We start from the raw sequence: 57,671 nt of genomic DNA, 5'->3' as shown, positions 1-57,671 counted from the left end.
CTGAAGCTGAGCAGGTCGTTATTTATCGACAGCAGTTGGAAGGCTTTGCACCTGCACCGGTAACGGTTCGCACCTTGGACATTGGTGGTGATAAAGCGTTATCTTACTTCCCTATAAACGAAGCAAACCCATTTTTAGGTTGGCGTGGTATTCGAGTGACACTAGATCACTTGGAAATTTTCATGGCGCAAATCCGAGCCATGATCAAAGCCAGTGCGGATCTGCATAATTTAAAAATTATGCTTCCTATGATTTCTAATGTTGCCGAGGTGGAAGAGGCATTAGCTTTAATTCGCCGAGGTTATGCGGAAGTAAAGGAAGAAGGCTATAACGTCAAAATGCCTAAAGTTGGCGTGATGATAGAGATTCCTGCTGCAGTTTATCAGGTTAAAGAGCTGGCTGAATTGGTAGATTTTTTGTCCGTTGGTAGTAATGATTTAACTCAATATTTATTAGCCGTAGATCGTAATAATCCACGTGTTGCAGATCTTTATAATTCTTTTCACCCTTCTGTTTTACGTGCTTTATTTAGTATTGTTGACCAAGTAAGAGGTGAAGGTGTTGGGCTGAGTGTATGTGGTGAAATGGCGGGTGATCCAATGGGGGCTATTTTGTTAATGGCCATGGGGTATGATGTTTTATCTATGAGCTCAACGAGTTTGCCAAAAGTAAAAGCGGTTATTCGAAACCTTTCTATGACACAAGCTCAATATATGTTGAATGAGGTCATGAAACTATCTCACGCAGAAGCGGTCACACAGACTATGACACGACTTATGCGTGAAGCGAATATAGAACGTCTGATTCGTCCTGCTAAAACAAACGAAAACTAACCCCCATTTCTGAGGTTTGCTTTTAAACTATGATTTCTTATCCAGCCATTGATCCTATTGCCGTATCTATAGGGCCGATTTCCGTGCATTGGTACGGCATCATGTATTTAATTGGTTTTGCGAGTGCCTATGCTCTTGGTACATATCGAGCAAAACAATCTAATGGCCTCTGGACGACCGAGATGGTTAGTGATGCCATTTTCTATGGTGCATTGGGGGTTATATTAGGTGGTCGAATTGGTTACATTTTATTTTATCAATTTCCTGCTTTTATCGATAACCCGCTTATTATGATTCGTATTTGGGAGGGCGGTATGTCTTTCCACGGTGGTTTGCTTGGTGTGATTGTCGCCATGTACTTTTTTGCTCGTCGTTATAATAAGCACCTTGTGGATGTGACCGATTTCCTCGCACCCTTTATTCCTATTGGGCTAGGAGCTGGGCGTATAGGGAATTTTATTGGTAGTGAATTGTGGGGTAAACCAAGTGATGTTTCTTGGGCAATGATTTTCCCAAATGATCCACTACAGCTTGCGCGCCATCCATCTCAACTTTATCAGTTCGCTTTAGAAGGTGTTGTATTATTCTGCATTCTTTGGTTCTTCTCGCAAAAATCTAAACCGCGTTATTGTGTCTCTGGAATGTTTTTACTCTTCTATGGTTTGTTTAGAATTTTAGTTGAATTTGTGCGTGAACCTGATGCCCAAATTGGCTATCTAGCGTTCAACTGGGTGACTCAAGGGCAGGTTTTATCACTTCCTATGGTTGTTGGTGGTATTGCATTGATTATTGCTGGTTTTAAATTTAAACAAATGCCACAAAACTAGACGGTTAAAAACTGTATTTTATAAAGAAAGAATTACTTTAGGCTTAATCGGTTTCTATGATGTAGGTTAGTGTTAACTTTAACTAATGAATGTATTCTTTAAAGTAAATCTTATTCCATTGAAACCATATTTGGTTATAATCTCACCATCTTATTTATAATTCTGAGATATATTTAATATTTAGTTATCTTAAAAAGACGTTATGGAATAAACAATAAGAGTTCTAGAGTTGCAAAAAACAATGGAAGATTCATATAATTGTATTGAATTTTTTAATTTTCGTAAGCAATAAAGATCTTATTTCGTCAGCTACAGTGCGATTTGGTTGATACATCTACATATTCATATGAATCAATTTTTCACAATCAATTTTCGCTACAGAACGGAATATTAAGATTATTAAGGGGATATTAATGAGTATATGGAATTGGCTTCTAAGTAAATTAGTAAAAGAGCCTACAACAAAGTCACCTGAAGATACTAAAAATGAAGATGTCTCTGAAAGTGAAGAGCAGATTGTAGTATCAGAAGAGCCTGCTATTTCAACGTCAACGGAAGCAGAAACTGTAAAAGAAGTGGAGCTTGTTGTACCAACGGAAGCTGAGTTGCTTGAAGGTTATAAAAAAGCCATGCAGCTGAAGAAAGATGGCAAAATTGTAGCGGCAGAGAAATTGTTGATGAAGTCATGTATGCCTGCTTCAGTTTATAAAGCTCATTATAAAGAGTTGTTTAAAATTTGGCGTCAATACAACAGAGATGATTTAAAAGCTAAAAAATATCGTAAGGTTTTAGATCGTGTTCTTAAAATGTTGAAGTTAGATGATGAAATGATTGTTGAAATGTTGCGTTACTGGGGAACTCAGCAAAATAAAAATCTTCCAGAAGATTACTTTGATGCAGATCGAAATCTACTTGTTAGTGATGCGAAAGCATTACGAGCGGCTGCAGAAGCGTTACAAGAGAATAAAAACGTTGAGCTGGCTGATAGCCTTATAGAAAAATTCTCTAAAAAATAGATTAATACTCACATAGAAAAAGGTGCCAATAGGATTTACTTGTTGGCGCCTTTTTTATTTGTTTATCATCCCTTTAACCCACTTCGGTGTTAATAGTGAGTTACAGGGATGATAGACCGCCTTGCGATAAATCGAATTTAGTACAGCGCAAGCTAATCAATGTGGTAAATTTTTTCATACAGGGTTGAGCGTAAATAACCCGCTGGCAAAACTCTTCATACTCAAAGATATCGGTTACATTTACGATTAGAACAAAATCTACTTCACCTGTTACCTTATAGCACTGCTTCACTTCCGGTGATTGATTTACTGCCTCAATAAACAAATTAGCAATGGCAAGATCATCCGTTGTCATTTTAATTTCCACAACCATGTTTAGGCGTCTTCCAATTGCCTGAGAAGAAACAAGGGCAACTACACGCTCGATAATTCCTTCTGCCTTGAGTTTGTGTACCCGTTTCAAGCAGGCAGGAGCAGACAGGCCGACTTTTTCAGCTAATGCCAAATTGGTTTGGTCAGCATTTTGTTGGAGCTCTTTTAGAATGCGGATATCGATAGGATGTAATTTCATTAATTATATTTCTTAAAGTAGATATATAAGAAATTATAGTTTCTCAATTAAGGAATAAAAAGCATTAATTATTCTTCATTTTGTTAACCTAGTTTCTCTTAATATATTTCAGTTTTTACAGGAAAACCGAATGATTCGTTATTTTTATGAAAAGATTAACCTTGGCTTAAATGCACTTTCCTATCGACTTGAAAAAAATACAGTTGGGCGTTGGGTGCTTGATGTGCTGGGTATATTTTGGGACTTGATGAAAATTATGGTTCCAATTTTATTAGTAGTAAGAGTCGTCGAACTATTAGGTTGGATCAGTGTTTTAGGTGAAGCTATTAGTCCTATTATGATTTGGTTCGGATTACCTGGTGAGATGGGATTAGTGTTGGTTACGGCGATGAGCAGTAATTTATACGCTGGGATGGCGATCTTTTATCAATTGGGTGGCGCTGAGCATCTGACCATCGCACAGGTTAGTGTGTTGTGCTCCATGATGCTAATTTCTCATGGGTTGCCGATAGAAGCGGCGATAGCAAAAGCAGTAGGTGCAAAACTTAGATTTACATTAGTTTTACGTATCGGTGGTGCTATGCTATTTGGTTTTATCTTGCACCATAGTTACAGTGGGTTGGATGTTTTACAAACACCCATTAGCTCCTTGTGGAAGCCAGAAACCCACGAATCGGATTGGGCGAGTTGGTTTCTTATACAAGGGCAAACATTTGTGGCTGCTCTGATTATTATCGCTGTATTAACCTTGATTATTCGTGTTTTAAATTACCTTGGCATCGAAAAAATCATTCATATTTTATTGTCACCTTTATTGCGCTTACTTGGGATTGGGGCGAAGGCGTCAAATATCATTGTCATTGGGCTTACGTTAGGCTTGTCATTTGGTGGCAGCATCTTGATTCGTGAATCCAAGACGGGCCACATTGATAACAAAGATATTTTTTTAACCATGGCATTTTTAGGTCTATCTCATAGCTTAATTGAAGATACTTTGTTAATGCTGCTTCTGGGGGCGGATTTATTTACGGTTTTATGGCTAAGGTTGACCTTTGGTATCATTGTTATTGCTTTGTTAGCCCGTCTTATCAATCGACTTTCGGAAAAACAATACGCTTGGTTTTATCGAAACCCAAATAGTACTGTATCAAGGTCTAGAGAGTAGCAATAAAGATCTTAGTACAAATTAAAGCGACGAGCTTCATTTTAGATTTCAATAATAGCCAGCCGCTTTGGATTTTATTTGTTTCTGTTTAAGTAGTTACACTGAAAAAGGATAAGCAATAGCTTCATGGAATTGATAATCTTCAACTTCGAAGTCGTCCATAGTGACCCAAGTTTCTATATCTTTCAGTGTCTTGATCTCAGGGTTTATTTTTAGTTTAGGTAGAGGGTAAGGCTCACGTTTCAGTTGTACATCACGCATTAACTCTAACTGATCTTCGTAAATGTGAGCGTTCACTATTTTATGAAAAGCTTGACCTGGTTTCTTTCCTGTAATTTGAGCAACGATGGCAAGCAGTACATAAACTTGAACCATGTTGAAGTTTAGTCCTAAAGGCACATCACAGCTTCGCTGAGTGCTGTTAAGGTAAAGAGTGTCACCGAGTAATGAGAAGTGATGGCTGTACATACATGGGCGTAAGCACGCCATGTGGAAGGCTCCTGGGTGATAGAATGTGAGAATTTCCCCACGGTTATCAACGCCACGAGTTAGGTCGTCGATAATTTGCTTTAATAAGTCAATATGACCGCCATCTGGTTTTGGGAAGTTACGACCAATGGCGCCGTAGCAAAGTCCCATGTCATCTTCGCCTTTACGGTACGGATTGTTTAACCAGACTTCATTTTGGTTTGCGTTGGCATCCCATGTTTTTGTTCCCAGTGCACGAAAATCCGATGCATTGTCATAGCCTCTTAAATAACCAATAATTTCAGCAATAGCGGATTTATAAAAACTTTTTCGAGTTGTTACAAGTGGGAACTCACCTTTGCCCACATCGTACGTTAAGTCTGCATTAATCACTGTGAGACAACGTTTTCCAGTTCGTTCGTTGTTTACCCATTCACCTTCATTGACGATTCGTTCACAAAGGTCTAAATATTGTTTCATGTGTAAGCCTTGGGTCTTGGCGACTTTTGTCGAAGTGAGAAAATGCAATCCGAGTCGCTATAGGTATAATGAATTAATTCCATTGTATCAGAACCAAAACACGATAAATAAGGTACTTTTTTATGTTGTCACTTATTGTTGCTATGTCTACAAATCGAACGATCGGCATTAACAATGCTTTGCCTTGGCATTTGCCGAATGATTTGAAGTATTTTAAGCAAGCAACCATGGGTAAGCCCATTGTTATGGGGCGTAAAACCTTTGAGTCGATCGGTAAGCCATTACCGGGTCGTCGTAATATTGTGATCAGCCGCGATCCGGCTTATCAAGTCGAAGGGATTGATGTCGTGACATCTCTTGATGCGGCTATTTCGCTTGGTGAAGACATTTGTCTTGTTAATGGACAGGAGGAAGTCATGGTGATCGGTGGCGCGCAAATTTATGAATTGGCTCTTGAGCGTGCAGACCGTTTATATATCACTCATGTGGATGCTGACGTAAAAGGTGATGCATTCTTTCCAGAAGTGGATTGGCCATCGTTTACATTGATGGGTGAGGAAGCTTTTGCTGCAGAAGGGCCAAACCCTTACGATTACCGTTTTTCGGTTTACCAAAGAACCAGTGCAGAGTAATGGCTAATGTGGCAACAAGTTGAAATCCAATTACCTGTCACATGTCGTGGTTTTCATTTGATTACCGATCAAATAGAAGGTGCTTTACGAGAAATGCAGCCAGTAAACATTGGTTTGTTGCATATTCAATTACTTCATACATCGGCATCTTTAACCATCAACGAAAATGCCGATCCGTCTGTTCGTCGAGACATGGAGCGACATTTCGGTTATATGGTGCCAGAAGATCAACCTTATTATGAGCATATTTATGAAGGTAGTGATGACATGCCAGCACATATCAAGGCCAGTATGCTTGGTTCGTCTTTGTCTATTCCGATTAGAGATGGCGGTCTTTGTTTAGGTATTTGGCAGGGCGTTTATCTTGGTGAACATCGAAATTATGGTGGTGCGAGGCGTGTTGTTTTGACGTTACAGGGTGATTGATTCCATGTTTTGTCATTGTTAATAACGCCATATAAGGTATGGCGTTATTAACAATGTCTTTTCTAGTTCACAACGATTTTCTGTTGCTTAGCTTGACCTTCTTCTACTGCTTGATTCGCGCTGAGTGCTAGCTCTTCTATGGTTTCACCATCTTCAGGGAAAGTCGCGATACCAATACAAAAATCGATTGGATCAGAGTTACCTTCTTTTAGTGTGTTTTTATCATTTTCTGTTGGGTTGATAATGTGATTAAGCAATGTTTTAGCATCTCTTACGCTTGTATTTGGCAAAAGCAAAAGCAGTTTGTCGTCCTCTACTCTGGCCAATACATCAGCTTCTCTAATCATTTTATAAATATATCTAGCTGAGGTTTGAATCGCTATGTTTCGTTCTTCCATAGGCAGTGCCGTAAGACGATTATTGGCATCAAGATGTATTTTGGCCATAGTCAGTGGTGTGTATTGTCGTTTTGCTAAGCCTAATTGCTTCTTGAAATGAGTGATTGCCGCCCCTCTTGTTAATAAGCCTGTGAGTTCATCAAAAGTTGCTTGATTTCTAAGATGTTCTTCGAGGGCTTTTTGGTGGCTAATATCAACAACAAAACCAATAATTTTTTTAATGCGACCATCTGCATTTTTAGTATAAGTTCTGCCTCGTTCTTTTACCCATAGATAAGTTTGATCGTCTTTTCGTATACGGTATTCAACTTCATAGTAATCTTGATTGTGGGTGACGTGTTCACTAACAAGTGTGTCTAATCTTTTAACATCATCAGGATGGACTCGAACATGCCACTCAGGTGTGGATCTTGGAGTTTGATCTGGAGAACAACCTAACAAAGTAGCAATGGATTTGGAGCAAGATACGAGGTCGGATTCGGTTTCCCAGATCCAAAGACCCGCAGATGACTCAGTTAAAGCGAATTTGAGTAAGGTGTTCTCAGCCGCAGAAAGGTCCATGTGGTCAGTATTATAAACACACGCTAATACTGACTCACCAAGGTGTTGTAGCTCCAGTTGCATGTTAATGAGTTTTTCACCAACACGGATCAGGCTTTCACAACGGTCAATTTTGCCGTTTTTAATGGTTTCATTGAGGGTTTGCCAATTAGCTGATGTGGCGGCATCTTCACAAAGTGTGTCCCAGCTCATTGCTGGTGTTGCATTAAATTTCTCAAAAAAAGCTTCAAAATTCCGATTGTATGAAAGTAATTTACCTGTACTACTTTCTATTATAAAAGCAGGCGTTGGCATGCGTTTAAAAGCCAATTTAAAAGGGGTATTCATAACGCTCTCCTAATAATAGTGTGTTGATTATTCAGGCGTAATCCAAGTAACTTGGTAACTCATTTCATTATCTTCCGCCAATATTTTGCTAAGTGCAGGCAAAAATTCTTCAGCTTCTTTTTCTAAAGTCCAAGGTGGATTGACAATAATCATACCGCTTCCTGCCATGCCTCGTTCTTGCTCTGTATTTCTAATGCAAAGTTCAAGTAACAATACATTTCGAATGTTAGTCGCTTTTACATCGCGTATTAAATCATTTGCTTGTTGACGGTTTAATACTGGGTACCAGATAGCATAAGTACCTTGAGGAAAGCGCTTATGTCCATCTTCTAATGCTCTTACGACATATTGATAATCTTTTTTGACTTCATATGGAGGGTCCATTAAAACAAACCCTCGTTTCTGTGGAGGTGGCAGCATTGCTTTAACCGCAGCAAATCCATCACTCTTTACAACATTGGCTTTACGTTTATTTGGAAACAAAGCCGCCAAAGTAGGGTAGTCATTTGGATGCAGTTCACATAAGTGTAGTTTGTCTTTTTGGCGTACGTAGTAATCCACAATTTTTGGACTACCTGGGTAGTATTCTAAATTATCATTAGGGTTCATTTCTCTGACGATATCTAATAAAGCATCGACAGGTTCTGGCAATTCTTTTTCTGTTAGCAGGCGGGCAATACCTGACTGAAATTCTTTGTTTTTTTGTGCTTGCTCTGAGTTCAATGAGTACTGGCCAATACCTGCATGCGTATCTAAGTAAAAAAAAGGCGCGTCTTTTTTAATAAGGTGACGGCATATTTGGCTGACGACGAGATGTTTCAAAATGTCGGCATGATTACCTGCATGATAGATATGGCGATAGCTAAGCATAAATACTCTAAGGATGTGGTTAAAAAAACATGGCTATGAAATACCGTATCCCATAGCCATTTTATATGATTCATTTGGAACTAAGATAATTAATCTTCTAGTAGATCCAAGTTTCGTACGGCACCTTTATCGGCACTGGTCGCAAAATGTGCATACACTTTTAATGCAGGCGTTACTTTACGCGGACGATATTCTACAGGTTTCCAAGCCTTTTTCCCTTTTGCGTCCATTGCAGCTCGACGAGTGGCAAGTTCTTCATCAGAAAGTAAAACATTGATAGTGCGATTTGGAATATCTATGCGAATGATGTCGCCACTCTCAACTAAACCAATAGCACCACCTGACGCAGCTTCTGGAGAAACGTGGCCAATTGATAGACCAGATGTACCACCAGAAAAACGGCCGTCAGTTAACAGTGCGCAGGCTTTACCTAATCCTTTCGATTTGATGTAAGACGTTGGATACAGCATTTCTTGCATACCTGGACCGCCTTTTGGTCCTTCGTAGCGTACGATAACCACATCGCCAGCTTTTACTTTGTCGTCTAGAATATTTTTAACTGCTTCATCTTGAGATTCAGTAATATGAGCTGGACCTTCGAAAACTAAGCAAGATTCATCTACGCCAGCACTTTTAACGACACAGCCATCTAATGCAATGTTGCCATAAAGTATTGCTAGACCACCTTCTAGGGAGAACGCATGTTCTAGAGAGCGAATACAACCGTTTTCACGGTCGCCGTCTAGTGTAGGCCAGCGAGTCGCTTGGCTGAACGCAGTTTGTGTTGGAATACCAGCAGGGCCAGCTTTGTAGAATTGCATGACTTCTGGCGTAGGAGAGCGCATGATATCCCACGTTTTCAATGCTTCTTCCATAGTTTTAGAATGCACCGTGTGCACTTGATTGTGCAATAAACCGGCACGATCAAGCTCACCTAATAAAGCGAAAATGCCGCCCGCTCTATGAACGTCTTCAACATGATACAACGGTGAATTTGGGGCTACTTTACAGAGTTGTGGAATGTTACGTGATAAACGGTCGATGTCTTTCATGGTGAAGTCAACACCAGCTTCGTTCGCCAAGGCCAACAAATGCAGAATGGTGTTAGATGATCCGCCCATGGCAATATCAAGCGTCATGGCGTTTTCAAAAGCTTGGAAGGAGGCAATAGCTCTTGGTGCCCAATGAGTTTCATTTTGTTCATAGAAACGTTTTGTGATATCAACAATTCTATGACCAGCTTCTTCAAATAAGCGACGACGATCAGCATGTGTTGCCAACATAGTACCGTTGCCAGGTAAGCTCAGTCCAAGTGCTTCTGTTAGGCAGTTCATAGAGTTTGCAGTAAACATACCAGAACAAGAACCACATGTAGGGCATGCAGAGCGCTCAAACTCAGCAACTTTCTCGTCACTTGCTTCTGAATCAACCGCTATAACCATAGCATCAACCAGATCAAGCTTGTGTTCTGATAGTTTTGTTTTCCCGGCTTCCATTGGTCCACCGGAAACAAAAATAACAGGAATATTAAGGCGCATAGCCGCCATTAGCATCCCTGGTGTGATTTTGTCACAATTTGAAATGCAAACTAAAGCGTCAGCGCAATGAGCGTTAACCATGTATTCAACAGAATCAGCAATCAAATCACGAGACGGAAGGCTATAAAGCATACCGTCATGACCCATTGCAATACCGTCATCAACAGCAATAGTGTTGAACTCTTTAGCAACGCCACCGGCTTTTTCTATCTCACGAGCAACAAGTTGTCCCATATCTTTAAGATGGACGTGACCAGGTACAAATTGAGTGAAAGAGTTAGCGACGGCAATAATTGGTTTTTGAAAATCGTCGTCTTTCATCCCAGTTGCACGCCATAGTGCTCGTGCTCCTGCCATGTTGCGGCCTGAGGTGGTTGTTTTAGAACGATATACTGGCATTGTTTTTCCCCACAGATTTATACATTATATTTTATATTTATATAGTTACTTATGTTACCAAGTTTATTGCCTGTGCCCAATGGCAATTTTAAGACAATATTGAGACACTGTATAAATAGGACATTTATATTTTTCTTGAGATGGAACTAATATGACAGACAATGTATTGTCAGCTCACTCAAATGTTGCATTAGCACGACAGCCAATTGTGGACAGTCGTCTTGCCGTTATGGGATATGAACTTTTATATCGAAAGAGTGTAGCGTCGACTGAAGCAGATGTAATGGATGAAGTCAGTGCTACAGCTCAAGTGATATCGGCCAGTATCTTTGAATTCGGTATGGAAAATATCGTTGGATCAAATAAGGCCTTTATTAACTTTCCTAGGGCTTATTTATTGAGCCCTAGTGGTATGCCCATCAATAAAGACAATGTTGTGATAGAGGTTTTAGAGAACGCAGGGTTTGATGCAGTTTTACTTTCTTCTTTACGACGTTGGTCCAATGAAGGTTATCTTATTGCATTAGATGATTTTGTCTTTGAAAGTAAATTAACGCCCTTTGTTGAATTGGCGGATTATATAAAATTAGATGTTTTGGCATTGGGGCATGACGGCCTTCATCAGCAAGTCGAAAGACTTAGGGGATTTGATGTCAAAATTATTGCCGAAAAAGTGGAAACTTGGGAGGATTATCAGTTCTGTCGTTTACTTGGCGTAGAATACTTTCAAGGTTATTTTTTTGAGAAACCTGAAATAATTACAAGCAAGGCATCAAAAGTAAACAGTATGACGCTACTGCAACTCATGTCTTCATTATTAAATGCATCAAGTGATATGACAGAGTTGGAACGAATTGTTAGTCAAGATGCAGGTTTGGTGCATAAATTACTGCGTTTCTTAAACTCCCCCATGACGGGGTTGGTCGCTTCTGTAGATTCTGTTCGTTTAGCTATTATGTTGATTGGTGTTAACCAACTGAAGTCATTAACCAATTTACTACTAATGTCTGAAATGGTTGGAGATAGAGCGGTATTGCTTGAACAAATCATGATTCGAGCTAAACATGCAGAATTGTTTGCTGAAAATCGAGGCTATGATAATCAAGATAAATATTTTCTTGCTGGTATGTTATCTATGATTGATGTCTGTACAGGGATGAAAATAGAAGATGTTCTTGGTGAACTGCCTTTACCAAGTGAATTTATTAATGCAATTATCTACAGATCAGGGCGGGTCGGTAATACTTTGAATTTGGTTGAGCGTTATAGCAATGGCAGCACCATTCAAAATCAACAGGATTTTGACGATTTGAAAGTAACCTATTTAGATGCTATCAAGTGGATTGATGAGTTTCTTATTGCTGTTTAATCCATAAGCTTAATTTATAATACAATAGTATGTAATCCTTTTCCTACTAAGTCTGTAGTCGTTTCCTTTTTTTTATGTGAAGAAATGTAACTTTACAATCTATTTTTAATTTATCTCTTTGATATAAAAGAATAAAAAATAAGATTCTGATGAAATCCTTACATTGGCTTATTTAATAACAACTGTTAAATTAACCAAATCCAAACGATTTCAGGGATGGAAAAGGCACATGAAGTGCTGGGTAATGCTAGGATTGTGTTTAAGGATCGAATAGGGATATTTGTGAACAATGGAAGGTTCAGATGGATAATCATGGTTCGATGGACTGTACTGTGTGTTAATGGATAGTTTGGATGCTTCAAGAAGAAGCAAACAGGATGTTTTACTCATCGGATGAGTAGCTTGAAAGGATTTAAGCGAAATGTAGTAGGGTGGCCTTTGGTCACCCTTTTTTGTATGTAGTGTATTTTATTCATAAAAAAAGCGACTTACTAAGCCGCTTTTTTAGTTAGAAGTGATGATTAGCGCTCTAGGTGCTCTAATTTATCTTCTACGCCATCCCATTGTGCTGCATCAGGAAGGGCGTCTTTTTTCTCTGCGATGTTCGGCCAAATCAAAGCAAGATCTTTGTTTAACTCTACGAATACTTCTTGATCTTCAGGTAGTTCGTCTTCAGAGAATATGGCGTTTGCAGGGCACTCAGGCTCACACAAAGCGCAATCAATACACTCATCAGGGTTAATTGCCAAAAAGTTTGGGCCTTCGTAGAAGCAGTCAACAGGACAAACTTCTACACAGTCTGTGTATTTGCAGCGAATGCAGTTATCGGTAACGATGAAAGCCATTCGACTTCTCCTTACAAGCTATAAAAATGATTGCGCACTATTTTAGAGGTATAGACCATTTGGCAGCAAGCAACAATCGTAAATACTCTACATTTATCTGATATTAGCTTATGCCAACTATAACTGAGACTTTAGCTTATAGAGGGCATTCATCGCATCTAAAGGCGTCATGTTGTCTAAATCCAGTTCGGTTATGGCGTTTTTTAATGTGCTTTGTTCTGCCTGAGCAAATAGATCCGCTTGCATTGGGTGGTACGCCAAACTATTTTCTTCTATTTTCTGCGGCGATGATTTTTCCGCAATACTATTGTCAGAAATATTAATAGGTGCATCAATACCAGTTACAACTTCCAACTCTTTAAGCTTTTGTTTTGCATGGCTAATAACACCTCTAGGAACACCCGCTAGCTGAGCTACTTGCAGCCCATAAGATTGACTCGCTGGGCCCTCGTGGACCTTATGAAGAAAGACGATGTCGTCTTCATATTCTGTTGCTGTTAAATGAACGTTTGCGGCGTTCTCTAATTGATCAGCAAGCGTAGTTAACTCGAAATAGTGTGTGGCAAAAAGGACATAGCATTTTAGTTCCTTGGCTAAATAATCGACCGCCGCCCAGGCTAAAGACAGCCCATCGAAAGTACTGGTACCACGTCCGACTTCGTCCATTAAGACTAGACTGTTTTTACTTGCGTTATTTAATATGTTGGCCGTTTCTGTCATCTCAACCATGAAGGTTGAGCGTCCACCGGCAAGGTCATCGGATGATCCCATACGAGTAAAAATACGATCGACCACCGAAATAGAGGCGGATTCAGCTGGAACAAAACAGCCTGTATGAGCCAATAAAGTAATCAAGGCTATTTGGCGCATGTAAGTGGACTTACCACCCATGTTTGGACCTGTAATCATTAACAATGAACGTTTTTCATTGAGTTCAAGATCATTGGGTACAAAAGCTTCAGATATAACGGCCTCAACCACAGGGTGACGACCACCAGTAATTTGAATGCCGCCATTATTGTGAAGGGTCGGACAAGTTAAATTCAAGGCGTCTGCACGCTCGGCAAAATTGTTGAGTATGTCGAGTTGGGCGAGCGCTTGGCTGGTGGTTTGTAATTCGCTTAGCGTCTGGTTAAGCAAATCTAACAGGGCTTCATAAAGTTCTTTTTCTCTCGCTAAAGATTTTGATTTTGCACTTAACGCTCTGTCTTCAAAGGTTTTCAGTTCAGGCGTAATAAAGCGTTCTGCGTTTTTCAGTGTTTGGCGACGAATATACTCTACTGGTGCTTGATCTGAATGCAGTCTGCTAATCTCAATATAATAACCATGTACGCGGTTGAAACCGACTTTCAGTGAGCTGATACCTGTTCGTTCTTTTTCGCTGCGTTCCATTTCAGCCAGATAGTCTGATGCGTTAGTCGATAAAGACAATAGCTCGTCAAGTTCGTCATCGTATCCTTTGGCAAAAATTCCACCGTCACGAACCACGGAAGGTGGATTTTCGACCAAAGCTTTTATTAAGGTAGCAGTGATGTCTGGCTGAGCAATAATGCGCTGGTTAAGTTGAGATAAACGTTCTGACTTTGAATTTGTGAGTAATTCATTAATTTCAGGTACGGCTTCTAATGCAAATCGCAGGCGTAATAAATCTCTTGGACGAGCAGAACGTAAAGCAACCCGTGACAATATGCGCTCTAGGTCTCCGACTTTTTTCAAAGGCGTTGTAAAGTCGTAATAGGTTTGGTGTTCTTTTAGCGCAGCAACGGCTTGTTGGCGAGATTGAATTTCATTGAGGTCTCGAATCGGCGTGTGTAACCAACGTTTTAATAGACGACTACCCATTGGTGTTGCGCATTCATCTAATACTTCGACCAACGTATTGGTTGTGCCTCCGGTTAGGTTGACATCAATTTCTAGGTTGCGACGAGTCGCGCCATCAATTAATACCGAGTCGTCTTTGTGTTCAACCATAATGGACTGAATATGAGGCAATGCTGAACGTTGAGTGTCTTTTGCGTATTGCAATAAGGCGCCAGCTGAGGAAATCGCAGAGGTTAACGCCTCACAGCCAAAACCGGATAAATCTTTGGTATTAAACTGTTGGATTAATTGGCGATAACTAGACTCATAGTCGAAATGCCAAGGTCCAAGTTCAGAGACACCTTTTTCTAACTTTAATAGATCGCGTGCTGGAAAGTCTTCAGATATTAGAATTTCCATAGGAGATAAGCGTTGCAGTTCACTAGATAAAGCTTCGTGACCGTCTACTTCAAATAGACAAAAACGGCCACTGGCCATGTCTAGATAAGAAAAGCCAAATACATCTAAGCCCTTGCGAGTTTGGTGGGCAAGCGAAAGTAAAAGGTTTTCACGTTTTTCTTCAAGAAAGGCTTCGTCACTAATTGTGCCAGGTGTCACGATTCGAGCAATCTTTCTTTCTACAGGGCCTTTGCTTGTGGCTGGGTCGCCAGTTTGTTCTGCAACAACAACAGACTCGCCCATGCGAACTAAGCGAGCAATGTAGTTTTCTGCTGCGTGATAGGGAATACCTGCCATTGGAATCGGCATGCCGCCAGAATGACCACGGGCCGTTAATGTAATATCAAGCAGCTGAGAGGCGCGTTTGGCATCGTCATAAAAAAGTTCGTAAAAATCGCCCATACGATAAAATAGCAGCTGGTTTGGATGCTCTGATTTGAGGCCGAAGTATTGGCGCATCATAGGCGTGTGATTATCTGCTGATGTCTTACTCATTGGATTGCTCGATTGTGATCTAAAAAATAGAGCGCTATTCTACGGGATATTCGCACAGTATTTAAGGGATAAGAGTAATGAATCAGATGCAAAAAATGACGTTAGTAGCCAAACGCATTGGTGGCTTATTACAAGATAAAGGTTATCTTCTGGTGACAGCGGAATCTTGTACTGGCGGCCTTATTGGTGCTGTTTGCACAGAAATAGCAGGCAGTTCAGCTTGGTTTTATGGTGGTGTTATTAGCTATGCTAACGAAGCTAAGATGGAAGGGTTGTCTGTCAAAGAAGATACTTTAGCGGCTTTTGGTGCTGTATCTGAACAAACGGTTAAAGAAATGTGTGCTGGTGCTTTACAGCTAGGTGGTAGCCTTTCTGTTGCAGTGAGTGGAGTGGCTGGGCCAGCTGGTGGCTCTGTAGAAAAGCCGGTTGGTTGTGTATATATTGGCTGGCAGGTTGCAGGGCAAGAAGCCAGAGTTGTGCGATATCAATTTTCAGGCGATCGCCAAGGTGTTAGAGAAGCGACTGTTTTAGCGGCATTAGAAGGCGTAGAAGAGCAGTTAAAAAGTATATAAAAATAATACTGTTTTTATATACAGTATTTCTTGAGATTATCAAAAAAAACGATAGAGTTACTTCAACGAAAATTAGCCACAAGGATTTCATTATGTCATCTATCGCAGACAACAAGAAAAAAGCCCTAGACGCAGCGCTTTCTCAAATAGAGCGTCAATTTGGTAAAGGCGCCATCATGAAAATGGGTGAAGGTGCAAAACTTGATATTGATACTGTTTCTACTGGGTCTTTAGGTTTAGATATTGCGCTAGGTGCAGGTGGTCTTCCTTATGGCCGAATCTGTGAAATTTATGGTCCAGAATCATCAGGTAAAACAACACTTACATTAAGTGTTATTGCTGAAGCGCAAAAGCAAGGTAAAACCTGTGCCTTCATCGATGCTGAGCACGCATTGGATCCAGCTTATGCAGAAAAGTTGGGTGTTAATATTGCAGACCTTTTAATTTCTCAGCCAGATACCGGTGAACAAGCACTTGAGATTGTTGATATGTTGGTACGTTCTAACAGTGTTGACGTTATCATCGTTGACTCGGTAGCGGCTCTTGTACCTAAGTCTGAAATTGAAGGCGAAATGGGTAGCTCATCTGTTGGTGTTCAAGCACGTTTGTTATCACAAGCGATGCGTAAATTAACAGGTTCCATTAAAAATGCTAACTGTCTTGTAGTCTTCATCAACCAAATTCGTATGAAAATTGGTGTGATGTTTGGTTCACCAGAAACAACAACCGGCGGTAACGCACTTAAGTTTTATTCTTCAGTACGATTGGATATTCGCCGTATTGGATCGGTCAAACAGGGCGAAGAAGTCATTGGTAACGAGACTCGCGTCAAGGTAGTTAAGAACAAAATTGCGCCTCCATTTAAGCAAGCTGAATTCCAGATTCACTACGGTGCAGGTATTTATCGCATGGGTGAAATTATTGATCTAGGTGTTAAGCAAGGTTTTGTCGATAAAGCCGGAGCTTGGTATGCCTACGCAGGTAATAAGATTGGCCAAGGTAAAGCAAATGCCGCTCAGTTTTTATCTGAAAATCCAGAAATTGCTCAAGAAATCGAAGCTAAGGTTCGTGAAGATTTATTGCCTAAAGATAAACCAGTAGCAGAAAAAGCTAACGTGGCGGAAGAAGAGCCAAATGAATTGATCTAGTCAATATGGCTAATGACGACATTTTGAAAACGCTCGATGAAATTCATCGGGCGTTTTTTTTGGCTTTATAGAGAGCTTTTTAGGTAAGTGAATTGTAATTTTAAAAGACTTAAAATCGTCTTTATGTTAAGTTTTGTTAAGATCGTGGGTGATGTGGATAGATAAAATGTTGTTGGATTAAAGTTTTACCTGTTTATTTTTAGCGTTGTTATCATTAAAACATAATATTGGAACTTTTCATGTCGGTTATTAATCCCATTTTTGGGTTGAAAAATGAACAAATAAAAGAAACGAACTTAAGTGATTTTGTAAAAAAAGTAGGTCGAAAAATTGGTTTGGCGACAGCTTTATTAGGCATGGTAACACTTGCTGGGTATGCTTTTGGTATTGAATTTCTATATAGGCCTATTGCTAATGAGCCGGCAACAAATCCATTGACTGCTTTGGTTGTTGCGCTTTTGGGGTTTAGTCTTGAGATGCATGGTAGAAAGGTTAATAAATGGGTTCCATTGATTCTAGCAATCGCGGCGTCGGTTATTTGCATTGCTCATTTTACTAGCTTTATTTACACATCGGATCTTTCGCAGTTATTTATGCTTTTTAAGTCCGTAGTTTATCAGGACTTGATGCTAGGTAAAGATAACTCGATGGGCATGAATACAACGCTCATGTTACTACTGCTTGCTATCTCTCATTTATTACATATTTGTCGACAAGCTAACTATTCGCAACTGTTGTCTTTTACTGCTTTGTGTATCCCTATGGTTTCTATTACAGGTTACGCCTATGGTTTGACTTCGTTCTATGGTGCTATGTCTTTGTTATCAACAACCTTTGGTGTTTTCTTATGCTTGGGAACCTTGGCTATAACTGCTGACAATGGTGGCGTTCGTGCAATTTTATCTCCATATATAGGTGGGAAAATTGCTCGTATACAGATTGTATTGGGATATTTTGTTCCATTAATTATTGGTTATCTAGTCATTCGTTCATTAATGAACTCAAATCAGAATAGTGTATTTGGTATTTATGTTGTTTCTATCTGTTGGTTTATTGCGCTTTTGGTTGTGGTGAGTGCCATAGTACAAGAGCAAGTAGACGGAAAACGTCGAGAAGTAGAAAAAGCACTGCAGCTTTCTGCTATGACAGATGAATTGACTAAGCTTCCTAACCGTCGTTATTTCATGGGAAAAGCAACTGAAAAACTAGCAAATAGTGTGTCTGATTCTAACGGGCTATCTACATGGGTTTTAATGGTAGACATTGATCACTTCAAAAAAATCAATGATACAGCGGGTCATGAAATGGGCGATACAGTATTGGTTGAGTTTGCTCGGATTATGAATAAGTTTGTTGGGGTAGATGATTTAGTGTGCCGTTTAGGCGGAGAAGAATTTGCATTCTTTTTTAGCCGCAAATTAGAAAGTGAAATGTTTGAGATTACCAAAAATATTTTGCAGTCTGTTGAGGCGATGAATATTCCAGGTTATACGGATGTATACGGTAGTATTACAACGTCTATTGGTTGTGCTAAATCTGAAGATAGAACCGATATCGATTATGTTTTACGGCTTGCTGATGATGCACTTTATGCATCTAAAAATGCTGGTCGAAATAGAGTCATGTTTGCCGCATAATTTTATTATCAAGGGCGGCTTTACTGTTTACCTAAAAGCATCCAAGCAATGATCAATAGTAGGCTAAAAGACACACCTTGCCAGAACATGACAGGGTTTCTCTGAATCAATGGTGGTCGAGTTCGATTTAGAAAAACCTTGTTTGGATGGTGTAAATCGTAGATAAATTCTGACAAGGTTTCATAGCGTTTTAAAGGGTTTATTTGCAGAGCTTTCTGTAGTGCATCATCGATCCATACAGGCAATTCAGATTCATCATTAATCAGGCTTGTATAATTGATTCTGCGCTGCGCAGCCACACTTTTTGCCTGAGCAATGTTAACTCCATAGGGAAATTTATTGCCTGATAGCATTTGGTAGGTGATCACACCAAGCGCATAAATATCGGATTGTGCGCTTCCTGTTTGTCCTAAAAAATATTCAGGTGCCGAATAACGCATGGTGCCTTTTAATACTTCCTCTTCCGTATTTGATACACCTGCAATATAGGTAGAACCAAAGTCGATAATCTTTACTGTGTTTGTGTCATCAATCATGATGTTGGCAGGACGAATATCTTGATGAATCATTTCTTGGCGATGAAAGGCCTGCAAGCCTTTGGCAATTTGAGAAACAATATTGCGAGTTTGCTCTAAGGTTGGCTTTGGGTTATCTATCAGCCATTGAGCCAGCGATTTTCCTTCAATATATTCCGTTACTATGTATAGGTAATTCCGTTTTCGTGTGGGCTCTATCGCTTTGACTACATGTGGATTGGTGACACGTTTGGCTATCCAGTCTTCCAACATAAAGCTTTCAAGGTAAGCAAGGTCGTTACCTAATTCAATAGAAGGTACTTTTAACGCAACCGTTTGAGACGAATCTATGTCACGGGCTAAAAAGACATGGCTTCGACTACTGACATAGATAGGTCTAATGATTTCATAACCATCCAGAATCATTCTAGCTGATAATGGCGGCGGCAAAGGCAGCCCACTAACGTGCTGTTGTACTTCGTCCAGTTGATAGCTTGGGACATGCTCTATTCGAACAATCTGCACACTTAAATTGTCATCACTGCCTGCTGTTAGCGCGAGTTCAATAAGCTGATTAGCGGCATCATCCAGTGTTGAGGATTGTGAAATACTGTCGGTAATTTCCGACGCTTTTATAAAGTCATAAATCCCATCTGTGGCTAATAAAAAAACATCGCCTTGAGTGATAGGAACGGCTTTGTAATCAATCTCTAATGTTGAATCGATGCCTAAAGCACGAGTGAGATAACTCACCTCTGCCGATACAATCCGTCGATGGTCTTGGGTTAATTGCTCTAAAGTGGAGCCATCTAATCGATAAATACGGCTGTCACCAGAATGGAATAAATGCGCAGTGTTCGACTTCAAAATAAGCGCGCTAAAAGTACAAATATAGCCTTTGTCTTTCTCAAATCGATAAGGGCTATTTTGTGTTTGCGCGTGCAACCAAGCATTAATCGATTTCACCACTTTTTGCCCAGAGGTTTTTACCGACCAAGCATCAGACGTACAGTAATAGTCTTCTAAGAAGCTGGTGATGGCGGTTTGGCTCGCGACTTGGCTTACATTGCTCGAACTGATGCCATCCGCAATCGCTAAAACAATCCCTTTTGCACTCAATAAAGGCTCACTAGGAATACGACTCCCAACAAAATCTTGGTTTACCTCTTTCCTACCTTTGTTGGTCGCGTAACCCATATTGACGCTAAGTGGCTTGCTCATACGATTCCTTAAGTGGCCCTTTGATAAAGAGCGCTATCAATGTGATAAACTAAAAAGCCCTGCTACTTAAGGTAACAGGGCTTTTCAAAATAACCATCTAACATCATGTAATAAAAAATTAAGCTAATTTACGCGCTTTAGATGTTTTTACATGAGTGTAATACAACGGTAGACCAACCAAACATAGACCACCCGCTAAGTTACCGAGTACAGTAGGAATTTCATTCCAGACGATATAATCCATAAAGGTAAACTCGCCACCCATGATCATAGAGAATGGAAATAGGAACATGTTTACAATTGAATGCTCGAAACCCATGTAGAAGAACAACATAACAGGCATCCACATCGCGGCCATTTTTGCACCAGCAGACGTAGATATCATCGCACCAACTACCCCCATAGACACCATCCAGTTACATAACATGCCACGAATAAAGATAGTAAACCAACCACCAGCACCATGTGACTGATAACCCAAAGTTCGCGATTCACCAATCGTACTCACTTTTGCGGCAATGGCGCCACCGTCTGTTGAGAAACCATAAGTAAGGATAAAAGCCATCAAAAAGGCAGTTGTTAATGCACCACCAAAGTTGCCTATGAAAACCAATCCCCAGTTACGCAATACTTGGCTTGGAGTTACTCCTGGACGCTTGTCTAATAATGCTAATGGTACCAACGTGAAGACACCTGTTAACAAGTCGAACTTCATCAGGTATAACATGATGAAACCAACAGGAAACAATAAAGCGCCTAATAATGGGTTACCTGTTTTCGTTGCCACTGTGATTGCAAAAATTGCTGCAAGACCTAGAATTGCACCCGCCATAAATGCACGGATAAGGGTGTCTTTTGTCGACATGTAAACTTTTTGTTCGCCTGCATCGACCATTTTGGTTACAAACTCACTTGGTTCTATATAAGCCATAAAGCCCTCTCTTTAATTTTTAATAATTACTCAAATTGAATGATTTGTTCGTACTTATTACCAGGATTTATAAGGTAAAAACTTACCGTTTAAGGTCAGAACAACACGATCACCTTTTGGGTTCTCTTCTTTCTCTACCGACATCGAAAAATCAATAGCACTCATAATGCCGTCACCAAATTTTTCTTGAATGACTTCTTTAAGTGTTGGGCCGTAAACACCAACCACTTCGTATAAACGATAAATCAAAGGATCTTGTGGAATTGCTTGATCCCATGTTTTTGTTGGGTATTCCATCAACGTCGCTATGGCGGCTTCTGGCAATTCTAAAAATGCAACTAACTTTTCAGCGGTTTCTTGTGTACAACTGTTCATCCCTAAACATGCTGATGTGATCCATACATCTGTCATGTCTACAGCATCTCCAATAGCTTCCCAGGTAAGATTTCTCTCTTTTTTTACGGCAAAAATAGCTTCGGTTACTTCGATTTTTTTCATGCGTTTTTCTCCACAAATAATGGCCACAAATCCACAATAGAAACTGAGTTAAGTAATCGTGTAAGAGAAAAATGAAATAGATAGACAAACGTCTCCTCTTCATCAGATTTCCTTTATTACAGGAACCTAATCAGATGCTACTGAGCGATACAGTAGTGGGCGACGTTGCCATTAGTGATGCTGACCGGCGTTGGACAGCGATACGGTTAATACAAGGTGAATGAGTATTAATGTATTAAATAATTAGCAAAAGCAGTGCCAGAAAAAAGAAACCTAGCAAGATATATCATTATATATAGGTACCTTTTTTTAGTTTATTGATTAATAGAGATTTTTTTGAAATAAAAAATGGATGGCAGATAAAGAAATAACGCTTTTGAAATTTATAAGGATATTTAATGCACCAAGAAAGCTCAGAGAAGCAATCATAAATTAATGTAAATCTGATTTTGCTCATTTCCAAAGCGAGGTTTAATAGCCTGACAATGATGACTCTAATTTTCTATTTAAGGATTTCGAGATGAACTCTGCCAAAATATTTCCTTCATTGGTCATGCTAGTCTGTTCTTCTTTGGTTGGCTCAGCTTATGCCTCCGAAGAGCAAGGGGAAGCTGTATTCACTCAAGGCCCTGCAACGCAAACCATTGCTCAACTTTATGAATGCCAAGGAGCACAAGCCAGAGTCACGGCAATGGGTGAAATCACGGATGAAATGGGTAATACATGGATGGTTCCAGCTGATAATGCGTTTCAAACAGCACCGCATGCATTTGATTTATATAATGACTGCACAGGTGTGAAGCCAGATAGCCTAGCAGGTGTAGATTTAACTCAAGTACCTGTTGTAGAAATCGACTCAACAGGCGAAGTGATAACTGCCTATTTGTTTGCCGATAATTATTTTGAGATGTATGTAAATGGACAGCTAATCGCCGTTGACTCGGTTCCTTTCACACCATTCAATTCCAGTGTTGTGAAATTCAAAGTGAATAAGCCTTATACCGTTGCGGTCAAGCTGATTGATTGGGAAGAAAATTTAGGTCTAGGCTCAGAAGCTAACCGAGGAAGCCAATATCACCCTGGAGACGGTGGATTTATCGCCAGTTTTAGTGATGGTACAGTGACCAATGAGGATTGGTCAGTTCAGACTTTTTATACCGCACCAATCAATGACATATCCTGTGTAAAAGAAACGAATGGATTGCGTGACTCATCAAGCTGTTCGACTGCTGATATGACAAATGGAAAAGACAATTTCGCAGCGCATTGGAAAGTACCAGAAAATTGGATGCAAACTGACTTCAATACATCTAAATGGCCAAAAGCTACGACTTATACCGAAAGAGAAATTGGTGTGGATAACAAAAATGGCTATATGAACTTCATTGATCAATTCTCTGGTGCGGGAGCTGAGTTCATTTGGTCTTCAAATGTAATTCTGGATAATTTGGTATTGATGCAGTACAGGGTGAAATAATGTCTGCATTTAAATAGATGGAGAAGAAGTGTTGAAAAGGGTAGGAGCTGAACAGAGTTAATATTAACCATTCTGATTGCTTTAGAAGTTATAAAGTTTGGTGGAAAATAGTCGTTTATTAATACTAAACAAGGTGACATGGCTTTGTTCAGTATTAATAAACGAAGGATTATTTAGATTCGGTTTTATCGTATTCCCTAGACTAACCCTTGCTCAATCATTGCATCGGCAACCCGTCTAAAACCTGCAATATTTGCTCCTAACAATAAATTTCCAGGTGATCCAAATTCTGTAGCTGTCTCACTTGCAGTTACAAATATATTTTTCATGATTGTCTGCAATTTTGCATCGACATCTTCAAACGTCCAATTTTGCATACTTGCATTTTGTGCCATCTCAAGTTGGCTTGTTGCTACTCCTCCGGCATTGGCTGCTTTACCTGGCCCATACGAAATCTGAGCTTTAATAAAGCAATCAATTGCTTCTTTTGTTGAGGGCATATTTGCACCTTCTGCAACTAGAACGCAGCCGTTCTTTAACAAGGTTTGTGCATCTACTTGAGTTAATTCATTTTGAGTAGCACAAGGGAAAGCTGCATCAGCAGGGAAATGCCACACGGCGTTACCACCTTCTGGGTAGTCATTTAGTGGAACATATTGTGCGTCTGGATAGGTTTGTGTATAGCAAATTAAACTATCCCTAGAGTCTTCTTTTAATCGTTTTATTAAATCTAGATCAATTCCTGACTCATGGTATATCGTACCTTGGGAATCGCTACAGGTGACTGGTATGGCTCCCAGTTGATATAGTTTTTCAATAGCATAAATTGCAACATTTCCAGAGCCTGAAACTAAACAACGCTTACCTTCCAAGCTATCATGTTTTGCAGCTAACATATATTTAGCAAAATAAACTACACCATATCCAGTTGCTTCTTTGCGTACTAATGAGCCGCCCCATAAAATGCTTTTGCCCGTTAGAATGCCTTCATAACGGCCAGTGAGTCTTTTGTATTGCCCAAACAAGAACCCTATCTCTTTAGCTCCAACACCAATATCACCAGCTGGTACATCTGTCGTTGGTCCAATATGTCTGTATAGCTCAGTCATAAAAGATTGACAGAAACGCATTATTTCAGCATCAGAGCGGCCTTTGGGGTTAAAATTCGCGCCACCTTTTCCGCCGCCAATAGGTAAACCTGTCAGCGCATTTTTAAATATCTGCTCGAACCCTAAAAATTTAATAACACTGGCATTAACAGTGGGGTGAAAACGTAAGCCACCTTTGTAAGGTCCCAACGCGGAATTAAATTCAATCCGATAGCCTTTATTTACCTGAATAATACCTTGATCATCGACCCAAGGAACTCTAAACATAATTTGACGTTCAGGTTCTACTATTCGTTCGATAATAGAGTGTTTTTTGTATTTCTCTGAATGATCAAGAATAGGCTCAAGTGACTCAAGAACTTCCTCAACTGCTTGATAAAACTCACATTGTGCGGGGCTAGATTTCTTTAATGCATTGATAGTTGTATGTATATAATCCATATTTTTTATATTTAATCCGATAGTGAAACATCCATTCGAAGCCCAAATATATCAGATTGAATATGTTCTATGAATGTTAATTACGATCGTTGTTCCAAATTGGTGCGCGAAATTAGAGCGTCTAATTGATCGCGGTTCTATGAATAGAATAGAGTAACTCTTTTGAAAGGACGTGAGACTTACAACCTAGAAATATATGAATTTGATCTTTCTATTTCACTAAGTAAAAGCTCTTTTACTTTAAATCCCAGAAGGCCTTTACTAATGGATTATTTAAATTCTTTTTCAAAGCAAATAAACCTATATCATAAGGTGCAAGCTCTGGCTGTACATCCAACACTTTAATGCGATCCACCAGTGGGCTGTTATCGAGTACAATTTTTGGCACCACACCAATACCAAACCCTAGACTTACCATGCTAACTATCGCTTCGTTCCCCGTTACTTGAGCGTAAATTCTTGGCGTAATATCATGCTGAAGAAACCATGCATCTACGTGAACACGCGAAACGCCACTTTCAGAAAGAATCATAGGGATGTTTTCCCAGTCCTTTATCACCGTCGGTGCAGTGGTCGGCACATTTGGAACCTGTTGCTCAAGCGGACCAATGAACAATAATGGCGACATGGCAATAGGCTTAAAAGCCAAGTTACGAGGTAAGTTGGCCGGGCGAGCTGCAATGGTAACGTCTTCTTTTCCATCCAAAATATGTGCTATGGCGTGTTCTGGGTCGCCAGTACGCAATTTAATTTCAATACCTGGATGAATATCTCTAAAGCGATTAAGTAACTCATACAAAAAACTATGGCTCGCTGTGACAGAACCATAAAGGCTGATTTCACCTCTAAGTTGATCTGAATTATCGGTTAGTTCGTGACGAATGAGATTCCATTGGCTGTTAGTTTCCCGTGCGTAATCGACAAACTTCCGCCCTTCTTGAGTTAATACAACCGTGCGATTATCTCGATTAAATAAAGTTACGCCCAGCTCATCTTCGAGTTGGCGTATGTTACGGGACAAGGCAGAAATACTAATATGGCATTCATCACTTGCGCGTCCAAAATGGAGATTTTCAGCCAAAGCAAGAAAGTGTTTTAAGGTTCGTATATTCATGGTGTGTAAGGATATCTTATCTTTGCAAAAAATGGGACGTTATATTGCAAATATATCAATTTACGAAAAGTAGAGTTTTCTATAAAGTGGCTTTACTAACGTAAAAGATCTTCTTTTGGAGACTCCTAAATACGTAACTTATTTGAAAATTGATGTATTTTTTCATCAAGTGCTTGAATCAGTTAAGAATCATAAGCTAATAATCATAAATTACAGGTGTGTACTAATGTCTAATAATTACTTCAATACTTTGCCATTACGTGAGCAATTGGCTCAATTAGCAAAATGCCGTTTCATGGATAGCTCTGAATTTTCTGAAGGCGTTGAAGCGCTTAAAGGCAAAAAAATTGTTGTTATCGGTTGTGGTGCTCAAGGTCTTAACCAAGGTTTGAACCTACGCGACAGCGGTCTAGATGTTTCTTACACATTACGTGCAGCAGCCATCGCTGAAAAACGTCAATCTTGGAAAAACGCAACTGAAAACGGTTTTGTTGTTGGTACTTACCAAGAACTTATCCCAACAGCTGACGTTGTATTGAACCTAACGCCTGATAAGCAACATACACCTGTTGTAAAAGAAATCATGCCTCTTATGAAGAAGGGGCTTGCCTGTCTTATTCTCATGGTTTTAACATCGTGGAAGAAGGTATGAAAATCCGCGAAGACCTAACTGTAATCATGGTTGCTCCTAAGTGCCCAGGTTCTGAAGTTCGTGCTGAATATGTTCGTGGCTTTGGTGTTCCAACACTGATCGCTGTCCATGAAGATAACGATCCTCAAGGTGAAGGTCTTGCTCTAGCAAAAGCTTATGCAGTAGGGACTGGCGGCCATAAAGCCGGCGTTTTGATGTCTTCTTTCATCGCAGAAGTAAAATCTGACCTTATGGGTGAGCAAACGATTCTTTGTGGTATGTTACAAACTGGCTCTCTTCTTTGTTTCGACAAAATGGTTGAAGAAGGTATCGACGCAGGTTATGCATCTCGTTTGATCCAATACGGTTGGGAAACCATTACTGAAGCATTGAAATACGGCGGCGTGACAAACATGCTAGATCGTCTTTCTAACCCGGCAAAAATTAAAGCGTTTGATCTTTCTGAAGAATTGAAAGTTATCATGCGTCCTTTGTATAACAAGCATCAAGACGACATCATCAGTGGTCACTTCTCTCAAACTATGATGGAAGATTGGGCGAATGATGACAAAAATCTTTTAGGTTGGCGTGCAGAAACAGCAGAAACTGCTTTCGAGAAGACTCCAGCTGGCGATGTTGAAATTTCTGAGCAAGAATTTTTCGATAAAGGTATTTTGATGGTTGCTATGGTTAAAGCGGGCGTTGAGTTGGCTTTTGAAACTATGACAGCCGCAGGTATTGTTGCAGAGTCTGCTTACTATGAATCTCTACATGAAACGCCTCTTATCGCCAATACAATCGCTCGTAAGAAACTTTACGAAATGAACGCGACTATTTCTGATACGGCAGAATATGGTTGTTACCTATACAACCACGCTTGTCTACCTTTGTTAGCAGACTTCATGAAAGGCATCAAAACTGACGTGATCGGTAAAGGTCTTTCTACAGAAGACAACGGTGTTGATAATGCACGTTTGATCGAAGTAAATGCAGCACTACGTAGTCATCCAGTTGAAGCAATTGGTACAGTGCTTCGTGGCCACATGGCTGACATGAAAAAAATCGTTTAATTCCTATTAGGATTTAAGCTTCAAAAGGCCGAGTTTTCTTAACCGAACACTCGGCTTTTTTGTTCTCTATTCTTATTCTTTTATTTGTGGTTAAGGGCGATGTAATGAGCAACTCAATCTCTTTAAAAAAAGCAACGGTGGCGTTCGATGAGCGTTTTACTTTAACTGAAATTGATTGGGACATTACATCAAAGCAACATTGGGTTATTACTGGTACTAATGGCTCAGGCAAGTCGGCCCTTGCTGCTGTGTTAGCTGGTGTTGGTGATTTGGAGTCTGGGAGTATTAAAGGGATTCCAGGACATGTCGCCTTAGTATCTTTTGAGGCGCAAGCAGAACTGATTGCAAAAGAGCTGAAGAAAGACGATGCAGATATCATGGACGTGATTTCTCTTGGTACACCTGTTCATGAAATGATTTTTGATGATTGTGCTGATCCTGAGCTTGCACAATCATTGATTGAAAAGTTTGGACTTACAGCATTACTTGATCGTGCTTTTCGTAAGCTCTCTACAGGAGAAACCCGTAAAGTTATGCTGATCCGAGCATTATCTAGTAAGCCTGACCTATTGGTTCTTGATGAACCTTTCGATGGGTTAGACGCTGATACCTTGATTATGCTGCAAGAGCATCTTGCGTCTATTGTAGATACGGTTTCCATGGTAATGGTATTAAATCGCTTTGATGAAATGCCAGATTTTATTACTCATGTGGCCTATATAGAAAAAAGTGACTTAGAAAAAAACAACATGACAAAAGGTCGTTTAGCATTCACCATTGATCGAAGTGACCAAGTGGCTTTCAGTGAGTTGTACCAGTTGCTACATTTGAAGACGACAGATCTTACTGTTCCAGAAGCCGACTCAAATAATAAACTGCCAGAGCTAGACCCGAATCAGCCCTTGGTTCGCTTAAAAGACGTCACAATCAAATACGATGACGCAGTCATTGTCGATAAACTCAATTGGACAATTGAGCGTAACCAACATTGGCAACTCAGTGGGCCAAATGGCAGCGGTAAAACGTGCGTTCTATCGCTTATTACTGGCGATCACCCACAATGCTATGTAAATGATATTTTTGTGTTTGGTTTTCAGCGCGGCAATGGCGAAAGCATCTGGCAGATTAAACAATTTATCGGCTATGTTTCGACTGCTTTACAATGGGAATACCGCGTCAGCACCAGTTGCCGAAATGTGATTATTTCTGGCTTTTACGACAGCATCGGCATGTATTCCAAAGCCACCGATAACCAAAAGAAAATCGCCAACGAATGGCTCGAACTACTCGGCATGAAAGACCGTGCCGACCAGCCTTTTAACAAACTTTCCTACGGCGACCAACGCTTATTGCTTATTGCCCGCGCCATGGTCAAACATCCACCGCTGCTGATCCTAGACGAACCTTGTCTTGGTCTAGACGACATGAACCGCCAACTCGTCCTCGCACTCATTGATAAAATCTGCCAAGGCTCAGAAACCACCGTTCTGTATGTGAATCATCATGCGGAAGACAAAATTAGTGGGATAGAGAATTATTTGGAGCTGGTGAGGAAACAGTAATATGAACGAATTATAATAAATAGAACCCCATGTAGATTATCTATAAAAGACGGATTTCTAACTTCTTCCCTAACGCAGAAGCGAATTTCTCTAATGTAGATAACTTCACATCTTCGGAGTGGTTTTCTATTCTTGAAATAGCGCTTTTTTGAGTGTGTAACTTTAAGGCTAAATCGTCTTGAGTTAAGCCCGCACTCTTTCTTGCCTCCTTGAGCAAGGCACCAAATTTAAAGGTTTGATAACCTTCTTCATAGCCATGAGAAAATTCACTATCTCTTGATTTTCGTTCTGCTACGTACTTTTTTAAATCACTCATATTCTTTTCCTCGCCAAATAGTCTTTACGACGACTCTCTGCGATCTTGATTTCTTTTAAGGGAGTCTTTTGGGTCTTTTTTTGAAAAGCATGGTTAAGAACCACCAAGTTATCGCCATCAAAAAATCCCAAGAAACGGAATATATTCCCGCCTACTTGAACCCCTTTATTTGAAAAAAACAGTCCAAATATCATCTGTGTTCACTAACTTTTTAAGGTAAGTGGATGGCACATAATTCAGCTCTTCAATCAATTGAAGCACCCAAGCAACTTTTTGAGCTTGTTTCCCTGATAGAGAATCTAAAAATTCGGCTATCGGAGATTTCCCATCATCCATGATGTAAAAATGTATATTCCTCATATTCCTCATATTTCCATGTTAACTTAAATGTGAACTTTTTCAACATTTAATATTCACTTTAATGTGAACTTTTAATTTATCATTCACTCATTCTGATCAACCGTTTTTTTACAGCAGTGACTCCCCTAAGAAGCAACATTCTTTCTATCCTTGATCTCTTCCAAGTATTCCGTTTAAATCTTTTTACATTCAATAAATAAGCAAGGACATGCTGTGGCGACCAATCAGGCTTTTACCAAAAACGAAGAATCAGAGCTAAGAAGAAGAATTGAGAAGCTTTCAGGTGAAAAGCAGGTCATGCTCGCTGCACGCTGTGCTTTGAGAGCCTTTCCTTTGTTAGCTTATACCTCGGAAAGTAATAAACCTTTTAGCTACTGGAGAGAAGAGGAAAGAACTAAGCATTTATTAGCGGTTTGGGAAGCTAATATAAATGTGTTTTGTAATAATTTCACCGCTTCCAATACTATTACAGAAACCAGTAACAGAGCGGCACAAGCAGCACAAGCAGCACAAGCAGCAAGCAATAAATCAGCCTTGGGGAAAGCCACCTTAGGAAGCAGTAATTTAGCTGGCTCTACCTTTTCTTTTAGCTCTATAGCCAATGCTGCCGCTTTCGCGAGTTCAGATACACTCCAAACCGTCATTTCGAGTACCGATGCCTATATAAATATGTCGAAAGAGTATCCTTATCTTCCTGATTTAAAACAAGAAATTTGGAAAGATCTAGAATTATTAGATTATTCTGATCTTGAGGATTTTGAATATAAACCTCTTTGGGAAAAACCAAACAATGAGTTTTTAAACTGGTTAAAGAATGAATTCCAGCAGGCATTTTTCACACAAGCACAACAAGAAGACGATTCTTCAAACGCTTTTCATATTTTAAGCGAAATTTGGTCTATTTATTCAGCTATATTTAATGGCTACTCTATTTGGGACGACCTTAAAAAGACCACCAGACAATTAAAGGAGTATTTCAATCAAAATAAAGAACTATTTTATGGAGAGAATAACAATAAGTTTTATGAAGAAGACGATAGTTTATTTTATAAAAAAACGAACTCAGAAACTACGAACACTAAAAGAATACAAGCTAACATTCAAACCATCGCAGGCTATCGACACAGCAGTCACCAACATTCAAATGAAGATACATTGAACCGTCAAGAACTCGTGAATGCATTAACAGCTGTACTGCAAGATAAGGATAATCAACACCATCAAACCATAGGTTTGTTAGGTCACTGGGGAATCGGCAAAACAACAGTTATTGAGTTATTAAAAACCTCTTTAAGCAAACCAAATAGAGACTCAAATATAGAATTTCTCTTTGCTGAATTTAATGCATGGGGATACGAGCATACCGATAATCTACAAGCGGGCATCGCTCAAGAAATGATCAAAGCGCTTTCAAGCATCGAACCGCTACCATGTTGTCAGAAGAAAGTTGATTGGAAAAACGCCTGTTGTTGGATACAAAACTGTCAGAAAAAGACCTACTGGCTATTAGCTAGAAGACCTTGGCTGACTCTTAGGTTTGCATGGAGTATTCATAGGTACAAATTTCTTATTCCATTATTTTTATTTATTTGTGCTTTGATTCCATTCTGGGCTCCAGAGTTAATAAAGAACACTTTCCAAGATTTTTTCAACATCCAAGACTCAGGTATAACATCTAGCTTTCCTTATGCATGGTTAATCGGTTTTCTTTACCCTGCATTAAAGAGTACCAAAACTTTATTTGCTGGCCCTCTCGCTAAAGAACTGTTGACCTATTTGAGGTTGCCTAATTACGGTGAACATTTAGGCACTATTCCTGTAATGCGAGAACATATTGAAAAGCTGACTAAAGTACGCTTAAAAGACAACCAACGTTTACTTTATGTGGTGGATGATCTAGACCGCTGTGGCCCCGAAGGCATTGTTAAGGTGATGGAAGCCGTTCGCATGGTGTTAGACCTGGACAAAGTTGTAGTGGTCATTGCCGTAGACCAACGAATTGCGCTGTCTGCCTTAGCTTTGAATTACAAAGATCTCGCCAGCCAACACCAGATTCAAAACCCTCGAATCATTGCCCGTGATTACTTATCAAAAATAATCCACCTTCCCATTGTGTTAACCACACCAGATGACGGCTCAATTTCTACTTACTTAGAACACATATGGAATAGCACTAGCACACAAGAAGACATTGTAGAAAGCAGTAACATTTCACCGCCCGAACAAAATGCAGACCCTGAAGTTTCCCCAAGTAACGACAATAGTTTTTCTTTAAACTCAGATAAAACCAAGAATCAAGAAGGGGTAATACCTTCTCAAGAAGAGATCACGACACAAGAAAAAACAGACAACATATCAAGATCTCAAAAACAGATTGAACGTTTAACTTCCGAGCAAAAAGCTGCATTTTTCCATTGGGTTAAACACTTCGAACTATCCAACCCTAGACAATTGAAACGGTTAAATAATACTTATAAGTTCTTGCGTAGTTTTTATGGCGAAGATGATATCCCAAAGGGGTTTAACATTGTAGAGCACAGTTTTCCTATGTTAGTGACATTATGTGCACTTGAGTATCTTAATAACCTTAATGACCTATCTATGAAAACCTCATTGTACCAACAGCTCATTAAAGGAGACACAGAAAAGCTAGACAAAAAAATGACTATATTAGTTGGCGGTTTAACAAGACAAAAGCGACTCAACACAACAATGCTAAAAGCTATCGAGCCCTTTGTTTTACCGGGTATTGAAGAAAATGAAAAAATGAAAGCGGAAAAATAAAACACTTCAACACTGAGCGAAGCTTCTCGTGCTTGCACGCCGGAGCGAGGTGTTGATGTGTTTTATTAAGGTGTTACTCAAACCCTCTTTTGTTTTTCAGGAAGCGTCAAACTACGAAGCCACCAAAAGGGGGGCTTAATCATAGCTTTGTTCTTCAAATTTGATTCCATATTTACTGAGTAACATTTCTTCTTGTTTTCCCTTCATGGATAAGCGCCCTTCATTCCAAATGGCGATGAGTTTTTGCCGTTGCTCAGAGGGAATTTTCTTCGAAAAAATAGGCATTTCAACCAGTTGTTTTTCTAAACCTGGACGAATGATTTGAAGTTCATCGTTTAGTTTTAATTGGTTTAAAATATATTGCAGAACGAGGTCATTATCAGCATATAAGTCGACTCTATTTTCCTTGATCATGTAGAGGATTCGATCGACCACATCATCATAACCGGCAACGACTTCAATAAAATTAGAATGATCTTGGTCGTCAATATAGTTCTGATAGTCGACACTCATTGAACTGTAATCCCAACCTGGGCCAGTGGCGATTCGTTTATTTTTTAACGATGAAATACCCTTATAACGCCATGGATCATTTTTTCTGACAACAAAAGCGGTGGGGTATGAAAAGGTTGCTTCAGCACCATAGACAAAACCATTTTCTGAGTTTTTGGAATAGAGATATTCTGGCAACATATCACAGAGTCCCTCTGCTACCATATCTAAACCTCTTGCCAGAGGTACCTCATAATATTCAGTTGTATAGCCTTTTTCTGAATATATTTGATCTAGCATATCAATCACAACACCGCGCTCTGAAGACGTTTCTGATGGAAACATAGTCATTGGTGGCCATTGGTCATAGCAGACTTTTAACGTTTCAGAATAGCCTGTATGAGCAATGCTGATACCTGCTAAAAAAAGCACAGTTAACATTCTATTTTTCAACACGGTCACGACCTTTATCCTTAGCGCCATATAGTTTCACATCGGCACGTTTAAAGAGTTCATCAATGGAATGGTCTGCTGGTTCCGATGAGCCAACACCAAGACTGACAGTGTAGGTGATGTTTTTCCCATCGATATCGAGTGTAGAGTCTGCTATTAGTTGTCTTATTTTATCTGCGATCTTAAAAGCACCATCAATATCTGTATCAGATAAAAATATGGCGAACTCTTCCCCACCAATTCGTCCAATAATATCAGATTTTCGTAACAGGCTTTGAAGAGTTTGTGTGAAATGTATGAGGACTTTATCGCCAGTAAAATGACCATAGGTATCATTGATTACTTTAAAGTGATCCAAATCCATCAAAATAAAAGATACGGGAGCCTTTCGACGTTGAGCGAGTAGTAATAGATGTTGTGCTGTTTCGAAAAAGCTTCCTCTATTCAACACATGAGTCAAAGAGTCTCTGGCTGCAAGTTCTTTTAGCTTTTCATTTAGAGTTTGCAACTCTTTAGTACGTTTTTCGACCGCTTCTTCCAGCCAATCTCGTTTGCTTTTTTCGTCTTCCAACAATCGCTCTCTATCAGTATGCATAGAAGAAAGCATGGTATTCATGTGCTCTTGGAGTTGGCTAAGTTCATTGTCTTCAGTATTCGATAGGTTAATTCTTTTACTTATATTTGGGCTTAGTTGGACTTCGTTTACCTGTGACATTAGCTCTTTCAAGGGAATGGCTAAATAACGATTGAATGCCCATATAAACAGACAAAATAAAACGGCTAATTTTATGATTGCGGTTATTGCGATTAATAAAAAACCGAATAAGACTCGATCTAATACCACTCCTGATGAGGAATAAAGAACAAGTTTTCCTAGTGCAATAGTCTCTTCATTTAGAGTCCAATTTAACTCGGATTTTGTATCAAAAATAGATAAAGGGGCTGATTCTGAGTGGTAAGACCTTTTAGAAACAATAATGTTATTATTTTCGTCAAAAACATCGACCCCTTCAATAATTGGCATTTTTACAAGCCCAATTATTAGAGCATCGAGTTGGTTCTGGTTGTATTGCCACAAGCTGGTTGAAATAGGGGCGCGAACTGTTTCCTCTAACTGTTTCAGCTCATTTAGTATTGAGTCCTGTGTTTTTATATATTCGCCGAAAAATTGTACGCTTGTGATTAAAAAAGTGACGCCCAAATAGATGAAGAAGATAACACTCATCATTTTCTGGGATAGATTGTTTGGACGAATGAAATTTACAAACATTTGTATCCCCCTTTTTAGCGTTTACTTAAAATTAAGCTTTTTAAGTCACTTTCAAGTCTAATGGAATACACTGAATAAGCTACTTATAATTGGGAATTATCAACTTATATTGACCATTTCGAACCATTAACAAGTGTTTTGTACGAAAATGCAGAGATTTTAAATTGTATTTAATAAGCCAAGCTTATAGAAAAAATGAACCACCTTTCTATTTATGCTGGCATAAAATTGAGAAAAAGCTAGCTTAATGGGCTAGCTTTTCATTTAACGAGTCTACTTTAACGATAGGTATTATTTTTTTTAGTACTATTCTTATTTTTTATCTAAAGCGTAAGTTCTCTTTAGATAGTTGATCAACAGAAGTTTTACCCATTAACTTCATGTCTCGTTCTAGTTCTGATCGCATTAATCCTAATGCACGTTCAACACCGGGCTGTCCTGCAGCAGCGAGAGGGTATAAATACATGCGGCCTATGCCGACAGCTTTTGCACCAAGAGATAAGGCTTTCAATACATGGGTGCCGCGTTGTACGCCGCTGTCGAAGATTACATCAATTTCATCGCCTACTTCATCGACAATTTCCGCTAGCTGATCAAACGAGCTGCGTGAACCATCTAACTGACGTCCACCGTGGTTAGAAATGATGACGCCAGTACAGCCAATTTCCACGGCTTTGCGCGCATCTTCTCGGCTCATTATGCCTTTTAAACAAAACTGTCCGTCCCAAAATTTCACCATTTCTGCTACGTCATCCCAGTTCATAGAAGGATCGAGCATGTTGGTAAAGTAATCACCAATTGACGTTGCGCCATTGCCCATATCAACGTGTTCATCTAGTTGCGGCAAGCTGAAAGGTTCGTGTGTTACATAGTTAATGCCCCACATAGGTTTCAATACAAATTGCAGCATGCCTTTCAAATTCAATTTAAAAGGAATCGAAAAACCTGTTCGTAGGTCTCGTTCACGATTGCCGCCAGTGATGGAGTCGACCGTTAGCATCATTACTTGTACGCCTGCGTCTTTTGCTCGTTGCATCATGGCACGATTTAATTCGCGGTCTTTATGAAAGTAAAACTGATATACCTGAGGCGTGTTGGTTTGTTGAGCTATCTCTTCCATGCTGACAGTGCCAAGAGAAGACACACCAAACATTGTGCCGTATTTCTCTGCTGCTGCCGCCACAGCTCGTTCACCTTGATGATGAAATAAACGTTGTAAAGCAGTAGGAGAACAGTAAACCGGCATGTCTAGTTTTTGACCCATAACAGTGACAGAAAGATCTACGTCTTTTACACCGGTTAATACGCTAGGTACTAGGTCACAAGTTTCAAAGGCAGCGGTATTACGTTTATATGTGGATTCATCGTCAGAGCCACCATCAATGTAATTAAAGATCGGGCTAGGTAAACGCTTCTTAGCCAAGGTCCGAAAATCATGGAAATTATGACAGTCTTTTAGTCGCATTATGGTGTCCTTATTTTTTTAGTTGTTAATTTGGTGAATCCAATCACTACTATAGTCCGAGATTGATTTATAATAAATACGACACAAAGTAATAAACTCTTTCTTAAAACGGTGCAATTAAATTGAACTCAGCAGATTTAACTCTTTTTGTTTATGTGGCCGATACAGGTTCTTTTAATAAGGCTGCTCAGCTTGCCGAACTGTCTACACCTGCCTTGAGCAAAAGAATTAGCCGTCTTGAGCAAGACCTTGGAGTGCAGTTAATTCATCGTACAACAAGGCGGCTTAGTTTGACGGAAGCAGGGGAGAGTCTTTATGTTCATGCTAAAAATATAGAAGGCCAAGTGAGTGATGCCATTGCTTCAGTATCGGCTTTCAGCCATGGGGTTAGTGGTAATATAAAAATTTCTGTACCAACCATTTCTGGCGAGCTGTTATTGGCAGAAGCCATTGCTGAATTTTGTCAAATGTACCCAAATATCACGGTTGATATGCGCCTTGAAAATGACTTTGTTAACTTGGTTGAAGAAGGCTTAGACCTGGCGGTTCGAACGGGTAAGTTGGAAGACTCTAGCTTGATTGCCAAGCCGTTAATTCAATCAAATTGGGTTGTGTGTTGTTCGCCAAGTTATATTGAGAAACACGGTGAAGTAACTAGTCTTGATGCTCTCAAAGAGCACAACTGTCTTGCTTATACCTATCAGGCGCAAGGCTCGTTTGATTGGCGTTTCGTTAAGAATGAGATAGGCAAAGATTCGATAGAAGAGAGTGTTCGCATTAGTGGTAGTTTAGCGACCAACAATGCTCAAGCATTACGTAAAGCCGCATTGGCAGGTTTTGGTATCGTCTATGTACCACGTTGCTGCGTCTATGAAGATTTACAGAAAGGTACCTTGCAGGCCATTTTAACGGACTACAAGCCAAGACAACTTGGTGTCTATGCAATTTATCCTTTAACCAAGTATTTACCTGAAAAATTAAAGTTACTCATAGGGCATATTAGGCAGGCTTATCAAAACAAGAAAGAATATTTTTGACGTTCTTGATTGCTGAAATAATTATTTTTTTAATAGATGATAGTTGGCACAATTCTTAGAAATATTGCCATTTAAGGCGTTAATCAAATTATCTACTGCGCACGTCACCATGGCCAAGCGTGTCTCTGCTGTGGCTGAACCTATGTGTGGGAACACAACTGCGTTGTCCATTTTGCATAAAGGTGAACTTGCTGGTAATGGTTCAACCTCGAATACATCTAGTCCTGCCGCACGAATGACGCCATTTTCTAACGCAGCTATTAAAGCAGATTCATCAATGACTTTACCGCGTGATCCGTTAATGAAAATAGCGCTTTGCTTCATCATAGCAAATTCAGCCTTACCAATTAAACCTTCCGTTTCTGTTGTTAAAGGTGTCATAACACAAACAAAATCAGATGTTTTGAGTAGCGACGCCATGTCCATGTAAGTGGCGTTAAAGTTTCGCTCTGCGTCTAGTTTTTTGCTGCGATTACTGTATTGAATCTTCATATCAAAACCGAGGTGAGCACGTTTTGCAATGGCATAACCAATGCGGCCCATGCCAATGATGCCTAAAGTCTTACCATGAATATCCATCCCGAAATGGTCTTCACCAATGCTTTTCGTCCAGCGTCCTTCGCGAACCATGTTAGACAATTCTATCGCTCGACGGGCAGTACACATGATAAGAGTGAAAATAGTGTCGGCGGTGGTTTCATTGAGGACACCCGGAGTGTGCATCAAGGGAATATTACGTTTTGCTAAATAAGCCAGATCGTATTGATCGGTTCCGACTGAGATAGTGGAGGCTGCTTTGAGTTTTGGTGCTCGTTCTAAAGTGCTTGAACTCATATCAGCACTAGCCCCAATGAGTCCTTCGGCCTCAGAAAGTGCAGTGAAAAAAGTCTCTTGATTTAGTGCATTAATTCCATCGAATTGAATGACATCAAATTGTGCTTGAAGTCGTTTTAATTCCTGTTCAGGGATTGGCTTGTACAAAAGTACTTTTTTCATCGCGTTGTCTCTATCCGAAACCTTTCGAAGGTTAGTTTGCTTCTAAGCTTTCAAGCTTGGCTCTGGTTGGTAAACCTTCGCTATCACCGCGAACCTGGACAGTAATAGAGCCCAACAAGTTGCCTCGTTTCGCTGCTTCAGGAATAGATTTACCATCAAGTAATGCAGATATTACACCAACAGCGAAGCTGTCGCCTGCACCAACAGTGTCTACTACTTTTACAACTGGGAAGCCTGCAACTGTGCCTGATTTTCCATCAATTGTTTTGTAATAAGCACCTTCACTGCCTAGCTTAACAATAACGGCTTTCACACCACGAGCTAAATAAAAATCAGCAATCGTTTCTGGCTCGTCACTTCCCATCAATATTTTACCTTCTTCAATGCCAGGTAAAACCACGTCACTTGCGAAAGCAAGTTCGTTGATTGTCGAAACCATTGTTTCAGCATCAGGCCATAGTGATGGTCTTAGGTTAGTATCAAATGTCACGCTACAGCCTTGTTGTTTAGCAAAGCTCAAAGCTTGTTGAACAGCTTCCCGCATTGAACTAGAAACGGCCGCAGCAACACCGGTTAAGTGTAAGTGAGTACCTGCTTTAAAAAGACCAACATCAATATCATCTGCACTTAATGTAGAAGCCGCAGAGTTACGACGGAAATATTCGACAGCAGGATCACTGCCGTCGGTTTGGTTGGTTTTCATCATAAAGCCCGTTGGGTGCTCTGCGCTTTCAGAAATCCACTCCGTACGAATATTATCTTTACTGATGGCTTTTTTGACAAACTGACCAAAGCAATCCGTGCCGACTTTGCTTACGTAGGTAGATTCAAAACCCAAACGAGCCATACCAATTGCTACATTGACTTCGGCGCCAGCTAAAGAGCGGCTAAATTCTTCTACGTCAGCAAGATGGCCTGGTGTTTTCGCAACAAACAGCGCCATTGCTTCGCCTAGAGTTACAAAAGATTGTGTTTGGTTGTTTTGCATAATGCTTTATTCCTATTAGATATTATTATTTTGCACTGGGCGTTATTCGTTTCTTAATGTGATTAATGACCGTCATCAGCAAAGATAAAAGAGAGAGCAGTATAGACTAAGTCTAATACTCAGATCTATTGACTAAAAGATATCATGGGAACGATTCCAAGCATAGTCAGGTAAAGTCAAATTAGTTTGTATTTTATACAAAAAATTCACTCAGTTATAAGTTATTTTTAATATTCGTTGATTTAGGTGGACTGACGAATAATCAGTTCTGCTGGCAATTGGATATGTTGTGGCGGCTCCTCGTTACCCTGAATTCTGGCAAGTAGACATTCACCAGCAGTTTGACCTATTAATGTGGTTGGCTGCTTCATAACGGTAATGCCACCTTCAAAAAGTTGCGCCCATTCTGGATCATCGATACCAATTAAACCTATGTCAGAACCAACACGAACGTCGAGATTTTTTAGTGCTTTGGCGACTAATAGAGTGGTTGCGCTATTGGTTGTAAATATGGCTTTTTTACGGTCTGAATGGGTTTCTAAAAAGGATTTAATGACCTCTACGTGAGCACTCTCGCTCATTCGTTCTACTTCAATAATATCGCAAATAATGTCTTTGTTTTTTTGGGAAAATGCCTTAATGGCATCAATTCGAGCTTGCCGAGGATCAATGATGATAGATTCAGTAATAACAAGAATCGATTCATAGGACTTAGCTTTTAAATGTTCGGCTGCTTCATTCACAGCAGCTTCGTTATTTAATCCAACAGAGTCAAACCCAAGAGAGGTGTTAATACGGTCAATAAGTACGAGTGGGCAAGTGAGCTTATTTAGATTGTCAATTTGCTCATTTACCATACCGGCTGTATTGATAATGATACCGTCTACCCTGTGTGCTTCAAGTAAATCTAAATAGCGCTCTTGCAGCTCTTTTTCATTGTCTGTGTTGCACACCATTAGCATGTAGCCTTCGCGTCGGCAAACTTGTTCTATGCCTTGGAGTACATCGGTCGAATAAGAATTGGTCACATCGGCAAACATTAAACCGATTAATTTCGAATGACCTGCTCTTAACATTCGCGCTGAATGATTTGGGCGAAAATCCAAGTGAGCGATGGCTTCGGTAATTTTTTCACAGAGTTCTTTTGATAATTTATCTTGTTCGCCGTTTAGGTAGCGGGAAACACTCGTTTTGCCGACTTTTGCGTACTTCGCAACATCTGAAATGGTTGTGAAATTTTTATTTTTTTCTTCAGCAATGTCTTGTCTCTTCATTTAATAGGAGTAAATAATGCTCTATTAGGAGCAAGTATATAGGTAGGTTTTTTCTTGTACTGTAAACTATGATCCTAGTAGGGCGCAATTACGTCATAGTGACGGAGTCTTGCCTCTCTTTCTTAACAGGCTGCCTTTTGACAGCAGGAGCATTATGAAAATTTTCAGTTGCCAGCAGTGTGGACAAACCGTTTTATTTGAAAATACATATTGTGAGCAGTGTTCGTCCCCTTTGGGTTTTTTACCAGAGCAGCTGGTTATTAGTGCCTTAAAATCAGTTGATAATACTTGGTATGCCATGGCGGATAAATCGATCCCTGCCAAGCGTTGGTATTATTGCGAGAATCATCAGCATAATGTGTGTAATTGGTTGGTAGAAGAGGGAGGGAGTTCATTTTGTATGGCATGCGATTTGAATCGTCATATACCTCATCTAGGGCAAATAGAAGAGCGTCAAGCCTGGCAACAATTGGAGTTTGCTAAACATAGACTTGTGTATTCCTTATTGCGCCTCAAGTTGCCTTTGATAAACAAACAAAATGCACCTGAAGAAGGTTTGTCGTTCGACTTTATATCAGAAAATAATGTTGTTCCTGAAGATGCGAATGCCATGACAGGCCATGCCTCTGGTCAAGTGACCATCAATGCTGCGGAAGGAAATGCAGTAGATCGAGAGCAAATGCGAGAAGATATGAACGAATCATATCGAACTGTTATTGGCCATTTTCGGCATGAAATTGGTCATTACTATTGGGATCAATTAGTGTTTACAGACAAACAAATATTGGCTGACTTTAGAGCGCTTTTTGGCGACGACAGTATTGATTATGGTAAAGCCTTAAAAGCGCATTATGAAACGCCGAATGCAGAATGGAATAAGAATTTTGTGAGTGTGTATGCGTCCTCTCATCCATGGGAAGACTGGGCCGAAACATGGGCTCATTACATGCATATTGTGGATACTTTAGAAACAGCGAGTGACCTAGGTTTAAGTTTTCAGCCTGTTGGTTCTAATCGACAAAATTTAGCAATCATGGTGAATATTGACCCGTATAACCACGATAATTTTGATGAAATTTTAGCTCAATATATACCGTTAACATTCGCTGTAAATAATTTGAATCGAGGCATGGGGCAACCGGATTTATACCCTTTTATTCTGGTGCCTGCTGTGCGTGAAAAGTTGGCTTTTATTCATCGATTATTACGTGCTCGTTCGAATTAATTTGAATGGCAGTTCGGTGACGGCACTTATTCATAGCTGTAAAGCGGATGATCCGTTATTATGCCCGTTAATAGGAGCAGGTAAGCCTGCCTTCTAACATTTAATTTTTTAGGACCCTAATGAAAAAGACATTTGAATTATCTCACCCAAAAATCGCTTACCCTCGTTTAATTGAGGCGACAAAAAGCGAAGTGAAAAAATACCTTAAGCGAGAGCGCAACAAAGCCTTGCCTGAATACGCCGATTTTTGGGGCTTTGATTGCAAGTTTGGCCAAAATGAAGAAACGGCTGAAGTGATTCATGTTGCTCAGATAAATGAAAAAATCAGCTTTGCCGAAAGCCAAGAATGGTCAGCATTCTACTTAGAGATTTTAGCTACGCCAGCTCAACGTACTAAACGCCCATTTTCAGAGTCAGAAGGTGATGACAGTGAAAATGATTATGTTGAAAGTGAAGGTGAGTAAAAACAAACAGATTTTTTAAAACAGTGTAGTCTGCAGGAACACATAAAAAGCCCTTTAAAAAAGGGCTTTAAGTGTATTGTTTTTAATAAAGTAATGGCTAATTAAAAGTGTAGCCGACAGTCAGAGCAAAGTTAGAACCATCAACAGTATCATTAATCTCAAATGATGTAGTTCCTGATTCTGTTCCTCCACTATATTCAATATTAGTATAGCTGAAACCAACTTCAATACCTGATGAGAAGGTTCTGTTTGCTTCAATAATAAAGCCTAGAGCATTGCTATAATCTACTCTTTCATAACCACTTCCAGTTACTATGAGTTCATATGACGGGCTTAAATGATAGGTTAAGCCGGCTCCATAAGTGTATGATCCCGTTTTTTTCATTAATAAAAAACTAAGAGGAATTCTAGAAAATGATTCTTCTGCATTAGTGTAAACTTTTGACTGGTTTGCGCTACTGATGGCTATTTTGCCATATACATCTCCAAATAATGTCGGAGTGTTTACAAATGCACCTAATGCAAGGTGATCCCCAGCAGGCATTGTCGTTATAGTTGTTTCTGTTTCAATCAGAGTTGCTCCACCGAAACCAGCACCACCTTGTATACCAAAACTGTATTCACTTGCATTTGCTAGTGTTGAACTAGCGACCAAAGATATTACTAATCCTAATTTAACTAATTGCATATAATTCCCTATTCATTATGAATGCTTAAATGTAATTAAATATAACGAAGTGTAATTTTATGTAAATTTTAGATAAATGAAAAGCTTTTATAAGAATCAGTTTCGATGAATCAATGATTTATAATTAATATTGAATTAGCCATATAATAGACGACTGACTTAATTAAGGTGAGGCTTACTTATATCAATATAAATTAGGAGAGAATATCGGACTTAATAAAGCTTTCAAGTTTTAAAAATTAAATCTTTACTAGAAAGCAATATTGATTGAAAGAATTAGGGCGTTTAACGATAACCTTGAGCTTGTAGGGTAAACAAGTGTGCATATTGCCCCTGTTGAGCCAATAATGCTTCATGAGTACCACGCTCTTTGATTTCTCCATGCTCCATGACAATGATTTCATGGGCGAGACGAACAGTAGAGAATCGATGGGAAATTAGAATCGCCATTTTATCTTTGGTGTGTTCTTGAAAATGTTCGAATATATTGGCTTCTGCTTGAGCATCCATTGCTGCTGTTGGTTCATCGAGCACTAGAATATCAGCTTCTTGTCGCATAAAAGCCCGCGCTAAAGCGATCTTTTGCCATTGCCCGCCAGAGAGTTCTTGCCCGCCTTTGAACCAGCGTCCTAACTGTGTGCTATATCCACTTTCTAATTGATCGATAAAATCTGTGGCCTTGCCAAGTTCGGCGGCTTTTTTCCAACCAGACTCATCATCGAATCTATCGTTATCTCCAGCACCGATATTTTCACCAAGGATAAACTGATAACGTACGAAATCTTGAAAAATTACCCCAACACGTTTTAACAGTGCCGTTTCATCCCATTTTAATAAATCCAAACCGTCTAGTAATATACGACCTTGGGTTGGATTATAAAGACGAGTCAGTAGTTTTATTAGAGTCGTTTTCCCTGATCCATTCTCACCAACAATCGCAAGGCTATTCCCTGGCCTTATGTGTAAGTTAATATTTGATAAGGCTGGTATGTTACTACCTGGATATTGGAAAGATACTTGTTCGAAACGAATGCCATCATTGGGTTTTGGCCCAACAGTTAAACCTGTTGTCGAAGAGGGCGTTTCTTGTTCTAAATATTCATAGAGATTGGACAGATACAAGTTATCTTCGTACATACCACTGATGGCTGTAAGAGAGGCAGATACAGCGCTTTGACCTTGTTTGAAAAGTAATAAATACATGGTCATTTGACCTAATGTAATAGCACCAATAATGGTGTCACTGACGATCCAGCCATAAGCACCATAAAATACCAAAGTACTAATAACGCCTAAGATAAAGCCCCAACTTTCCCGACGAAGAATCAGTCGTTTACTTTCTTTAAAAAGTTTATGAAAGATGTCTGAATAACGTTTTAGAAAACGCTCACCTAATTGATAAAGGCGGACTTCTTTTATGTTGTCTTCCCGTGCTAATAGGGTTTCTAAATAATTCTGTTGACGGACTTCAGGAGAGCGCCAACGAAACATCAGAAAAGCATCGCCAGAAAACTTAGCTTCAGCAATAAACGAAGGTAAGGCACCGCAAACAAGCAGTACCAAAGCCCAAGGGGAAAAATGCCAGAGCAGAATAGCAAAGCTTGATAAAGAAATCGCATTTTGCAGTAAGGCGAATGTTTTATTGACCAAGGCCAGTGGACGACTGGAAGCTTCTCGGCGTGCGCGAACTAACTTGTCGTAAAACTCAGAATCTTCAAAATGCGATAAAGTCAGATTTTGTGCTTTTTCTAAGATCAGCATGTTTACTTTCTGACCTAATAACCCTTGTAGAATCGCTTGCTGAGCCGTGAGTGCCCGTTGTGCTGCAGCAATAATCAGCACTAAAATTCCTTCCAGTACCACATAGTTTAAAGCGGTTTGATAATGCAGAGTCTGGTCTTGCTTATAGGTTTCCATGGCGGCAAGCACCGCATCAACAATCAGTTGTCCCACATACGCCATGGCTGCAGGTAAGACACCAGCAATCAACGTCGCAATCGCTAATCCTATGGTTAATGCAGGAGACGTTTGCCAAACCAATTCAATTGCACGACGGCTGTAACGGAAAACACCTAACATATTTTTGTCGACAGAGTTTTTAGGCGAGGCAGCAGGCTTCATGGATGACCTTCTGATAGTTTGGTTATGAGGTAGTAAATATTATAAGGCAATGCTCATATTTTTAGCTATGTAAACCATGTTTAACAATATGTTAGTGGCTTAATAGGCATGAAGGATTTTGATATTAGGAAGGGAGTGAAGAGAAGCATAGGCAAAGCAGCTTTGAACTTTTGCTTCTCTTCAATTTTTAGCTTTTCTTTATAAAACTAGCCACGAAATAAACTGGATGACCCCAATAATTAATCCAACTAAGAGCAAAATAATAGTGCCATTAACGAAGTATTTCAGACGTTTGTAAGCTTTTCTGTTGGTTTTTTTGAGTTCCTTACTTTTTTGTAAAAGAGGCGCTACAGATTTAAATATTCTATTCGCCAAGCCGCCTTTGTCTTCATTGGTATTAGGTACAACTGAAGCTCTCATTAGAATTTTGTAACAGAAGTTAATGATTTTACCGAAGATATTAACAGGGCGATTAAAGTCACACATTAAGATGAGTCGACTTTGCTCTGTGTTGTTTTTTACAAAGTGTATGTAGGTTTCATCAAACAAAAGATCTTTACCATCGCGCCATGAGTATTGCTCGCCATCAATGTTGATAAAACAATCATCACTGTTTGGTGTCTCTAGGCCCAAATGGTAACGCAGAGAGCACGCAACAGGATCAAGGTGGCGAGTGAGTTCTGAGTTAGCTGGCATAAAGGCAAACATTGCACCATTGATGTTTTTAACTTTACTAAGAATTTCAACGGTTCTTGGGCAACGATTTTGTGCTGATGTATGAGTATAGCCATACCATTTTAGATAAAACTTTCTCCAGCCATATTTATGGAAGGTTCTGAAACCAACGTCATAATAGGCATCAGAGCCGAGGGCGTTAATGCTTTCTAATTCGCCTTCCTGTTGAAGCGCCAGGGCTTCATCACGAATGACTTCCCAGTTTGCTCTTAGCTCATCTAAGTCTTTGTATTGAAGGGTATCAATAATAGGGCGGCGAACTTTCTTATTTGAAAATAAATATAAAAGACAGTTAAGTGGCGCAAAAATAGGCCAGCCCTTTCTAAGGTATTCTGTCCACGATACGTAGCGAGTATTACCTCGATAAGTGTAAATATAAAACATAGAGCAAGCGCTGAAGACAGCGATAACTAGCAACATAACTGCAATATTCATTTTAAGAATCCGTATCCTTACTAAGTTTTTACTTAGTATTTACTAAAATGAATGGAATGTGAACAGTATTGAGTTAATGTTTTAAGAGAAAAGCGATACTGCGTTATGCAGCATCGCTTTCGATTATGTCATCGCTTTCATCTTGATCGAACAGGACTATATTTTCCTCTTCTTCGTATAAGGTTTCTTCGTCCGGCTCTATGATTAAATCTTCTAACGGTTTTTTTGGTGCCGCGTCTGCTAAATCAAGTTGTTTAACAGAGTCTGTTTCTTTGTTATTGATCTTTTTTGATTTCGATGTGTTTTTCTTCTTTGATCCTAAAGCATCTAAAAGCGCGTCTTTGTTCTCTGCGAGATACATAGATAAGGCTTCTTTTTGATTCTGATCACCAGCTAGGTTGCTTTGATCCAAAATTGAATAAAGCATTTCTGCTGTGTCTAATAACTTATCGTACGCATCAGCATCTGCTTTTGAAATAAAAGTCATTTTTTCGATTCCATCGCGTTCTACAACATATTGAATAACTACAGGCATAACCCACCTCGTGAGAAAATAATACTGTATGAATATACAGTATTATTTTTTGTTTTGTCTAGTGCTTTTATTTGTTGAACGCTGTAATGCTTGTTAAAGTGGCGATCCAGAGAAAGGAACAGGTTTTATGCAATTTGATTTTTCCCAATTAGATTTATCTATCATTACAGATCATGTTGAAGTGGCATTAACCATTGCTTGGGCTTTGCTGTTTTATATTGTGCGTCGTTATACGAAACGTTTAATTCGTTTAAATCAAAATATTGAGCACGATAAAAAACGTCAACGTATCAATACAGTCGATAATATTTTTAACCTTTTTTTGGTGGTTGGCTTCATTTTAATTTGGTCATCTGAGTTACAAAATATCGCCATTTCTATTGCTGCTTTTATGGTGGCTTTGGTTATCGCAACAAAAGAATTTATTGCCTGTATTGTTGGTGCCTTTTATCGCGCTAGCACGCGACCTTATCAAGTTGGCGATTGGATTCGTATTGCTAACTATGAAGGCGAGGTAACAGACAGTGACTGGCTTTCTACGACTTTATTTGAAGTAGACCTAAAAGGAGGAAGTTACGCCTATACAGGGCGAACCACGGTTGTTCCAAATAGTGTGCTCTTGGTTCATACAGTACAAAACCTAAACTACATGCGTCGTTATGTGACTCATACCTTTTCTATTTTACGCAATACCGATACGGTGAATCTGTTTGATATTAAAGAACAAATTTTGGCCAATATACGTGAATATAGCGAGCATTTTCATGAGGTGGCGATTCGTTATAACAGTCTTATTGAGAAGCGCTTGGACATTAATATTTCTGGGCCAGAACCGCGTGTTCGGATCACCACAACCCAAGATGGCTATAACGTATTTACAGTCTCATTGTTTTGCCCGACAGATGAGGCTGTAGTGATTGAACAAAAGGTCACCGAAGACTTTATGCGGATTTGGTATGAACGTTGTGAGTTAAATAAACAACAGAGTAAATGATAAAAATGAAAATATCGCAGAAACTTGCTCTCAGTGTTTTATTATTCGGTTCTTTACTTTTAACGGGTTGTAATAGCTTCCATATTAGTGAAGAAGAGTTGAATCAAGAAGTTGAAAAACGGCTTGAAGGACTACAGAACAATCAAATTGATCTAACTTTAGAAGGTAATACATTAAATTTAGATTTATTAGTTAGGTCTGCTGATATTCAATTAACCGAGCGTGATGGCGGTTTAGTGCTGGTAGATCTTGTCTCTGATATGACAGGTCAACTAACAGCATTTGGACAATCGTTTTCGATCACAACACAGTTAAAGCCGTCCTTTGAATCTGGCGTTCGCCTTGAAGAAAATCGCGTCTATTTGGTCGCTCCAAAAATAACGTCGATAGATATTGAAGGGTCAAATTTTAATGAGCAAATTCTTCGTTCGACACTGGGTTCACTGCACGATGATTTTGAAAAAGCATTGGTTCAGTATTTTGATGAAAATCCTGTGTATGTACTTGATCACTCACCATTTGAAAAAAGTACAGCTTCTTTCGTAAAAAGCATCGTCATCACGGAAGGCGCGTTGGAATTTTCTATTTTTTAGCATGGTTCTGATTTTCTAGCGCTTTTTCTATCGCACTGCTTCCGGCATTTTTTCTAGGTAACTTTCCATACTGCCTTTATAATGCCGCGATAAAATAAGCAGTATTGCTTAATCAATGAATTTTAAAAAAAGGAAACTGCCATGTCGATTGCAGACAATCAAGTCGTTCAATTTCATTACACTTTACGCCACGGCGAAGAATTACTAGAAACCTCTGCGGGTAAAGAGCCAGCGGCTTATCTTCATGGTCACGGCAATGTTATCCCCGGCCTTGAGAAAGCTATGGAAGGTAAAGAGGTTGGTGCTGAATTTGAAGTGACTGTGCCTAGTGTAGATGCTTATGGCGAACGCCATGAAGACCGTACACAACAAATGCCGATCAAACATTTGCAAGGCGCAAAACGTTGGAAAGCCGGCATGGTCGCTATGGTTCAAACGGATAAAGGTATGCGCCAAGTGACGATTATCAAAGCAGGCTTGAAGCACGCGACAGTGGATTTGAATCACCCATTGTCAGGAAAAGATCTGACATTCAACATTGAAATTGTTGATGCCCGTGAAGCAACCAATGACGAAATCGCTCATGGTCATGCCCATGGTGTAGGTGGTCATCACCACTAAGAGACCTTTGCTCGGTGCGTCGAGCAAAAGCCTCACTCAGTATTATCTTTAAAGCCTCTGTTGCGTTCGACGTAACAGGGGCTTTTGTGTATTTAGGCTAGTGAGGCAAGAACTCAGTGTTTTTGATTTGAATCACCTTGAGATGTAAATATTTACTAATTAATAAGAATCGTTATCAACTGACTTGACAGATCCCCTGTTCGCATACATATTGATAATAGTTATCATTTGTATTTTATTAAGGGGAAAACAATGACTCGCTATTTGGTGCCATTTTCAATGCTTGAACAAACCATCCAGGCGGGTCAATGTGCAGACTCACCTGAAGTGCTCTATCATTATTTAAAACTAACCGAAGAGTATGCTGAACGGCTTAGTATTACTGACGCTGTGCTACTGCATCAGCGAGTATTTAATGTGTTGCTCGACACCGTCTGTGACACCAATCTTGCTCCTCACTGGCGTCAAACCTGTCTGGATAAAGTGTATTTACCTTTATCGCAACTCAAGCGCTTAATCGTTACCTATCAAGACGCGCGCAGCTATTTCAAAATGGAGCATAGTCTTCGCACCTTGAGCCATTATTTCATTTCTTCTTTTGAGTAATAAGGACACGATTTAACAATGAAAATGCGTATTGAAAAAGACAGTATGGGTGAATTAGATGTACCTGAAAAAGCCCTTTACGGGGCTCAAACTCAAAGAGCCATAAACAACTTTCCAATTAGCGGTGAGACACTTCCTGAAGCTTTTATTCGTTCTCTCATACTAATTAAAGCGGCTGCAGCGCGTGCTAATGAATCCCTTGAATGCTTAACTCCCGTTGTTTCTAAAGCAATCCAAAATGCCTGCGATGAGTTATTAGACAGCGATAACATTATGCAGCACTTTCCTGTGGATGTTTTCCAAACAGGGTCTGGCACCAGTACCAATATGAATGCAAATGAGGTCATCGCTACATTAGCCAGTGCCTATAATGGCTCGACAGTGAGCCCGAATGACCATGTGAATTTTGGCCAAAGCAGTAACGACGTTATCCCAAGCGCCATACACGTGAGTGCAACACTAGAGTTAACAGGGCATCTATTGCCCGCTTTGACTCATTTGCGCGATACCATTATTGAGAAAGGTAACTCACTAGCTGATTACACAAAAACAGGCCGGACTCATTTAATGGATGCCATGCCGGTTCGATTTGATCAAACTTTCCACGCGTGGGCGGCTCAGTTACAGGACAATATTGATAATCTACATTATTTAGAAAGCAAAACGACTCAGCTTGCACAAGGCGGCACCGCGGTTGGCACAGGCATTAACGCTGACCCTAAATTTGCCGCCGCTTTTGCGAAAGAACTGTCCGATTTAACCAAGGTGACCTTCACTCCGGGCAAGAACTTCTTCGCTCTGATTGGTTCACAAGATACGGCCGTTGCCTTGTCTGGTCAGTTAAAAGCGGTTGCTGTGACTTATATGAAAATTGCCAATGATCTGCGTTGGATGAACTCTGGTCCACTGGCGGGCTTAGGTGAAATTACATTGGAAGCCTTACAACCTGGTTCATCTATCATGCCTGGCAAGGTAAACCCAGTGATTCCAGAGGCAACGGCGATGGTTGCAGCGCAAGTCATTGGTAATGACGCCGCGATTACGATTGGCGGCCAATCCGGTAATTTCGAATTAAATGTCATGTTACCCATGATAGCTAAGAACCTACTAAACAGCATCAAGTTATTGGCAAACAGTGGTCAATTGTTGGCGGATAACGCCATCGCTACCTTGACGATCAACGAAGCTAAACTCAATGAAGCATTGCATCGAAACCCTATTTTGGTAACTGCGCTGAATCCGATAATTGGTTACGGGAAAGCCGCAGAAATTGCCAAAAAAGCTTATAAAGAAGGGCGTCCAGTTGTAGATGTCGCAGAAGAGAATACAGACTTAAGTCGTGAAGAATTGTTGGCTCTACTTGATCCTGCCAAACTCACTCATGGAGGCTTATAAAGACTAGGTCATTTTCACTTTACTTTTAGTTTAGATATATTAATATATCTATTACCACTTACCCTTCTTCCACGCGTGGCATTGCGACCCCTGGAGCTGGGCGAAAAGGCCGACGCAAGTCGGCTTTTTCATATCTATAAATGGACTTATAGAGAGTGCACTTCTATTGAAAACTCGAATTTATATCGATGGCTATAATCTTTATTATGGATGCTTAAAGCATACTCCCTTCAAATGGCTAGATTTAGTCACTCTTTTTGAAAAACATCTCTTTGCTCGTTCTGGTGCACCTTATTCATATCTTGATGAATGTCAGGGCATTAAATATTTCACTGCTGATATTAATGATAAAGTTGCACACGATGAAAATTCATTAAAGGATCAGTTGAGCTATCATGCAGGTTTACAGAATTATTGTGGTAAAAAACTGGATATTATCAAAGGTAATTATTCGGTAGACCAAGCAAATTATCCGCACGTAGACTTCTCCCAAAATGGGCAAGAGCTAGCTCCAAGAAATTGCCATAAAGTTAGAGTTTGGAAACTTGAAGAAAAGCAGAGCGATGTAAATATCGCAGTTGAAGCTCTTTTTGACGTAATGAATGATGAAACAATAGAGCAAGTAGTTTTTGTTACCAATGATACAGACTTAGTTCCTGTACTTAGAAAAATACGCATGTTCAATGAATCTTCTCCCAGAAAAAATAAAGTGAAAATTGGTTTGGTTATTCCGTCTAGAAGAAAAAATGTGGAAGAGTTAGGGAGAAAGGTGAATAAGTCTCTTAGTCAATATGCAGATTGGACTATCTCTTTTATCGAAGATTCTGAGTTAGAAAAATCATTGCTCCCTAATAGAATTTCATATGGTAAAAAGCCTCAATTTAGACCTACTAGTTGGTTCAAGTATTCTGAGAAAGTAGAGCTTATTCTAGCGACTTTAATGCAAGCGAAAGACATATCCTCAATACCTAAAGCATGGCGTTGGTTATCGAGTGAAAAACCGTCTCCCGATGATCTGACAACATTGCCATTAGCTCCTGATCAGCTAATGGATGACGAGTATTGGTTAGACGTTATTCTTGAGCATGCAGAAGCATACGTTGCTTTTAAAAATAACGTCTAAGAGCCGCTTGTTAAAGAGCTTTCGTCATAAACACGCTGTAAGGATCAAGAGCGTAATCAGCAAAAGGGCCGCAATATTTAAAACTATGTTTGGCGTAGAGTTTACGAGCTGGAGCGAAGAAGTCTTGAGGGCCTGTTTCTAAACTGACTTTTTTTAGACCTTGTTCTTTGGCGGCTTCAAGAATATGGTTAAGCAATGTCGAAGCAATGTCGAAGCAATGTCGAAGCAATGTCGAAGCAATACCTTTGTTTCGTGCCGCGCTGGTGGTGCGCATGGATTTAATTTCACCATGGTTGTGTCTAGTGCTTTCAATATGTCACCGCTGGATAGTTAATTTTTTTCTGAAAGCCGATCTCGCTACTAGCTATTAAACTCAGTCATCAAAGCGAATGCGAACCTTCGCCTTAGAGTTGTCTTGTTTTTCTCCTGAAGGTTCCCGTAATGGATCAACAATTTGCTCTAAGCCATTAATTTTGATCTCTAGTGCCAGCTGTAACCATTTCCCCAAATTGCCGTTCGGCCAACCTTCATGGGCAAACCACAATAAATAGGCTTCAGGTAAGTCTATTAAGACTCGGCCACTGTATTTACCAAAAGGCATGGTTTGACGGGCAACTTGAATAAGATCTTCTTGAGAAAACATGACGCTCACTTAATCATTAACAGTGGTGGTATTTAAACATAAAACGCGAAAAAAACCGCATTCTACTTTTCAATAGAAAGCGGCTTTGATTTCATCTTAATCTTGTTAATTCAGTTTGAACTTACTGAGCCCAAAGATTACGAAGTTTTGGAGCGACAAAGTTAGTAATTCTATCCAGAGTCACCACACTAATTATTGCGATGGCAGCCATAGGGAAAAGAAACGAAATAGGCAATAAAAACCACACTGCGTGTTTCCAGCGAGCGAAATTTTTCGGCATCGGAGGTGGTGATAATGTGAGGCTTGCGCTTGGACGGCGCTTCCACCACATGATCACGCCCGAAACACACAAAAGAATCACGGATGACGCAAAAATAGTACAAAGGATAAGGTTCCATACACCAAATAGCCCCATGTGTAGAGCAATACCCACAGCCATGGATTTTGCAAACCAGTTGTAATCCATAAAACCAACATCCGCTAAAACGGCCCCAGAGTATCGATCAAAATGTACGGTTCTATCGTCCCACGCATTTTTAATGTCCTTTCCCATCGTCGAGGCGGTAGCGGTATAAACGCCGACGTCATTTCGTGGGAAATGTACTTGGAACTGCGTAAAGCCCATTGCTTTTGCATCAGCAACTACGTGGTCAAGAGTGATACTGATTGGACCATTTGCTGTTGATTCAGGCAGCGGCGCTTGCTCAAGTCCCCAAGGAATTTGCTTCAAACCTTTAACATTTAGATCTTCATGGGTCAGGGTAGAAGAGACACTTGATGCACTTTGCTCCATAGGAAAGGTGCTCCATGCTTGCATTAGTTTTCCACCCCAGACACTTGCCCAAGACAACCCTGAGATACAGAAAAAAAGCAAAATGATGGCAACCCACACGCCAACAACACTGTGTAGATCACGCCAAAAAACACGTCCGTTTTTTCTGCTGATCGTTGTTGCCGCTGCCAGTTTCGATTGGCCTTTTGCTGGCCACCATAAAAACACACCCGTCAGTATAAGAAGAATAGTCAGGCTGGCGGCAATCTCAATCATTCGATCACCGGTTAGTCCCATCATGAAAGTGCCATGGGTATCATCCGCCCAAGAATATAAGGACAACGAAATACTTAGGTCGCCTAATACTTCACCTTTGTATGGGTCGACAAATACTTGAATCGTGTCATCTTCCGTTCGTACTTGAAAACGCGTTGCTTCTTCTGGTGCGGCTGGAAGGTAGAAGCGTGAAATCGAGTCGTCAGGGTATTTTGCCAGCACAAGTTCATATTGCGCTTCGTAAGAAATCGGCTGATCAGTGACTTGCTCGACTTGATATAAGTCTGAATTCAGAAAGCGCTCAAGTACTGGTGAATACAACATGATAAGACCAGTTATCGCCAGCATGATTAAAAAGGGCACGACGTAAAGGCCAGCGAAAAAGTGCCAGCGCCAGACTGACATGTAAAAAGATTTTGAACCAAACATCTAATGGATCCTTGTTAGATTTGGACATAAAAAATCATCATGCCCCAATCTCATATCAGGGCATCATGTAAATGTTGTTAATGTGTTATGTATGAGATGGATAACCGGTGGGCCTCTAGCCTGAACGCCGTAAATTGCAGAGATAGGCGATGCCTGAATATCATTAATAATAGGCAGAGAAGCTTTTACAAGCGCCGAGTTATGTTCTAAACGAAACTTTGTATCAAAGAAAAAGTGGATGCATGGACAGCCTTCCGCTTCGTGATCTTCCGCGTTTTGAATCGAAGGTTCAGAATCATTCAGGCTCATGTGGTGAGCATGATGATCCATGCTCTGGCTCATTTGATAGTTTTCGTTTTCTCCCATCTGGTGGTGAGCATGATGATCTATGCTCTGACTCATTTGATGGTTTGCGTGTTCTCCCATTTGATGATGAGCATGGGGATTAGAATGATGAAGGTGAGCGGTGTTTGATATTGGAGGATTGGCGTCATGAATCATCACGCCTTTGGTTGCACACAACATGACGTAGATACCATTAAACACACCAATGTTGTTTACCAGTGGCACTGTGAAGTAGGCCAGCCAACAAATAGTGAGTAAATAGAAGGTCTTGCGAGTCATAAAGCCTGTAATGAAGTGTGAGTTTGCGGCGAATTTACCTAGCTATAGACAAAAGATCAAGCTAACTCGTTCACTTTATGTGCACATTTACGTTTCATTTTTTGATGTGCTTGCTGTACGTGAATTGGACAGTGCTTTAAAAAATGTGTCCTGCTCAAAGCGTTGAATCAAATAGTCGCAGATTCTTGTTAACTTCGGTGAGGCTTGGCGAGCTTTTGGATAAACCAACCAAACACCGCTATAAGGATATTGGTACTGGGGAAGCAAGGCGATTAGCTTGCCACTGGCTATATCGTCTGCAACGTAATAATCAGGCAGCTGTGCGACGCCCAAACCTTTTCTAACTGCATCCAACAAAGCCACGCCAGAATTGCTGCGCCATTGGCTAGGCACCTTCACTTCTTTACGTTGTCCATCTTGCTGAAATAACCAATGATTCTTCGAACCGATTAAGCAACGGTGTTTATTTAATTCTGCCAAGGTGTGCGGCATACCATGTTGATCTATGTAGTCACGGGAAGCGCACAGGTATTCAACACGATTACACAATCGGCGAGACAAGTGGCTGGAATCTTTCATCGCACCCATACGAATAGCAAGATCATAACCTTCTTCAATTAAATCCACAGAACGATTCGTTAGGTGAAAATCTAATTCGATTTTTGGATGATCCAATAAAAAATCATTCATTAGTGGGGCAATATAACGCTCACCGAACGTGGTCGCACAGGTCATTTTGAATAAACCAATGGGCGCTTGGTTTAGAGACGAGATCACTTCTTCGGCACTACTGAGGGCTTCGGGCAAACCTCGACAATGCTGATAATACAATTCGCCAGATTCACTCAAACGAATGCGCCGTGTGGTTCTGAACAACAAGGTGGTGCTGAGTTCCGCTTCAAGCTGAGAAATCAGGCGGCTTATATGAGATGCTGAAACACCAAGTTGAATAGCGGCGGAGGAAAAACTGCCTTGGCGCACAACTTCCACAAAGGCTTCCATGGCTTCCCAATTTTTCATATATGACTCTATTTTCTGAATTTGAATAATTGTTACATTATAACCATAGCGAGATGTTTTTAAATGATTATTGTCATATAGCAATAATCATTTTCTGAAATAGCTATTATCGCGCTAATTTTTTAGGACTAAGCTCTGTGTTATTGGTAATTAAAAACACACACTTTGGAGAATACGATGAAATGTAAAGCCGCTGTCGCTTGGGGCCCAGGCCAACCACTTAAAATTGAAGAAGTAGACGTACAAGATCCACAAGCTGGCGAAGTATTGGTTCGCATGGTGGCAACGGGTGTTTGTCATACGGATGCTTTTACTTTATCTGGTGAAGATCCAGAAGGTATTTTTCCAGCGATCCTTGGTCATGAAGGTGCAGGTATCGTTGAAGCCATCGGTGAAGGCGTAACGTCTTTAAAAGTGGGCGACCACGTTATTCCGCTTTACACCGCAGAATGTAAGGAATGTAAATTCTGTTTGTCTGGCAAAACTAACCTTTGCCAAGCGGTTCGCGAAACTCAAGGCAAAGGCCTTATGCCAGACGGAACCAGCCGCTTCAGCATCAATGGTCAGCCAATTTTCCATTACATGGGCACCTCAACTTTTTCTGAATACAGCGTCGTAGCGGAAGTGTCGCTTGCGAAAATTCATGTTGATGCACCGCTAGAAAAAGTCTGTCTATTAGGTTGTGGTATCACCACCGGTATTGGCGCGGTATTGAATACAGCGAAAGTAGAAAAAGGCGCAACCGTTGCTGTGTTTGGTTTGGGCGGTATTGGTTTGTCCGTTATCCAAGGCGCACGCATGGCTGGCGCAGGTCGTATTATCGCTATCGATATCAACGAATCTAAATTTGAAATGGCGAAACAATTCGGCGCGACGGATTGCATCAACCCGAAAAAATTCGACGCACCGATTCAACAAGTGGTTGTCGATATGACAGACGGCGGCGTAGATTACTCGTTCGAATGTATCGGTAACGTAGACCTTATGCGTTCAGCGCTTGAGTGTTGCCATAAAGGTTGGGGCGAATCCATCATCATCGGTGTGGCGGGCGCAGGCCAAGAAATCTCCACTCGCCCATTCCAGCTAGTGACTGGTCGAGTCTGGAAAGGTTCGGCATTTGGTGGCGTAAAAGGCCGCAGCCAATTACCAGGTTACGTGGAAGATTACATGAACGGCAAAATCGAAATCGATCCATTTGTGACGCACACCATGGGCTTAGAAGACATCAATAAAGCGTTTGATTTGATGCATGAAGGTAAGAGTATTCGTACTGTCATTCTTTTCGACAAGTAAGGAGTAGGAATATGGAATTACTGTCTAGCACAAAAAGTCATGGCGGTTGGCTGAAACGCTACCGTCATGAAAGTTTGTCGGTAAAAGGTGAAATGACGTTTGCGATTTACTTGCCGCCACAAGCAGAAACACAAAGCGTTCCTGTTTTGTATTGGTTGTCTGGCTTAACTTGCACCGATGAAAACTTCATGCAGAAAGCGGGTGCGTTTCGTAAAGCAGCAGAGCTAGGTTTGGCGATT

At 40.1% G+C, this 57,671-nt stretch carries 53 protein-coding genes and 2 pseudogenes (2 of these 55 only partly in view); 25 read left to right on the top strand and 30 right to left on the bottom strand.

The window, feature by feature from the left end; translation table 11 throughout:
- The 3 genes and pseudogenes from ptsP to AC0L3Y_RS02125 form a co-directional block, all read left to right on the top strand.
- Positions 1-833 (top strand): annotated as a pseudogene (ptsP, locus tag AC0L3Y_RS02135) (phosphoenolpyruvate--protein phosphotransferase) (it extends 1,454 nt beyond the left edge of the window).
- A gap of 29 nt (positions 834-862) precedes the next feature.
- Positions 863-1,660: a prolipoprotein diacylglyceryl transferase gene (gene lgt, locus AC0L3Y_RS02130; protein ID WP_473468194.1), complete on the top strand. Its 798-nt coding sequence runs from the start codon at positions 863-865 to the stop codon at positions 1,658-1,660.
- A 413-nt stretch (positions 1,661-2,073) separates the two neighbouring features.
- A complete protein-coding gene (locus AC0L3Y_RS02125; RefSeq protein ID WP_473468190.1) occupies positions 2,074-2,676 on the top strand; it encodes a hypothetical protein in 603 nt (200 codons plus the stop codon).
- A 100-nt stretch (positions 2,677-2,776) separates the two neighbouring features.
- Here the strand turns inward: AC0L3Y_RS02125 and AC0L3Y_RS02120 are convergent, their stop codons facing one another.
- On the bottom strand, positions 2,777-3,247 hold the full coding sequence (locus AC0L3Y_RS02120) for an Lrp/AsnC family transcriptional regulator (protein ID WP_473468188.1): 471 nt from the start codon (positions 3,245-3,247) through the stop codon (positions 2,777-2,779).
- 130 nt (positions 3,248-3,377) lie between these two features.
- Between AC0L3Y_RS02120 and AC0L3Y_RS02115 the strand changes: the two genes are divergently transcribed.
- On the top strand, positions 3,378-4,412 hold the full coding sequence (locus AC0L3Y_RS02115) for a nucleoside recognition domain-containing protein (RefSeq protein ID WP_473468186.1): 1,035 nt from the start codon (positions 3,378-3,380) through the stop codon (positions 4,410-4,412).
- Between the two features lie 96 nt (positions 4,413-4,508).
- Here the strand turns inward: AC0L3Y_RS02115 and AC0L3Y_RS02110 are convergent, their stop codons facing one another.
- Positions 4,509-5,360, bottom strand: coding sequence for a thymidylate synthase (locus tag AC0L3Y_RS02110; RefSeq protein ID WP_473468183.1), 852 nt, complete (start codon positions 5,358-5,360; stop codon positions 4,509-4,511).
- Positions 5,361-5,482: 122 nt separating this feature from the next.
- On the opposite strand from AC0L3Y_RS02110, the gene folA reads away from it, so the two are divergent.
- Positions 5,483-5,992, top strand: coding sequence for a type 3 dihydrofolate reductase (folA, locus tag AC0L3Y_RS02105; protein ID WP_473468181.1), 510 nt, complete (start codon positions 5,483-5,485; stop codon positions 5,990-5,992).
- A gap of 6 nt (positions 5,993-5,998) precedes the next feature.
- Positions 5,999-6,418: a secondary thiamine-phosphate synthase enzyme YjbQ gene (locus AC0L3Y_RS02100; RefSeq protein WP_473468179.1), complete on the top strand. Its 420-nt coding sequence runs from the start codon at positions 5,999-6,001 to the stop codon at positions 6,416-6,418.
- Between the two features lie 62 nt (positions 6,419-6,480).
- On the opposite strand, the gene AC0L3Y_RS02095 is transcribed toward AC0L3Y_RS02100, so the two are convergent.
- The 3 genes from AC0L3Y_RS02095 to ilvD all read right to left on the bottom strand — a co-directional run bounded on the left by AC0L3Y_RS02095 (position 6,481) and on the right by ilvD (position 10,511).
- Positions 6,481-7,704 carry a sensor domain-containing diguanylate cyclase gene (locus tag AC0L3Y_RS02095; RefSeq protein WP_473468176.1) on the bottom strand — a complete coding sequence of 408 codons (1,224 nt, stop codon included), beginning with the start codon at positions 7,702-7,704 and terminating at the stop codon, positions 6,481-6,483.
- 27 nt (positions 7,705-7,731) lie between these two features.
- Entirely contained in the window at positions 7,732-8,574 is an 843-nt protein-coding gene (locus AC0L3Y_RS02090) for a 23S rRNA (adenine(2030)-N(6))-methyltransferase RlmJ (RefSeq protein WP_473468173.1), read from the bottom strand.
- A gap of 89 nt (positions 8,575-8,663) precedes the next feature.
- Positions 8,664-10,511 (bottom strand): dihydroxy-acid dehydratase, encoded by a 1,848-nt coding sequence (ilvD, locus tag AC0L3Y_RS02085; protein WP_473468170.1) that lies wholly within the window; start codon positions 10,509-10,511, stop codon positions 8,664-8,666.
- Between the two features lie 151 nt (positions 10,512-10,662).
- Between ilvD and AC0L3Y_RS02080 the strand changes: the two genes are divergently transcribed.
- Positions 10,663-11,880: an EAL and HDOD domain-containing protein gene (locus tag AC0L3Y_RS02080; RefSeq protein WP_473468167.1), complete on the top strand. Its 1,218-nt coding sequence runs from the start codon at positions 10,663-10,665 to the stop codon at positions 11,878-11,880.
- A 521-nt stretch (positions 11,881-12,401) separates the two neighbouring features.
- Here the strand turns inward: AC0L3Y_RS02080 and fdxA are convergent.
- Positions 12,402-12,725: a ferredoxin FdxA gene (gene fdxA, locus AC0L3Y_RS02075; RefSeq protein WP_473468165.1), complete on the bottom strand. Its 324-nt coding sequence runs from the start codon at positions 12,723-12,725 to the stop codon at positions 12,402-12,404.
- Between the two features lie 117 nt (positions 12,726-12,842).
- Positions 12,843-15,479, bottom strand: a complete 2,637-nt coding sequence (gene mutS / locus AC0L3Y_RS02070; RefSeq protein WP_473468163.1) for a DNA mismatch repair protein MutS — start codon at positions 15,477-15,479, stop codon at positions 12,843-12,845.
- A 77-nt stretch (positions 15,480-15,556) separates the two neighbouring features.
- Between mutS and AC0L3Y_RS02065 the strand changes: the two genes are divergently transcribed.
- The 3 genes from AC0L3Y_RS02065 to AC0L3Y_RS02055 all read left to right on the top strand — a co-directional run bounded on the left by AC0L3Y_RS02065 (position 15,557) and on the right by AC0L3Y_RS02055 (position 18,836).
- Positions 15,557-16,051, top strand: a complete 495-nt coding sequence (locus AC0L3Y_RS02065) for a CinA family protein (RefSeq protein WP_473468161.1) — start codon at positions 15,557-15,559, stop codon at positions 16,049-16,051.
- A gap of 92 nt (positions 16,052-16,143) precedes the next feature.
- Positions 16,144-17,199, top strand: coding sequence for a recombinase RecA (gene recA / locus AC0L3Y_RS02060; protein ID WP_473468159.1), 1,056 nt, complete (start codon positions 16,144-16,146; stop codon positions 17,197-17,199).
- Between the two features lie 239 nt (positions 17,200-17,438).
- A complete protein-coding gene (locus AC0L3Y_RS02055) occupies positions 17,439-18,836 on the top strand; it encodes a GGDEF domain-containing protein (RefSeq protein ID WP_473468157.1) in 1,398 nt (465 codons plus the stop codon).
- Positions 18,837-18,856: 20 nt separating this feature from the next.
- On the opposite strand, the gene AC0L3Y_RS02050 is transcribed toward AC0L3Y_RS02055, so the two are convergent.
- The 3 genes from AC0L3Y_RS02050 to cynS form a co-directional block, all read right to left on the bottom strand.
- Positions 18,857-20,572, bottom strand: a complete 1,716-nt coding sequence (locus tag AC0L3Y_RS02050; protein WP_473468155.1) for a bifunctional protein-serine/threonine kinase/phosphatase — start codon at positions 20,570-20,572, stop codon at positions 18,857-18,859.
- Positions 20,573-20,690: 118 nt separating this feature from the next.
- Positions 20,691-21,503: a formate/nitrite transporter family protein gene (locus AC0L3Y_RS02045; RefSeq protein ID WP_473468153.1), complete on the bottom strand. Its 813-nt coding sequence runs from the start codon at positions 21,501-21,503 to the stop codon at positions 20,691-20,693.
- 57 nt (positions 21,504-21,560) lie between these two features.
- Complete coding sequence (gene cynS, locus AC0L3Y_RS02040) at positions 21,561-22,001, bottom strand: cyanase (protein ID WP_473468151.1); 441 nt, start codon at positions 21,999-22,001, stop codon at positions 21,561-21,563.
- A gap of 520 nt (positions 22,002-22,521) precedes the next feature.
- Here cynS and AC0L3Y_RS02035 point away from each other — a divergent pair.
- Positions 22,522-23,478, top strand: coding sequence for a hypothetical protein (locus AC0L3Y_RS02035; protein ID WP_473468147.1), 957 nt, complete (start codon positions 22,522-22,524; stop codon positions 23,476-23,478).
- A gap of 197 nt (positions 23,479-23,675) precedes the next feature.
- Here AC0L3Y_RS02035 and gdhA read toward each other — a convergent pair whose 3' ends face one another.
- On the bottom strand, positions 23,676-25,028 hold the full coding sequence (gdhA, locus tag AC0L3Y_RS02030; protein WP_473468144.1) for an NADP-specific glutamate dehydrogenase: 1,353 nt from the start codon (positions 25,026-25,028) through the stop codon (positions 23,676-23,678).
- Positions 25,029-25,263: 235 nt separating this feature from the next.
- Entirely contained in the window at positions 25,264-26,142 is an 879-nt protein-coding gene (gene ilvY, locus AC0L3Y_RS02025) for an HTH-type transcriptional activator IlvY (RefSeq protein WP_473468141.1), read from the bottom strand.
- Positions 26,143-26,368: 226 nt separating this feature from the next.
- Between ilvY and ilvC the strand changes: the two are divergent.
- Both ilvC and modF read left to right on the top strand, forming a co-directional pair.
- Positions 26,369-27,843 (top strand): annotated as a pseudogene (ilvC, locus tag AC0L3Y_RS02020) (ketol-acid reductoisomerase).
- A gap of 104 nt (positions 27,844-27,947) precedes the next feature.
- A complete protein-coding gene (gene modF, locus AC0L3Y_RS02015; RefSeq protein ID WP_473468139.1) occupies positions 27,948-29,405 on the top strand; it encodes a molybdate ABC transporter ATP-binding protein ModF in 1,458 nt (485 codons plus the stop codon).
- Positions 29,406-29,445: 40 nt separating this feature from the next.
- Here modF and AC0L3Y_RS02010 read toward each other — a convergent pair whose 3' ends face one another.
- From AC0L3Y_RS02010 to AC0L3Y_RS02000, 3 genes are read right to left on the bottom strand one after another with little or no spacing between them, the layout of a single operon-like run.
- On the bottom strand, positions 29,446-29,721 hold the full coding sequence (locus AC0L3Y_RS02010) for a helix-turn-helix domain-containing protein (protein ID WP_473468136.1): 276 nt from the start codon (positions 29,719-29,721) through the stop codon (positions 29,446-29,448).
- On the bottom strand, positions 29,718-29,915 hold the full coding sequence (locus AC0L3Y_RS02005) for a type II toxin-antitoxin system RelE/ParE family toxin (RefSeq protein ID WP_473468134.1): 198 nt from the start codon (positions 29,913-29,915) through the stop codon (positions 29,718-29,720). The genes AC0L3Y_RS02010 and AC0L3Y_RS02005 overlap by 4 nt, the downstream gene beginning before the upstream one ends.
- Positions 29,887-30,081 (bottom strand): hypothetical protein, encoded by a 195-nt coding sequence (locus AC0L3Y_RS02000; RefSeq protein ID WP_473468132.1) that lies wholly within the window; start codon positions 30,079-30,081, stop codon positions 29,887-29,889. The genes AC0L3Y_RS02005 and AC0L3Y_RS02000 overlap by 29 nt, the downstream gene beginning before the upstream one ends.
- A gap of 213 nt (positions 30,082-30,294) precedes the next feature.
- On the opposite strand from AC0L3Y_RS02000, the gene AC0L3Y_RS01995 reads away from it, so the two are divergent.
- Positions 30,295-32,865 carry a P-loop NTPase fold protein gene (locus AC0L3Y_RS01995; protein WP_473468130.1) on the top strand — a complete coding sequence of 857 codons (2,571 nt, stop codon included), beginning with the start codon at positions 30,295-30,297 and terminating at the stop codon, positions 32,863-32,865.
- Positions 32,866-33,000: 135 nt separating this feature from the next.
- On the opposite strand, the gene AC0L3Y_RS01990 is transcribed toward AC0L3Y_RS01995, so the two are convergent.
- The 3 genes from AC0L3Y_RS01990 to AC0L3Y_RS01980 form a co-directional block, all read right to left on the bottom strand.
- Positions 33,001-33,798: a substrate-binding periplasmic protein gene (locus AC0L3Y_RS01990; protein WP_473468128.1), complete on the bottom strand. Its 798-nt coding sequence runs from the start codon at positions 33,796-33,798 to the stop codon at positions 33,001-33,003.
- A gap of 1 nt (position 33,799) precedes the next feature.
- Positions 33,800-35,080, bottom strand: a complete 1,281-nt coding sequence (locus tag AC0L3Y_RS01985; protein WP_473468126.1) for a diguanylate cyclase — start codon at positions 35,078-35,080, stop codon at positions 33,800-33,802.
- 319 nt (positions 35,081-35,399) lie between these two features.
- Entirely contained in the window at positions 35,400-36,545 is a 1,146-nt protein-coding gene (locus tag AC0L3Y_RS01980) for an alpha-hydroxy acid oxidase (protein WP_473468123.1), read from the bottom strand.
- Between the two features lie 122 nt (positions 36,546-36,667).
- On the opposite strand from AC0L3Y_RS01980, the gene AC0L3Y_RS01975 reads away from it, so the two are divergent.
- Positions 36,668-37,582: a LysR family transcriptional regulator gene (locus AC0L3Y_RS01975; RefSeq protein WP_473468120.1), complete on the top strand. Its 915-nt coding sequence runs from the start codon at positions 36,668-36,670 to the stop codon at positions 37,580-37,582.
- Between the two features lie 21 nt (positions 37,583-37,603).
- Here the strand turns inward: AC0L3Y_RS01975 and AC0L3Y_RS01970 are convergent, their stop codons facing one another.
- The 3 genes from AC0L3Y_RS01970 to AC0L3Y_RS01960 all read right to left on the bottom strand — a co-directional run bounded on the left by AC0L3Y_RS01970 (position 37,604) and on the right by AC0L3Y_RS01960 (position 40,840).
- Positions 37,604-38,578, bottom strand: coding sequence for a 2-hydroxyacid dehydrogenase (locus tag AC0L3Y_RS01970; protein ID WP_473468118.1), 975 nt, complete (start codon positions 38,576-38,578; stop codon positions 37,604-37,606).
- Positions 38,579-38,609: 31 nt separating this feature from the next.
- Complete coding sequence (locus AC0L3Y_RS01965) at positions 38,610-39,566, bottom strand: sugar kinase (RefSeq protein ID WP_473468116.1); 957 nt, start codon at positions 39,564-39,566, stop codon at positions 38,610-38,612.
- Positions 39,567-39,808: 242 nt separating this feature from the next.
- Positions 39,809-40,840, bottom strand: coding sequence for a LacI family DNA-binding transcriptional regulator (locus AC0L3Y_RS01960; RefSeq protein ID WP_473468114.1), 1,032 nt, complete (start codon positions 40,838-40,840; stop codon positions 39,809-39,811).
- Positions 40,841-40,994: 154 nt separating this feature from the next.
- Between AC0L3Y_RS01960 and AC0L3Y_RS01955 the strand changes: the two genes are divergently transcribed.
- Together AC0L3Y_RS01955 and AC0L3Y_RS01950 are read left to right on the top strand one after the other, a co-directional pair.
- Positions 40,995-42,065 (top strand): zinc-binding metallopeptidase family protein, encoded by a 1,071-nt coding sequence (locus tag AC0L3Y_RS01955; protein WP_473468112.1) that lies wholly within the window; start codon positions 40,995-40,997, stop codon positions 42,063-42,065.
- Between the two features lie 119 nt (positions 42,066-42,184).
- Positions 42,185-42,529 (top strand): DUF6172 family protein, encoded by a 345-nt coding sequence (locus tag AC0L3Y_RS01950; RefSeq protein WP_473468109.1) that lies wholly within the window; start codon positions 42,185-42,187, stop codon positions 42,527-42,529.
- Between the two features lie 97 nt (positions 42,530-42,626).
- Here the strand turns inward: AC0L3Y_RS01950 and AC0L3Y_RS01945 are convergent, their stop codons facing one another.
- The 4 genes from AC0L3Y_RS01945 to AC0L3Y_RS01930 form a co-directional block, all read right to left on the bottom strand.
- Complete coding sequence (locus AC0L3Y_RS01945; protein ID WP_473468107.1) at positions 42,627-43,217, bottom strand: hypothetical protein; 591 nt, start codon at positions 43,215-43,217, stop codon at positions 42,627-42,629.
- Between the two features lie 285 nt (positions 43,218-43,502).
- Positions 43,503-45,338: an ABC transporter ATP-binding protein gene (locus AC0L3Y_RS01940; RefSeq protein ID WP_473468105.1), complete on the bottom strand. Its 1,836-nt coding sequence runs from the start codon at positions 45,336-45,338 to the stop codon at positions 43,503-43,505.
- A gap of 198 nt (positions 45,339-45,536) precedes the next feature.
- Complete coding sequence (locus tag AC0L3Y_RS01935) at positions 45,537-46,508, bottom strand: aspartyl/asparaginyl beta-hydroxylase domain-containing protein (protein WP_473468103.1); 972 nt, start codon at positions 46,506-46,508, stop codon at positions 45,537-45,539.
- Between the two features lie 103 nt (positions 46,509-46,611).
- Positions 46,612-47,043 carry a YebG family protein gene (locus AC0L3Y_RS01930; RefSeq protein WP_473468101.1) on the bottom strand — a complete coding sequence of 144 codons (432 nt, stop codon included), beginning with the start codon at positions 47,041-47,043 and terminating at the stop codon, positions 46,612-46,614.
- A gap of 127 nt (positions 47,044-47,170) precedes the next feature.
- Between AC0L3Y_RS01930 and AC0L3Y_RS01925 the strand changes: the two genes are divergently transcribed.
- The 6 genes from AC0L3Y_RS01925 to AC0L3Y_RS01900 all read left to right on the top strand — a co-directional run bounded on the left by AC0L3Y_RS01925 (position 47,171) and on the right by AC0L3Y_RS01900 (position 52,375).
- Positions 47,171-48,037: a mechanosensitive ion channel family protein gene (locus AC0L3Y_RS01925; protein ID WP_473468099.1), complete on the top strand. Its 867-nt coding sequence runs from the start codon at positions 47,171-47,173 to the stop codon at positions 48,035-48,037.
- Positions 48,038-48,042: 5 nt separating this feature from the next.
- Complete coding sequence (locus tag AC0L3Y_RS01920) at positions 48,043-48,630, top strand: DUF1439 domain-containing protein (RefSeq protein WP_473468097.1); 588 nt, start codon at positions 48,043-48,045, stop codon at positions 48,628-48,630.
- 141 nt (positions 48,631-48,771) lie between these two features.
- Positions 48,772-49,251 carry an FKBP-type peptidyl-prolyl cis-trans isomerase gene (locus tag AC0L3Y_RS01915; RefSeq protein ID WP_473468093.1) on the top strand — a complete coding sequence of 160 codons (480 nt, stop codon included), beginning with the start codon at positions 48,772-48,774 and terminating at the stop codon, positions 49,249-49,251.
- Between the two features lie 252 nt (positions 49,252-49,503).
- The gene (locus tag AC0L3Y_RS01910; protein WP_473468091.1) at positions 49,504-49,857 is read left to right on the top strand and encodes a hypothetical protein; all 354 of its coding nucleotides are present in this window, start codon (positions 49,504-49,506) and stop codon (positions 49,855-49,857) included.
- 18 nt (positions 49,858-49,875) lie between these two features.
- A complete protein-coding gene (locus tag AC0L3Y_RS01905) occupies positions 49,876-51,252 on the top strand; it encodes a class II fumarate hydratase (RefSeq protein ID WP_473468089.1) in 1,377 nt (458 codons plus the stop codon).
- A 166-nt stretch (positions 51,253-51,418) separates the two neighbouring features.
- On the top strand, positions 51,419-52,375 hold the full coding sequence (locus AC0L3Y_RS01900; protein WP_473468087.1) for an NYN domain-containing protein: 957 nt from the start codon (positions 51,419-51,421) through the stop codon (positions 52,373-52,375).
- Between the two features lie 10 nt (positions 52,376-52,385).
- On the opposite strand, the gene AC0L3Y_RS01895 is transcribed toward AC0L3Y_RS01900, so the two are convergent.
- The 5 genes from AC0L3Y_RS01895 to AC0L3Y_RS01875 form a co-directional block, all read right to left on the bottom strand.
- Entirely contained in the window at positions 52,386-52,649 is a 264-nt protein-coding gene (locus AC0L3Y_RS01895) for a GNAT family N-acetyltransferase (RefSeq protein WP_473468084.1), read from the bottom strand.
- A 99-nt stretch (positions 52,650-52,748) separates the two neighbouring features.
- Positions 52,749-53,018, bottom strand: coding sequence for a DUF3820 family protein (locus AC0L3Y_RS01890; protein WP_473468080.1), 270 nt, complete (start codon positions 53,016-53,018; stop codon positions 52,749-52,751).
- Positions 53,019-53,139: 121 nt separating this feature from the next.
- Complete coding sequence (locus AC0L3Y_RS01885) at positions 53,140-54,495, bottom strand: PepSY-associated TM helix domain-containing protein (protein ID WP_473468077.1); 1,356 nt, start codon at positions 54,493-54,495, stop codon at positions 53,140-53,142.
- Between the two features lie 63 nt (positions 54,496-54,558).
- On the bottom strand, positions 54,559-55,119 hold the full coding sequence (locus AC0L3Y_RS01880) for a hypothetical protein (RefSeq protein WP_473468075.1): 561 nt from the start codon (positions 55,117-55,119) through the stop codon (positions 54,559-54,561).
- Positions 55,120-55,206: 87 nt separating this feature from the next.
- A complete protein-coding gene (locus AC0L3Y_RS01875; RefSeq protein ID WP_473468072.1) occupies positions 55,207-56,139 on the bottom strand; it encodes a LysR family transcriptional regulator in 933 nt (310 codons plus the stop codon).
- Positions 56,140-56,316: 177 nt separating this feature from the next.
- Here AC0L3Y_RS01875 and AC0L3Y_RS01870 point away from each other — a divergent pair, with 177 nt between their 5' ends.
- Both AC0L3Y_RS01870 and fghA read left to right on the top strand, forming a co-directional pair.
- The gene (locus tag AC0L3Y_RS01870; protein ID WP_473468070.1) at positions 56,317-57,432 is read left to right on the top strand and encodes an S-(hydroxymethyl)glutathione dehydrogenase/class III alcohol dehydrogenase; all 1,116 of its coding nucleotides are present in this window, start codon (positions 56,317-56,319) and stop codon (positions 57,430-57,432) included.
- A gap of 11 nt (positions 57,433-57,443) precedes the next feature.
- Positions 57,444-57,671 carry the beginning of an S-formylglutathione hydrolase gene (gene fghA, locus AC0L3Y_RS01865; protein WP_473468067.1) on the top strand. Its footprint extends 624 nt past the window's final position, so only the first 228 of its 852 coding nucleotides appear in the window; its start codon is at positions 57,444-57,446; its stop codon lies beyond the right edge, outside the window.

It is taken from the genome of Marinomonas sp. GJ51-14 (genome assembly GCF_055808695.1).
The sequence above is the reverse complement of the archived record's forward strand: the minus strand, read 5'-3'. Positions and strand labels throughout refer to the sequence as shown.

Bases quoted from the DNA above. Each gene is read 5' to 3' on its own strand.
- lgt (WP_473468194.1), top strand. From the start codon at position 863: ATGATTTCTTATCCAGCCATTGATCCTATTGCCGTATCTATAGGGCCG.
- AC0L3Y_RS02125 (WP_473468190.1), top strand. From the start codon at position 2,074: ATGAGTATATGGAATTGGCTTCTAAGTAAATTAGTAAAAGAGCCTACA.
- AC0L3Y_RS02120 (WP_473468188.1), bottom strand. From the start codon at position 3,247: ATGAAATTACATCCTATCGATATCCGCATTCTAAAAGAGCTCCAACAA.
- AC0L3Y_RS02115 (WP_473468186.1), top strand. From the start codon at position 3,378: ATGATTCGTTATTTTTATGAAAAGATTAACCTTGGCTTAAATGCACTT.
- AC0L3Y_RS02110 (WP_473468183.1), bottom strand. From the start codon at position 5,360: ATGAAACAATATTTAGACCTTTGTGAACGAATCGTCAATGAAGGTGAA.
- folA (WP_473468181.1), top strand. From the start codon at position 5,483: ATGTTGTCACTTATTGTTGCTATGTCTACAAATCGAACGATCGGCATT.
- AC0L3Y_RS02100 (WP_473468179.1), top strand. From the start codon at position 5,999: ATGTGGCAACAAGTTGAAATCCAATTACCTGTCACATGTCGTGGTTTT.
- AC0L3Y_RS02095 (WP_473468176.1), bottom strand. From the start codon at position 7,704: ATGAATACCCCTTTTAAATTGGCTTTTAAACGCATGCCAACGCCTGCT.
- AC0L3Y_RS02090 (WP_473468173.1), bottom strand. From the start codon at position 8,574: ATGCTTAGCTATCGCCATATCTATCATGCAGGTAATCATGCCGACATT.
- ilvD (WP_473468170.1), bottom strand. From the start codon at position 10,511: ATGCCAGTATATCGTTCTAAAACAACCACCTCAGGCCGCAACATGGCA.
- AC0L3Y_RS02080 (WP_473468167.1), top strand. From the start codon at position 10,663: ATGACAGACAATGTATTGTCAGCTCACTCAAATGTTGCATTAGCACGA.
- fdxA (WP_473468165.1), bottom strand. From the start codon at position 12,725: ATGGCTTTCATCGTTACCGATAACTGCATTCGCTGCAAATACACAGAC.
- mutS (WP_473468163.1), bottom strand. From the start codon at position 15,479: ATGAGTAAGACATCAGCAGATAATCACACGCCTATGATGCGCCAATAC.
- AC0L3Y_RS02065 (WP_473468161.1), top strand. From the start codon at position 15,557: ATGAATCAGATGCAAAAAATGACGTTAGTAGCCAAACGCATTGGTGGC.
- recA (WP_473468159.1), top strand. From the start codon at position 16,144: ATGTCATCTATCGCAGACAACAAGAAAAAAGCCCTAGACGCAGCGCTT.
- AC0L3Y_RS02055 (WP_473468157.1), top strand. From the start codon at position 17,439: ATGTCGGTTATTAATCCCATTTTTGGGTTGAAAAATGAACAAATAAAA.
- AC0L3Y_RS02050 (WP_473468155.1), bottom strand. From the start codon at position 20,572: ATGAGCAAGCCACTTAGCGTCAATATGGGTTACGCGACCAACAAAGGT.
- AC0L3Y_RS02045 (WP_473468153.1), bottom strand. From the start codon at position 21,503: ATGGCTTATATAGAACCAAGTGAGTTTGTAACCAAAATGGTCGATGCA.
- cynS (WP_473468151.1), bottom strand. From the start codon at position 22,001: ATGAAAAAAATCGAAGTAACCGAAGCTATTTTTGCCGTAAAAAAAGAG.
- AC0L3Y_RS02035 (WP_473468147.1), top strand. From the start codon at position 22,522: ATGAACTCTGCCAAAATATTTCCTTCATTGGTCATGCTAGTCTGTTCT.
- gdhA (WP_473468144.1), bottom strand. From the start codon at position 25,028: ATGGATTATATACATACAACTATCAATGCATTAAAGAAATCTAGCCCC.
- ilvY (WP_473468141.1), bottom strand. From the start codon at position 26,142: ATGAATATACGAACCTTAAAACACTTTCTTGCTTTGGCTGAAAATCTC.
- modF (WP_473468139.1), top strand. From the start codon at position 27,948: ATGAGCAACTCAATCTCTTTAAAAAAAGCAACGGTGGCGTTCGATGAG.
- AC0L3Y_RS02010 (WP_473468136.1), bottom strand. From the start codon at position 29,721: ATGAGTGATTTAAAAAAGTACGTAGCAGAACGAAAATCAAGAGATAGT.
- AC0L3Y_RS02005 (WP_473468134.1), bottom strand. From the start codon at position 29,915: ATGATATTTGGACTGTTTTTTTCAAATAAAGGGGTTCAAGTAGGCGGG.
- AC0L3Y_RS02000 (WP_473468132.1), bottom strand. From the start codon at position 30,081: ATGAGGAATATACATTTTTACATCATGGATGATGGGAAATCTCCGATA.
- AC0L3Y_RS01990 (WP_473468128.1), bottom strand. From the start codon at position 33,798: ATGTTAACTGTGCTTTTTTTAGCAGGTATCAGCATTGCTCATACAGGC.
- AC0L3Y_RS01985 (WP_473468126.1), bottom strand. From the start codon at position 35,080: ATGTTTGTAAATTTCATTCGTCCAAACAATCTATCCCAGAAAATGATG.
- AC0L3Y_RS01980 (WP_473468123.1), bottom strand. From the start codon at position 36,545: ATGCGACTAAAAGACTGTCATAATTTCCATGATTTTCGGACCTTGGCT.
- AC0L3Y_RS01970 (WP_473468118.1), bottom strand. From the start codon at position 38,578: ATGAAAAAAGTACTTTTGTACAAGCCAATCCCTGAACAGGAATTAAAA.
- AC0L3Y_RS01965 (WP_473468116.1), bottom strand. From the start codon at position 39,566: ATGCAAAACAACCAAACACAATCTTTTGTAACTCTAGGCGAAGCAATG.
- AC0L3Y_RS01960 (WP_473468114.1), bottom strand. From the start codon at position 40,840: ATGAAGAGACAAGACATTGCTGAAGAAAAAAATAAAAATTTCACAACC.
- AC0L3Y_RS01955 (WP_473468112.1), top strand. From the start codon at position 40,995: ATGAAAATTTTCAGTTGCCAGCAGTGTGGACAAACCGTTTTATTTGAA.
- AC0L3Y_RS01950 (WP_473468109.1), top strand. From the start codon at position 42,185: ATGAAAAAGACATTTGAATTATCTCACCCAAAAATCGCTTACCCTCGT.
- AC0L3Y_RS01945 (WP_473468107.1), bottom strand. From the start codon at position 43,217: ATGCAATTAGTTAAATTAGGATTAGTAATATCTTTGGTCGCTAGTTCA.
- AC0L3Y_RS01940 (WP_473468105.1), bottom strand. From the start codon at position 45,338: ATGAAGCCTGCTGCCTCGCCTAAAAACTCTGTCGACAAAAATATGTTA.
- AC0L3Y_RS01935 (WP_473468103.1), bottom strand. From the start codon at position 46,508: ATGAATATTGCAGTTATGTTGCTAGTTATCGCTGTCTTCAGCGCTTGC.
- AC0L3Y_RS01930 (WP_473468101.1), bottom strand. From the start codon at position 47,043: ATGCCTGTAGTTATTCAATATGTTGTAGAACGCGATGGAATCGAAAAA.
- AC0L3Y_RS01925 (WP_473468099.1), top strand. From the start codon at position 47,171: ATGCAATTTGATTTTTCCCAATTAGATTTATCTATCATTACAGATCAT.
- AC0L3Y_RS01920 (WP_473468097.1), top strand. From the start codon at position 48,043: ATGAAAATATCGCAGAAACTTGCTCTCAGTGTTTTATTATTCGGTTCT.
- AC0L3Y_RS01915 (WP_473468093.1), top strand. From the start codon at position 48,772: ATGTCGATTGCAGACAATCAAGTCGTTCAATTTCATTACACTTTACGC.
- AC0L3Y_RS01910 (WP_473468091.1), top strand. From the start codon at position 49,504: ATGACTCGCTATTTGGTGCCATTTTCAATGCTTGAACAAACCATCCAG.
- AC0L3Y_RS01905 (WP_473468089.1), top strand. From the start codon at position 49,876: ATGAAAATGCGTATTGAAAAAGACAGTATGGGTGAATTAGATGTACCT.
- AC0L3Y_RS01895 (WP_473468084.1), bottom strand. From the start codon at position 52,649: ATGCGCACCACCAGCGCGGCACGAAACAAAGGTATTGCTTCGACATTG.
- AC0L3Y_RS01890 (WP_473468080.1), bottom strand. From the start codon at position 53,018: ATGTTTTCTCAAGAAGATCTTATTCAAGTTGCCCGTCAAACCATGCCT.
- AC0L3Y_RS01885 (WP_473468077.1), bottom strand. From the start codon at position 54,495: ATGTTTGGTTCAAAATCTTTTTACATGTCAGTCTGGCGCTGGCACTTT.
- AC0L3Y_RS01880 (WP_473468075.1), bottom strand. From the start codon at position 55,119: ATGACTCGCAAGACCTTCTATTTACTCACTATTTGTTGGCTGGCCTAC.
- AC0L3Y_RS01875 (WP_473468072.1), bottom strand. From the start codon at position 56,139: ATGAAAAATTGGGAAGCCATGGAAGCCTTTGTGGAAGTTGTGCGCCAA.
- AC0L3Y_RS01870 (WP_473468070.1), top strand. From the start codon at position 56,317: ATGAAATGTAAAGCCGCTGTCGCTTGGGGCCCAGGCCAACCACTTAAA.